57 protein-coding genes and 2 tRNA genes are annotated in these 56221 nt (G+C 56.1%); 36 read left to right on the top strand and 23 right to left on the bottom strand.

Translation table 11 applies throughout. From position 1 onward, the window contains the following. The first annotated feature begins 107 nt into the window (after positions 1–107). Genes MDG893_RS02505 through MDG893_RS02495 form a run of 3 tightly spaced genes read left to right on the top strand, consistent with a single transcriptional unit; the run spans position 108 to position 2290 of the window. Complete coding sequence (locus tag MDG893_RS02505; RefSeq protein WP_007152139.1) at positions 108–1028, top strand: ABC transporter ATP-binding protein; 921 nt, start codon at positions 108–110, stop codon at positions 1026–1028. A 27-nt stretch (positions 1029–1055) separates the two neighbouring features. Beyond that, positions 1056–1817 (top strand): ABC transporter permease, encoded by a 762-nt coding sequence (locus tag MDG893_RS02500; RefSeq protein ID WP_007152138.1) that lies wholly within the window; start codon positions 1056–1058, stop codon positions 1815–1817. Further along, the gene (locus MDG893_RS02495; RefSeq protein WP_007152137.1) at positions 1814–2290 is read left to right on the top strand and encodes a DUF192 domain-containing protein; all 477 of its coding nucleotides are present in this window, start codon (positions 1814–1816) and stop codon (positions 2288–2290) included. Before MDG893_RS02500 ends, MDG893_RS02495 begins: the two co-directional genes overlap by 4 nt. Before the next feature lie 5 nt (positions 2291–2295). Here MDG893_RS02495 and MDG893_RS02490 read toward each other — a convergent pair whose 3' ends face one another. After that, a complete protein-coding gene (locus MDG893_RS02490) occupies positions 2296–3087 on the bottom strand; it encodes an enoyl-CoA hydratase (protein WP_040474246.1) in 792 nt (263 codons plus the stop codon). A gap of 41 nt (positions 3088–3128) precedes the next feature. Here MDG893_RS02490 and MDG893_RS02485 point away from each other — a divergent pair, with 41 nt between their 5' ends. The 3 genes from MDG893_RS02485 (at position 3129) to MDG893_RS02475 (ending at position 7785) form a co-directional block, all read left to right on the top strand. Further along, the gene (locus tag MDG893_RS02485; protein ID WP_007152135.1) at positions 3129–4595 is read left to right on the top strand and encodes a patatin-like phospholipase family protein; all 1467 of its coding nucleotides are present in this window, start codon (positions 3129–3131) and stop codon (positions 4593–4595) included. Positions 4596–4599: 4 nt separating this feature from the next. Beyond that, complete coding sequence (locus MDG893_RS02480) at positions 4600–5472, top strand: DMT family transporter (RefSeq protein ID WP_007152134.1); 873 nt, start codon at positions 4600–4602, stop codon at positions 5470–5472. Between the two features lie 129 nt (positions 5473–5601). Next, the gene (locus tag MDG893_RS02475) at positions 5602–7785 is read left to right on the top strand and encodes an OsmC domain/YcaO domain-containing protein (RefSeq protein ID WP_007152133.1); all 2184 of its coding nucleotides are present in this window, start codon (positions 5602–5604) and stop codon (positions 7783–7785) included. A 257-nt stretch (positions 7786–8042) separates the two neighbouring features. Here MDG893_RS02475 and MDG893_RS20590 read toward each other — a convergent pair whose 3' ends face one another. From MDG893_RS20590 to MDG893_RS02450, 5 genes are all read right to left on the bottom strand, one after another. After that, entirely contained in the window at positions 8043–9746 is a 1704-nt protein-coding gene (locus MDG893_RS20590) for an ADP-ribosylglycohydrolase family protein (protein WP_007152132.1), read from the bottom strand. A gap of 3 nt (positions 9747–9749) precedes the next feature. Further along, the gene (locus tag MDG893_RS20585; RefSeq protein WP_083797649.1) at positions 9750–10394 is read right to left on the bottom strand and encodes a DarT ssDNA thymidine ADP-ribosyltransferase family protein; all 645 of its coding nucleotides are present in this window, start codon (positions 10392–10394) and stop codon (positions 9750–9752) included. Next, a complete protein-coding gene (locus tag MDG893_RS02460; protein ID WP_040474217.1) occupies positions 10391–11794 on the bottom strand; it encodes a 3'-5' exonuclease in 1404 nt (467 codons plus the stop codon). The genes MDG893_RS20585 and MDG893_RS02460 overlap by 4 nt, the downstream gene beginning before the upstream one ends. Positions 11795–11950: 156 nt before the next feature. Beyond that, positions 11951–12037, bottom strand: a tRNA-Leu gene (locus tag MDG893_RS02455). A gap of 98 nt (positions 12038–12135) precedes the next feature. After that, on the bottom strand, positions 12136–12759 hold the full coding sequence (locus tag MDG893_RS02450; RefSeq protein WP_007152129.1) for a class I SAM-dependent methyltransferase: 624 nt from the start codon (positions 12757–12759) through the stop codon (positions 12136–12138). A 181-nt stretch (positions 12760–12940) separates the two neighbouring features. Between MDG893_RS02450 and MDG893_RS02445 the strand changes: the two genes are divergently transcribed. Genes MDG893_RS02445 through cydC form a run of 4 tightly spaced genes read left to right on the top strand, consistent with a single transcriptional unit; the run spans position 12941 to position 18652 of the window. Next, positions 12941–14371: a cytochrome ubiquinol oxidase subunit I gene (locus tag MDG893_RS02445; protein ID WP_007152128.1), complete on the top strand. Its 1431-nt coding sequence runs from the start codon at positions 12941–12943 to the stop codon at positions 14369–14371. 2 nt (positions 14372–14373) lie between these two features. Continuing rightward, complete coding sequence (cydB, locus tag MDG893_RS02440; RefSeq protein WP_007152127.1) at positions 14374–15375, top strand: cytochrome d ubiquinol oxidase subunit II; 1002 nt, start codon at positions 14374–14376, stop codon at positions 15373–15375. Then, positions 15376–17046 carry a thiol reductant ABC exporter subunit CydD gene (cydD, locus tag MDG893_RS02435; protein ID WP_007152126.1) on the top strand — a complete coding sequence of 557 codons (1671 nt, stop codon included), beginning with the start codon at positions 15376–15378 and terminating at the stop codon, positions 17044–17046. Further along, positions 17039–18652, top strand: a complete 1614-nt coding sequence (gene cydC / locus MDG893_RS02430) for a thiol reductant ABC exporter subunit CydC (protein WP_007152125.1) — start codon at positions 17039–17041, stop codon at positions 18650–18652. Before cydD ends, cydC begins: the two co-directional genes overlap by 8 nt. A gap of 5 nt (positions 18653–18657) precedes the next feature. Here the strand turns inward: cydC and MDG893_RS02425 are convergent, their stop codons facing one another. Both MDG893_RS02425 and MDG893_RS02420 read right to left on the bottom strand, forming a co-directional pair. After that, the gene (locus MDG893_RS02425; protein ID WP_007152124.1) at positions 18658–19899 is read right to left on the bottom strand and encodes a saccharopine dehydrogenase family protein; all 1242 of its coding nucleotides are present in this window, start codon (positions 19897–19899) and stop codon (positions 18658–18660) included. Between the two features lie 27 nt (positions 19900–19926). Next, complete coding sequence (locus tag MDG893_RS02420; protein WP_007152123.1) at positions 19927–20352, bottom strand: hypothetical protein; 426 nt, start codon at positions 20350–20352, stop codon at positions 19927–19929. A 124-nt stretch (positions 20353–20476) separates the two neighbouring features. On the opposite strand from MDG893_RS02420, the gene MDG893_RS02415 reads away from it, so the two are divergent. Both MDG893_RS02415 and MDG893_RS02410 read left to right on the top strand, forming a co-directional pair. After that, on the top strand, positions 20477–20806 hold the full coding sequence (locus MDG893_RS02415) for a hypothetical protein (RefSeq protein ID WP_007152122.1): 330 nt from the start codon (positions 20477–20479) through the stop codon (positions 20804–20806). Between the two features lie 8 nt (positions 20807–20814). Next, positions 20815–21279 carry a hypothetical protein gene (locus tag MDG893_RS02410; RefSeq protein ID WP_007152121.1) on the top strand — a complete coding sequence of 155 codons (465 nt, stop codon included), beginning with the start codon at positions 20815–20817 and terminating at the stop codon, positions 21277–21279. A gap of 41 nt (positions 21280–21320) precedes the next feature. On the opposite strand, the gene MDG893_RS02405 is transcribed toward MDG893_RS02410, so the two are convergent. Both MDG893_RS02405 and MDG893_RS02400 read right to left on the bottom strand, forming a co-directional pair. Beyond that, complete coding sequence (locus tag MDG893_RS02405) at positions 21321–22262, bottom strand: electron transfer flavoprotein subunit alpha/FixB family protein (protein WP_007152120.1); 942 nt, start codon at positions 22260–22262, stop codon at positions 21321–21323. Continuing rightward, positions 22263–23012 carry an electron transfer flavoprotein subunit beta/FixA family protein gene (locus tag MDG893_RS02400; protein WP_007152119.1) on the bottom strand — a complete coding sequence of 250 codons (750 nt, stop codon included), beginning with the start codon at positions 23010–23012 and terminating at the stop codon, positions 22263–22265. Between the two features lie 418 nt (positions 23013–23430). Here MDG893_RS02400 and MDG893_RS02395 point away from each other — a divergent pair, with 418 nt between their 5' ends. Continuing rightward, positions 23431–25083, top strand: coding sequence for an electron transfer flavoprotein-ubiquinone oxidoreductase (locus MDG893_RS02395; RefSeq protein ID WP_007152118.1), 1653 nt, complete (start codon positions 23431–23433; stop codon positions 25081–25083). 68 nt (positions 25084–25151) lie between these two features. Here the strand turns inward: MDG893_RS02395 and MDG893_RS02390 are convergent, their stop codons facing one another. The 6 genes from MDG893_RS02390 to MDG893_RS02365 form a co-directional block, all read right to left on the bottom strand. Further along, positions 25152–25613, bottom strand: a complete 462-nt coding sequence (locus tag MDG893_RS02390) for an FKBP-type peptidyl-prolyl cis-trans isomerase (protein ID WP_007152117.1) — start codon at positions 25611–25613, stop codon at positions 25152–25154. 203 nt (positions 25614–25816) lie between these two features. Beyond that, entirely contained in the window at positions 25817–26386 is a 570-nt protein-coding gene (locus MDG893_RS02385) for a DUF1285 domain-containing protein (RefSeq protein ID WP_007152116.1), read from the bottom strand. A 74-nt stretch (positions 26387–26460) separates the two neighbouring features. Next, on the bottom strand, positions 26461–26910 hold the full coding sequence (locus tag MDG893_RS02380) for a SixA phosphatase family protein (RefSeq protein ID WP_007152115.1): 450 nt from the start codon (positions 26908–26910) through the stop codon (positions 26461–26463). A 27-nt stretch (positions 26911–26937) separates the two neighbouring features. After that, a complete protein-coding gene (locus tag MDG893_RS02375) occupies positions 26938–28005 on the bottom strand; it encodes an NAD(P)H-dependent glycerol-3-phosphate dehydrogenase (protein WP_007152114.1) in 1068 nt (355 codons plus the stop codon). Positions 28006–28082: 77 nt separating this feature from the next. Then, positions 28083–28574, bottom strand: coding sequence for an STAS domain-containing protein (locus tag MDG893_RS02370; protein ID WP_036207409.1), 492 nt, complete (start codon positions 28572–28574; stop codon positions 28083–28085). A 14-nt stretch (positions 28575–28588) separates the two neighbouring features. Next, complete coding sequence (locus tag MDG893_RS02365; RefSeq protein WP_007152112.1) at positions 28589–29797, bottom strand: PP2C family protein-serine/threonine phosphatase; 1209 nt, start codon at positions 29795–29797, stop codon at positions 28589–28591. A 114-nt stretch (positions 29798–29911) separates the two neighbouring features. Between MDG893_RS02365 and MDG893_RS02360 the strand changes: the two genes are divergently transcribed. Beyond that, a complete protein-coding gene (locus tag MDG893_RS02360) occupies positions 29912–31378 on the top strand; it encodes an HD domain-containing protein (protein WP_007152111.1) in 1467 nt (488 codons plus the stop codon). 6 nt (positions 31379–31384) lie between these two features. Here MDG893_RS02360 and MDG893_RS02355 read toward each other — a convergent pair whose 3' ends face one another. Beyond that, positions 31385–32398, bottom strand: coding sequence for an NAD(P)/FAD-dependent oxidoreductase (locus MDG893_RS02355; protein ID WP_007152110.1), 1014 nt, complete (start codon positions 32396–32398; stop codon positions 31385–31387). Positions 32399–32514: 116 nt separating this feature from the next. Between MDG893_RS02355 and MDG893_RS02350 the strand changes: the two genes are divergently transcribed. The 10 genes from MDG893_RS02350 (at position 32515) to MDG893_RS02305 (ending at position 40994) form a co-directional block, all read left to right on the top strand. Then, positions 32515–33471 (top strand): acyl-CoA desaturase, encoded by a 957-nt coding sequence (locus MDG893_RS02350; RefSeq protein ID WP_007152109.1) that lies wholly within the window; start codon positions 32515–32517, stop codon positions 33469–33471. Then, positions 33468–33935 (top strand): nuclear transport factor 2 family protein, encoded by a 468-nt coding sequence (locus MDG893_RS02345; RefSeq protein WP_007152108.1) that lies wholly within the window; start codon positions 33468–33470, stop codon positions 33933–33935. Before MDG893_RS02350 ends, MDG893_RS02345 begins: the two co-directional genes overlap by 4 nt. Further along, positions 33932–34732 (top strand): SDR family NAD(P)-dependent oxidoreductase, encoded by an 801-nt coding sequence (locus MDG893_RS02340; protein WP_007152107.1) that lies wholly within the window; start codon positions 33932–33934, stop codon positions 34730–34732. Before MDG893_RS02345 ends, MDG893_RS02340 begins: the two co-directional genes overlap by 4 nt. Beyond that, entirely contained in the window at positions 34729–35994 is a 1266-nt protein-coding gene (locus MDG893_RS02335; RefSeq protein ID WP_007152106.1) for an NAD(P)/FAD-dependent oxidoreductase, read from the top strand. Before MDG893_RS02340 ends, MDG893_RS02335 begins: the two co-directional genes overlap by 4 nt. Positions 35995–35996: 2 nt before the next feature. After that, a complete protein-coding gene (locus tag MDG893_RS02330) occupies positions 35997–36920 on the top strand; it encodes a DUF1365 domain-containing protein (RefSeq protein ID WP_007152105.1) in 924 nt (307 codons plus the stop codon). Next, a complete protein-coding gene (locus MDG893_RS02325) occupies positions 36908–38176 on the top strand; it encodes an SAM-dependent methyltransferase (RefSeq protein WP_007152104.1) in 1269 nt (422 codons plus the stop codon). The genes MDG893_RS02330 and MDG893_RS02325 overlap by 13 nt, the downstream gene beginning before the upstream one ends. After that, positions 38173–38694: a DUF2878 domain-containing protein gene (locus MDG893_RS02320; RefSeq protein ID WP_007152103.1), complete on the top strand. Its 522-nt coding sequence runs from the start codon at positions 38173–38175 to the stop codon at positions 38692–38694. Before MDG893_RS02325 ends, MDG893_RS02320 begins: the two co-directional genes overlap by 4 nt. After that, positions 38691–39422 (top strand): hypothetical protein, encoded by a 732-nt coding sequence (locus MDG893_RS02315; protein ID WP_007152102.1) that lies wholly within the window; start codon positions 38691–38693, stop codon positions 39420–39422. Before MDG893_RS02320 ends, MDG893_RS02315 begins: the two co-directional genes overlap by 4 nt. Before the next feature lie 107 nt (positions 39423–39529). Further along, positions 39530–40342 (top strand): exodeoxyribonuclease III, encoded by an 813-nt coding sequence (gene xthA / locus MDG893_RS02310; RefSeq protein WP_007152101.1) that lies wholly within the window; start codon positions 39530–39532, stop codon positions 40340–40342. A 22-nt stretch (positions 40343–40364) separates the two neighbouring features. Further along, positions 40365–40994, top strand: a complete 630-nt coding sequence (locus tag MDG893_RS02305; RefSeq protein ID WP_007152100.1) for a TetR/AcrR family transcriptional regulator — start codon at positions 40365–40367, stop codon at positions 40992–40994. A 22-nt stretch (positions 40995–41016) separates the two neighbouring features. On the opposite strand, the gene MDG893_RS02300 is transcribed toward MDG893_RS02305, so the two are convergent. Beyond that, positions 41017–41436 (bottom strand): phasin family protein, encoded by a 420-nt coding sequence (locus MDG893_RS02300; protein ID WP_007152099.1) that lies wholly within the window; start codon positions 41434–41436, stop codon positions 41017–41019. A gap of 417 nt (positions 41437–41853) precedes the next feature. Between MDG893_RS02300 and MDG893_RS02295 the strand changes: the two genes are divergently transcribed. From MDG893_RS02295 to MDG893_RS02285, 3 genes are read left to right on the top strand one after another with little or no spacing between them, the layout of a single operon-like run. Beyond that, positions 41854–42285, top strand: coding sequence for a protein tyrosine phosphatase family protein (locus MDG893_RS02295; protein WP_007152098.1), 432 nt, complete (start codon positions 41854–41856; stop codon positions 42283–42285). 44 nt (positions 42286–42329) lie between these two features. Beyond that, positions 42330–43439 carry a ferrochelatase gene (gene hemH, locus MDG893_RS02290; protein WP_007152097.1) on the top strand — a complete coding sequence of 370 codons (1110 nt, stop codon included), beginning with the start codon at positions 42330–42332 and terminating at the stop codon, positions 43437–43439. A gap of 1 nt (position 43440) precedes the next feature. Then, positions 43441–44175 (top strand): 5-oxoprolinase subunit PxpA, encoded by a 735-nt coding sequence (locus tag MDG893_RS02285; RefSeq protein WP_007152096.1) that lies wholly within the window; start codon positions 43441–43443, stop codon positions 44173–44175. A gap of 72 nt (positions 44176–44247) precedes the next feature. Here MDG893_RS02285 and MDG893_RS02280 read toward each other — a convergent pair. Next, positions 44248–44338: transfer RNA gene (locus tag MDG893_RS02280), tRNA-Ser, on the bottom strand. A 219-nt stretch (positions 44339–44557) separates the two neighbouring features. Between MDG893_RS02280 and MDG893_RS02275 the strand changes: the two genes are divergently transcribed. The 5 genes from MDG893_RS02275 to MDG893_RS02255 all read left to right on the top strand — a co-directional run bounded on the left by MDG893_RS02275 (position 44558) and on the right by MDG893_RS02255 (position 46762). Further along, a complete protein-coding gene (locus tag MDG893_RS02275) occupies positions 44558–45253 on the top strand; it encodes a Bax inhibitor-1/YccA family protein (RefSeq protein ID WP_007152095.1) in 696 nt (231 codons plus the stop codon). Positions 45254–45357: 104 nt separating this feature from the next. Further along, positions 45358–45774: a sulfurtransferase complex subunit TusD gene (tusD, locus tag MDG893_RS02270; protein ID WP_007152094.1), complete on the top strand. Its 417-nt coding sequence runs from the start codon at positions 45358–45360 to the stop codon at positions 45772–45774. A 7-nt stretch (positions 45775–45781) separates the two neighbouring features. Next, positions 45782–46132, top strand: coding sequence for a DsrE family protein (locus MDG893_RS02265; protein WP_007152093.1), 351 nt, complete (start codon positions 45782–45784; stop codon positions 46130–46132). 31 nt (positions 46133–46163) lie between these two features. Then, positions 46164–46445: a sulfurtransferase complex subunit TusB gene (gene tusB, locus MDG893_RS02260; RefSeq protein WP_007152092.1), complete on the top strand. Its 282-nt coding sequence runs from the start codon at positions 46164–46166 to the stop codon at positions 46443–46445. After that, the gene (locus MDG893_RS02255) at positions 46445–46762 is read left to right on the top strand and encodes a TusE/DsrC/DsvC family sulfur relay protein (protein ID WP_007152091.1); all 318 of its coding nucleotides are present in this window, start codon (positions 46445–46447) and stop codon (positions 46760–46762) included. The genes tusB and MDG893_RS02255 overlap by 1 nt, the downstream gene beginning before the upstream one ends. Here MDG893_RS02255 and MDG893_RS02250 read toward each other — a convergent pair. The 3 genes from MDG893_RS02250 to nfuA all read right to left on the bottom strand — a co-directional run bounded on the left by MDG893_RS02250 (position 46757) and on the right by nfuA (position 49175). Continuing rightward, on the bottom strand, positions 46757–47086 hold the full coding sequence (locus MDG893_RS02250) for a hypothetical protein (protein WP_007152090.1): 330 nt from the start codon (positions 47084–47086) through the stop codon (positions 46757–46759). The two genes, MDG893_RS02255 and MDG893_RS02250, sit on opposite strands and share 6 nt — an antisense overlap. 48 nt (positions 47087–47134) lie before the next feature. Further along, complete coding sequence (locus MDG893_RS02245; protein ID WP_040474243.1) at positions 47135–48301, bottom strand: DUF445 domain-containing protein; 1167 nt, start codon at positions 48299–48301, stop codon at positions 47135–47137. A gap of 286 nt (positions 48302–48587) precedes the next feature. After that, entirely contained in the window at positions 48588–49175 is a 588-nt protein-coding gene (gene nfuA / locus MDG893_RS02240; protein ID WP_007152088.1) for a Fe-S biogenesis protein NfuA, read from the bottom strand. A gap of 185 nt (positions 49176–49360) precedes the next feature. Here nfuA and metH point away from each other — a divergent pair, with 185 nt between their 5' ends. The 4 genes from metH (at position 49361) to MDG893_RS02220 (ending at position 55829) form a co-directional block, all read left to right on the top strand. Then, positions 49361–53068 (top strand): methionine synthase, encoded by a 3708-nt coding sequence (gene metH / locus MDG893_RS02235; RefSeq protein ID WP_007152087.1) that lies wholly within the window; start codon positions 49361–49363, stop codon positions 53066–53068. 40 nt (positions 53069–53108) lie between these two features. Beyond that, positions 53109–53348 carry a DUF2970 domain-containing protein gene (locus MDG893_RS02230; RefSeq protein WP_007152086.1) on the top strand — a complete coding sequence of 80 codons (240 nt, stop codon included), beginning with the start codon at positions 53109–53111 and terminating at the stop codon, positions 53346–53348. A gap of 332 nt (positions 53349–53680) precedes the next feature. After that, complete coding sequence (locus MDG893_RS02225) at positions 53681–55333, top strand: nitrite/sulfite reductase (protein ID WP_007152084.1); 1653 nt, start codon at positions 53681–53683, stop codon at positions 55331–55333. Beyond that, positions 55326–55829, top strand: coding sequence for a DUF934 domain-containing protein (locus tag MDG893_RS02220; protein WP_007152083.1), 504 nt, complete (start codon positions 55326–55328; stop codon positions 55827–55829). The genes MDG893_RS02225 and MDG893_RS02220 overlap by 8 nt, the downstream gene beginning before the upstream one ends. Before the next feature lie 75 nt (positions 55830–55904). Here the strand turns inward: MDG893_RS02220 and MDG893_RS02215 are convergent. Further along, positions 55905–56221, bottom strand: a 317-nt coding sequence (locus MDG893_RS02215; RefSeq protein ID WP_040474216.1) for a transporter substrate-binding domain-containing protein, incomplete at its 5' end; no start/stop codon positions are given.

Below are 56221 nucleotides of genomic sequence, written 5' to 3'. Positions count from 1 at the left end.
ATTAAGCGGGCATTATGGGGATAATCGCTAATAAGGCAAAGCTTTCTAAATCATCACCGGTCATGAGAAAATACCGCGCTTTGATTCACCACCAACAGGACAAGCCAGTGCAACCGGACATCTCCGTCAAGCACCTAAACAAAGTCTATGCGGATGGTTTCAGGGCCCTCAACGACATCAACCTCGACATCAAGCGGGGAGAGATCTTCGCCCTGCTCGGGCCGAACGGCGCCGGCAAGACCACGCTGATCAGCATTATCTGTGGCATTGTGAACCTCTCCGACGGTGAAGTGAACGCCGCCGGCTATGACATCGTGAAGGATTATCGCAAAGCCCGGGAGAGCATTGGCCTGGTGCCCCAGGAGCTCAACACCGACGCCTTCGAAACCGTCTGGGACGCCGTTTCCTTCAGCCGGGGCCTGTTCGGCAAGGCGCCTGCACCGGACCACATCGAGAAAGTCCTGAAAGACCTTTCGCTGTGGGACAAACGCAACAACCGCATCATGTCCCTGTCTGGTGGTATGAAACGTCGCGTGATGATTGCCAAGGCGTTGTCCCACGAACCCCGCATTCTCTTCCTCGACGAGCCCACCGCCGGTGTCGATGTGGAACTGCGCCGGGACATGTGGGAAATGGTGCGCAAGCTGCGGGAAAACGGCGTCACCATCATCCTCACCACCCATTACATCGAAGAAGCCGAAGAAATGGCCGACCGCATCGGCGTTATCCGCCAAGGCGAGATCATTCTGGTTGAAGATAAATCCCGGCTGATGAGCAAACTGGGCAAGAAAGAGCTTCGCCTGCACCTTCAGAACCCGCTGGAGAATATCCCTGGTGAACTCACGCTGGAGCCGGTGGACCTTTCCGATGATGGCTACGAGCTGATCTACACCTTCGACTCCCAACAGGAGCAGGCAGGTGTAGCGCGGCTGCTGCGAACCCTGGGCGACCTGGGCATCGAATACCGGGATCTTCAGACCAGGGAAAGCTCCCTGGAAGAGATTTTTGTTGGCCTGGTGCATGAATAAAACCAACCGGTATGCGGGAGTAACGCAATGAACCTTTACGGTGTCCGAGCAATCTACAACTTTGAAATGGCCCGCATGCGCCGCACCCTTATGCAGAGTGTCGCCTCGCCGGTGATTTCCACCTCACTGTACTTCGTGGTGTTTGGCTCCGCCATTGGCAGCCGCATGGGCGACATCGACAACATCAGCTACGGTGCCTACATCATTCCCGGCCTGGTGATGCTGTCGCTGCTGATGCAGAGCATTTCCAATGCCTCGTTTGGCATCTACATGCCGAAGTTCTCCGGCACGATCTACGAGCTCCTGTCGGCACCAGTCTCCTATCTGGAGGTCGTTCTCGGCTACGTCGGTGCCGCCGCCACCAAGTCGGTCATACTCGGCGTCATCATATTGATTACCGCCAAACTGTTTGTGGACTACGACGTGCTGCACCCTTTCTGGATGTTCGCCTTCCTGGTGCTTACTTCGATCACTTTCAGCCTGTTCGGTTTCATCATCGGCATCTGGGCGGACGGGTTTGAAAAACTGCAGATTGTTCCGCTGATGATCGTGACACCGCTGGTGTTTCTCGGGGGCACCTTCTACTCCATCGAAATGTTGCCGGAGATCTGGCAGACCATCAGCCTGTTCAATCCGGTGGTGTACCTGATCAGCGGCTTCCGCTGGGCATTCTACGGTGTGTCTGACGTGCATGTGGGTATCAGCGTGGGTATGACACTGCTGTTTCTGACGGCGTGCATGGTCGCGGTGTGGTGGATCTTCAAGACTGGCTACCGGCTGCGGTCGTGAAAGCCCTGCTGGTTTGCCTTGCGCTGTTATTCTCCGGTTGCCTGGCAGCAGTCCCGGATAACGACGCCTTGCCGGTGGAACAGGCTTGCCTGATGTCCGCCGGGCAGGCGGTGCCTATCACGGTGGAAGTGGCGCGCACGTCAGCCGAACGCAGCCGCGGGTTGATGGGCAGGGAGAGGCTGGCGCCAAACGCCGGCATGCTGTTCGTCTACAACTACCAGCGCCGTGCCGACCACGGCTTCTGGATGTACCGCACGCTAATTCCACTGGATATTGCCTACCTGGACCGCGACGGCGTCATCGGCGCCATTCGCCACATGGTGCCCTGCCCGTCGGGCCAGGGACGGGACTGCCCCACCTATGAAGCCGGCGTCCCGTTTTATCGTGCCCTGGAAATGAACCAGGGCTATTTCGAAAGCCAGGGCATTGGCGTGGGAGATCGGCTCTCCCTGAATGCATCAGACTGCCGTTAGCCGCCCTACTCGTCCTTCCATTCCGGTTTGCGCTTGTCCAGAAATGCGCAAATGCCTTCGTGGGCATCGGCCGCCTGCAGGTTCTTTGCCATCACTTCCGACGTAAAGTCGTAGGCCTCGGCCAGTCCCATCTCCAGTTGTTGATAGAACGCCTCCTTGCCAATTTTCAGGGTATGGCCGGATTTACCGGCGATGGTAGCGGCCAGGCGGTAAACGGTTTCATCGAGCACCTGTTCATCCACCACTCGGTTCACCAGCCCGATCTGCTCTGCCTTCAGAGCGCCGACCATCTCGCCGGTTAACAGCATTTCCATCGCCTGCTTGCGCGACACGTTGCGTGACAATGCCACCATGGGGGTGGAGCAAAACAGGCCGATGTTAACGCCAGGCGTGGCAAAGCGCGCGGTATCGGCTGCTACCGCCAGATCGCAACTGGCCACCAACTGGCAACCGGCAGCGGTCGCCACACCAGCCACACGTGCAATTACCGGTTTCGGCAGGTTCACAATCTGCTGCATCACCTTGCTGCACTGGTTGAACAGTTTCAGTTGGAATTCATGGCTATCGAGCTGGTCGCGGATTTCCCGCAGGTCATGCCCGGCGCAGAACACCTGCCCCGCGGCCGCGATCACCACCACCCGCGTGTCCGCATCATCTGAAACAGATTCCAGTTCGGCGGAAAGCGCTTCCAGCATGGCCATGGACAGGCTGTTGCGGCGCTCCGGCTGATTCAGTGTCAGTGTGGTAATTCCGTTTTCGGAGTATTTCTTTATCAACACCTCGGTTTGCTCGGTCATCATGCCCCCCCACTTCGTTTTCCTGATGTATCCTTTATCCCATGAGAGATACAAAGAAACAACGCCGGGAACTGGAAAAGCAACTCTCCGAAGCCTCTTCCTACAAGCACTGGCTCGCCACCGCCACAAACCTGGATGAACTGGAGGGAACGCTGGCGTGGCGGGAAGAGGACGGCTGCGAACTGCTCCACGAAGCTCTGATTCGCGACCACATCACGGCCATGAAACGCTGTCGCGACAAGGGCGATACCCGTGCGCTGACGCGGGTGCTACAGGAAAGCCTTTATCGCCACTTGGGTGAGATTGGCAACCCTGACCTATACGCCATCGCCTGGAGCGGCACCAAAGTCCTTGTCAGTGATTTCCTGGATGAAGTGGAACGTTCCATGAACTTCATCTGCGACAACCCCATGCCGGGCGTATCCGACCAGCAAAAACTGCGCCTGTTCCGGGATGCCGAGCGAGTGTACGGCCGCCCGGCCCTGATGCTGAGTGGTGGGGCCGCTTTTGGGATCTATCATATTGGTGTTACCCGCGCACTCTGGCAGGAAGGCCTGCTTCCGGACGTGATAGCCGGCTCCAGCATGGGGTCGATTGTGGCCGGCGCCATCTGTACCCGGAACAATCACGAGCTCGAACGCTTTTTCAACGAACCCGGTGAGATCCACCTCGACGCCTTCCGCTGGCTTGAACCCAAACGCATCTGGCAAAAGCGCCACGCCATGGACCAATTCCAGTTGCTCCACCACATTCGCACCAACATCGGCCGCACCAGTTTTCAGGAAGCAGCGGAACGAAGCGGCCGCACCCTGAACATCTCGGTGTCTCCGACCCGTACCCGCCAGAAACCCCGCCTGTTGAACAACCTGGCCTCACCGGAGGTACTGGTGGATTCCGCCATCCTGGCGTCCTGTGCGGTCCCTGGCATCTACCCACCGGTTACGCTCCAGGCCAGGGACAAGGATAGGGGCGAGAAAGGGGGTAAGCCTTATATGCCAACAGAACGATGGATCGACGGCAGCGTTCATGGCGACCTGCCACTGATGCGCATGGCCCGCCTGCACAACGTCAATCGCACCATTGTCAGCCAGGCGAATCCCCACGTGTTGCCCTTTATCAGCCATCATCACCAGCGCGGGCCCGGCGCGTCCGCCAAACAGGCGGCAGCATCGCTAATGCACGCACAGGTAGCGACAACACTGAAGCTCACCCGCAACAGTTGGTCGTCAACGGTATTACGGCCTTTGCTGGAACAGGCTCATGCCATGGCCACGCAGACCTACCTGGGGGACATCAACGTTCAGTTCCCGTTCAAGCCGCTGCTGTATCGCAAGATATTGTCCAATCCCAACAAGGAAGACCTGGAAATGTTCATCCGGCTTGGGGAGCAGGCCACCTGGCCACGAATGGCCATGATTCGCGACCAGACACGCATCAGCCGTACGTTCAGCGACTGTATTGCCCGGCTTGAGAAAGCCTGTGCCGCCAACGACAACGCGGCGGAGTAGCGGCTTGCAGTCTACACGCATCAAGGGCCTGACCATTGCCGCACTGGGGGTGCTGTTCATCGTGCCGGACGCGCTGCTGGTCAAGATTACGTCTGTGGAGCCGGTGGTGTTTCTGTTCTGGCGCGGCCTGTTGCTGGCATTCAGCTTTCTGGTGATCAGTTCGGTCCGTTACCGAGCCCGCCTGGGGGCTGAGATCCGTCGATGCGGCTGGAAAGGGGTATTCTGCGCCGTCGCCTTCGGGTTAAGCCAACTGGGTTTTGTGATGGGCATGAAAAACACCGCTGCTGGCAACGTGCTGGTCATCCTTAATACTTCGCCGGTCATTGCCGCACTCATCGCCTGGCTGGTCTGGAAAGAAGCCCTGCCGTGGCGAACCTGGATGGTCATCCTCGTGTGCGTGGCCGGCGCCACCCTGATGGCCCTGGGAGAATGGGGCCGTGGTGATCCGTTGGGGCTGATCATGGCGGGCGTAGCAGCAACCGCTCTGGCATTGAATCTCAACGTGGCGCGCTCAAAGCCGGGCAGCGATATGAGCGTTGTACTGATGTTCGGCGCGCTGCTCGTTGCCGGCACCGCAGCGCTTATGGGTGGCGCAGTGATGCTCTCTCTCCGGGACGCCCTGTTTATCGCCCTGCTCTGCCTGTTCTTCCTGCCGGTGGCCTGCGTGCTGATCCAGATCAGCCCACGCTACATACCGGCCGCAGAAGTCAGCCTGATGCTGTTACTGGAGACCATACTGGGCTCTTTTCTGGTGTGGCTGTTTCTTGGCGAGGTGCCCACCACCCTGAGCCTGATCGGCGGTGCCATTGTCTTCTCCGCATTGGTGGCCCATGGCTGGATAGAGGTAAAACGCTATCGACAAACCCGGACGGTCTGACACATCCGTTGATGTACGGACATTCCCCGCCGATTTGTAAGCCACCCAAGACGCAGGGCGGCAAAAACTGGATAATGGCCGTCCGGCTTTTGAAAGCCCGCTCAATTCTGCAAACCCGGTACGCTGTTCATGGAAATCAAAGTTAATTTTCTCGAAAACCTCAGGCTTGAAGCCAAGTTTGACGATTTCACCGTGGTCACGGACCAGCCCATACGCTACAAAGGCGACGGCTCGGCTCCCAGCCCTTTCGACTATTTCCTGGCGTCATCGGCGCTCTGCGCGGCGTACTTTGTGCGGGTGTACTGCAAGGCGCGGGACATTCCCACGGAAAACATCCGCCTGTCGCAGAACAACATCGTCGACCCGGAGAACCGCTACAACCAGATCTTCAGAATTGAGGTGGAGCTGCCGGAAAACATCTCCGACAAGGACCGCCAGGGCATCCTGCGCTCAATCGACCGCTGCACCGTGAAAAAAGTGGTACAGACCGGCCCCGAGTTCCAGATTGAAACCGTCGAAAACCTCGACGAAGACGCCCAGGCCCTGCTAATGGCCCCGGAAGGTGACACCAGCACCTATATTGAGGGCAAGGACCTGCCGCTGGAACAGACCATCGCCAACATGAGCGGCATACTGGCGGACCTTGGCATGAAAATCGAAATCGCCTCCTGGCGGAACATCGTGCCCCACGTATGGTCACTGCACATCCGCGATGCAGCCTCCCCCATGTGCTTCACCAACGGCAAGGGCGCCACCAAGGAGAGCGCACTGTGCTCGGCCCTGGGAGAGTTCATCGAACGCCTGAGCTGCAACTTCTTCTACAACGACCAGTTCTTCGGCGAAGACATCGCCAACAGCGAGTTCGTGCACTACCCCAACGAAAAATGGTTCAAGCCGGGACCGGACGACGAGCTGCCCGACGGCATCCTCGACGACCACTGCCTGGCGATCTATAACCCCGAAGGCGAGCTCTGCGGGTCCAATCTGATCGACACCAACTCCGGCAGGACCGACCGGGGCATCGTGTCGCTACCATTCGTGCGCCAGTCCGACGGCGAAACGGTGTATTTTCCCTCCAACCTGATCGAAAACCTGTTCCTCAGCAACGGCATGAGCGCAGGCAACACCCTGCCAGAAGCGCAGGTACAGTGCCTGTCTGAAATCTTCGAGCGCGCGGTCAAGAAGCAGATCATCGAAGAGGAAATGGCGCTGCCGGACGTGCCCCAGAGTGTGCTGGATAAATACCCGCACATTGTGGAAGGCATTAATACCCTGGAGGAACAGGGTTTCCCGATCCTGGTGAAAGACGCCTCCCTGGGTGGTCGATTCCCGGTGATGTGCGTCACGCTGATGAACCCGCGAAACGGCGGCGTGTTCGCCTCATTCGGCGCACATCCGAGTTTCGAGGTGGCGCTGGAACGCAGCCTGACCGAACTGCTGCAAGGCCGCAGCTTTGAAAATCTCAACGACGTACCGGCGCCCACCTTTAGCACCCAGGCGGTGACGGAGCCCAACAACTTTGTCGAGCACTTTATCGATTCCACGGGCGTGGTGTCCTGGCGGTTCTTCAGCGCCAAATCCGATCTGGAGTTCTGCGAGTGGAACTTCTCCGGCACCAACGAAGAAGAAGCCCGCACCCTGTTCGGCATTCTGGAAGACCTTGGAAAGGAAGTGTACGTAGCGACCCATGAAGACCTGGGCGCGCCGGTATGCCGCATCCTGGTGCCCGGCTATTCCGAGGTCTACCCGGTGGAAGATCTGGTATGGGACAACACCAACATGGCGCTGGACTACCGCGAGGACATCCTCAACCTCCACGCCCTCAGCGACGATCAACTGGCCGATCTGGCCGAGCGCCTGGAAGCCAGCCAGCTCGACAACTACATGACCATCATCAGCCTGATTGGCATCGAGTTCGACGAGAACACGGTCTGGGGCCAGCTCACCATTCTGGAACTGAAACTGCTGATCTGCCTGGCCCTGCAATGGCACGAAGAAGCCCAGGAATTCGTCGACATGTTCCTGCAGTTCAACGACAACACCGTGGAACGCAACCTGTTCTACCGCGCCGTTAACACCGTTCTGGAAATCACCCTGGACGACGAACTGGAACTGCCCGACTACCTGCCCAACCTGCAGCGCATGTTTGGCGAAGACACCATGGCGGCCGTCGTTGGCTCAGTGACCGGTGAAGTACGCTTCCACGGCCTGACACCCACCAGTATGAAACTGGAAGGCCTGGAGAAGCATCAGCGGTTGGTTGATAGTTATAAGAAGTTGCACGCGGCACGGGCGGCTAAAGGAGGTTTATAGTAAGAGGCGTGAATGCGCCTTCTTGGAGTTCTGTAAATAACTGTACTTCGACAGCAGCCAGATCTGAGTTTTCGAGGCCCACGGGCTGGAATCATATTATGACCGTACAGGGGCTTCACGTTCGGGAATTTTTGCTTACCGCCAAGTAGAAGCTTATTTTTCTTTCCGTTTGTAGGCTTCGCCAGCCTGAACCATTTTTGGACCTAATCCTAGCTCCAAAACACCCTCAGCTCTGGGCTTTATGCTAGCCTGGCTCCCTATCGCTTTTTTCTATTCCGAGTAACTCTGGCTTTGGATACGATAGCAGTATAAGCGATAGATCGCTCCACACCGGCATTGTTGTCGGCAAGCATCAACAAATGCCTTCCAATTGTTTCCGGATCAAAGCCTGAGCGTATGGCTTCATCAGTCAGCTGATCTATCGACAAAATTTCCCTCTTGCTGCGTAACCCCCTCGATTGCATAGCAGCGGAATCATCATTCTCAAAATCAAGACTATTTTGTTTAATCTCATAGGCGCTTTTAGACACTTGTTCCGAGTCCCTCGTAGCGGAACTAAAATTATTACCTTGAAGATTGCGAGATTTGTAGCCGATTTCGCTCGAAACTCGAACGGCTTTACCGAGCACCTGCCTTCTTTTAACAAGCAACGTCTGCCCAAAGCCCGTTTTTACCCACTGCCAAATTCCACTTTCGTTCCGTCCGACGTAGGTTGTATCTGATAAAAGACGTACTAATCCAAGCCCCTCCAGAAAAACATCAGACCCTGAATTGACTAGCGCACTGTTCTGATATTTTGGCGCATTCCATGAAAGCAAATCGGGGTACTTAAATTCCGAGTCACATTGATTTTGAGAAATCAAAAACATTCTTCTTGCTTCGCTCTCGATATACTCGTTATCCAAAACCGGTTCGCTTGGCCTATCCGATAAAACAGCGCCTACCAGCGCTCCAAACTTAGTAGCAATCGTATCTGTATCGACGCCGAGACAATTGACAATGAAGCGCAGTCTTTCTTCTGCATCGATCGATGAATTTGTGTAATGTGCAATCCCTACAGCAAGTACTGACGTCAATGTGCTCGACCCTCTTACCTTAGGATCAAAAGCGTTGAACTCGAAAAATAGATTTTCAACCGTCGAATTCTCGAAGTTCTCAAAAAACCCAAATACGTTTTCTACTAACTCCTTAGTACTATTCAGAGTTTCAAATAACTCTTCTTTAAACGTTTTATTTGAGTTTTGCTCCCAGCTCGGAAGCCAAATAGAGTCAACCTCCGAATCAAGACGGATAATATTATCAAGTGACTTTATCTCTTCAATAATCCGAAAACACATTTCCTTATTTGGAACGGCACCCAAATCTAAGGAATAGCGTGTACATAGCGCATGAAAAGCAGCCCCCACAATTGCAACCATGTTGCCATGGGTGGAAATGGTATTTAGAAAAACGTCAAATAGTAGGCGATGAACGTCAGAGTTATTAGAACGACTCCAAACGTGTGGGTGAATTCGCATCGAGGCGCCATTTCCACCGGAAGTGAAATAGGAACCTCCTCGATCCGAATAGAAATTAGAAAAATAAGTTACATTATTCTTCGCCAAATTTGCTGCCGCTAATTTAGTGCCTCGCCCCGCGCCCAACGAATAACTCTGAAAAACTGGAAGCTCTACTTTTGCAAAAATCTCTACGTCGAACGTTCCGTCTGAAGCGATTGATCTGCTTGTAGACAGACGCAATTGGGTATCATCCGAGTAGACTCCCTTGGGGAGCTCTATCAAAGCTCCGTGGGTGCCGCCAATCAATCTTCTCCAAGGACGCAAAGACTCAACTCTTTTATCTTCACCGAGTCTAGATTTTAGGATTTTTTTGTCAGCTAGTTCTGAAATAAAGCCCAGAGCATCGCCGTATGCCGCCCAAAGCGATGAGTTAACCACTTGATTCAGTCTTTTACTTTGCATAACTTACGCTCTAGCGATTCTTGGTAGTACATCAGGATCAACTACGACAGGAATTCTTGGTTCTAAATCCAAGGCTTCTTGCTGTCCCATAAGCACATCTTGATGCTCGTCCTCTAAAACTAGAATTCTCTTAAGGCGCTCCAACGGAACTTTTTTTGGGTAGAGAACTTCGGCCTGTACATCGGTCGTATAATTCTGTGGAAAGCCGTCCGTGCGGTAGTGCTTAGCGCTATAACGCCCCAAAACAAGCTCTGAAAACAGTGCTTCCAAGCCCGCTGGGCCTTTAGCTCGTCTTGTTGCAGGATAAATATTATTGGTTGTAGAAAAGTAAACATTATCATGTGCCATAATTTCCGGCTCAATTTCTAACACACACCACCAAACGTCGGGATGCCAACCGTTGCACTGCGAGAAAAACTCACTATTGACACGGCTTATTGAAAGATTTACGTAATCAAGCCATGCAGAGTCATATTTTCGCTCTGTAGCATTATACTTTACGATGTACTCTAAATATTTTTCTTTCGGCAGGCTTTTACGAGAATAAATACCGTGGGATGCCAAAATACCGAGAATACCGTTATTAGTGGTGAAGTGATAAAGCCCAGTGATTTTTCTATTACTTATTATTTCGTTTATCTGGCTCATACTTCTCTCACAGATACAGTATTCGGCTTTATATATTCGATAATCTGAGAAGCGTCATCTTTTTTATAGCCGAGTGTCACAGATATTTTTGCTCTGCCTACCGCCATTGCCAGCAACTTGCGAGACAATATCATTCGATCATCATTCTCATCTTCCCAGGATGGCATAACCTCGTCGTTGATGCCTAGTACGAAAACGTGATCAAACTCGAGACCTTTCGCAGAGTGGAGAGTACAAAGAGCAATGTTTTCATTGCCAGAGGGCCACTCTGACATCCTGGTAATTTCTGTATACTCGAAATCTTGAGCGTTAAGCCTCCCTCTTAAGTACTGAAACCATCCACCGCCTTTGGGATGAAGGAATGCTACCGATTGAGATCGGAGGTCTACTCTATTCCTTATAAACTCTAGGGCGTTTTCTAGTTGGGAACTATATTTACCAACCAGCAAAACTGGCATGTCCCCCTCTTTCTCAGAAGCGTCAAAATCGGGCATTGCGCTGTCATCATCGGTTGGAACATTGTCAAGCAGACCCGCAGCGAGCGCTGCGATCTGGCGGGTATTGCGATAATTATTTTCCAACGTAATGCTATTTTCCGGTCGGACCGTAACCCCTACCTCTCGCCAAGAATAACCACGCGAGTATATCCGCTGGACAGTGTCCAACACGAACGTGGTCGAGCTTCTGTCATGCGCGTACGACAAGAGAGCACGGATTTGATTGGCCGAGAAATCCTGGGCCTCATCCACGATTAGAACGTCGTAAAAAAGATTCTGATCTGTATTCGCAACACTAACAGCGAGATCGTTCCAGTCGATTTTATCGTGATCCGACAGCCACCTTCTATATTCAGGAATAACAGTCGTCAAGATTTGCTCGCGCGTCTGTCTTTCTACACGAGGGGCAATACCTCGACCTTCCCTGCGTGCAGTCAGATACTCATCCAAATTTTCAGGCTTAAACCGCCCCAATAGGTACTCAATTTCACTCACGAGGTAATCATTGGGTAAGTCCACTCCATTTGAGGATCGGGCAATTGCTGTGAAGATTTCGTCCGAGCTAGCAATGTCAACCGGCCCACAAATGGCTCTCGCCCATTTCCCGAAAGTGCTGATTTCAACAGTTACGTCAGCCGCATCTTTCGTTTGTTCTCCAACCAGCTGAGAGATATAGCCCCTTAAAGTTCTGTTGTAAGTCAGAACCAGAACACGAACAGGCTCATCAGAGCCAGCCCTTCTCCTAAGGTTCTTATACATACCAATGAGGCTTTTCAGTCTGAGAATCGCTGTCGTTGTCTTTCCGCTTCCTGCAGCTCCGCGGACTACTTCGACACCCGGTTTGATTCGAGAGACAATTTTTAGTTGTTCTGCAGTTGGTTGAACTCTAGTAAGACAGCGCATCCATTCTCCCTATGATTAATACTACAAACCGTAGTAATCTGATTTTAAAGGACTCAGATGTCAAATATATCAAACGGCTTTTGTCTACATAGCGTCTACACGAGCAAAAATGATAGCATCGGCAATTTCAGAAAATTGGTAACACTTTGATTTTAATGGTGCCCGGAGCCGGAATCGAACCGGCACAGCCTTACGGCCGAGAGATTTTAAGTCTCTTGTGTCTACCTATTCCACCATCCGGGCATTCGAAGGGGGTTGTGAGGAGCTTTTGAGGGGCAGGATTGTATAAGGCCGCGCCCGGTAACGCAATTGGGATTGCGCTTGCGGTGTTCTAAGGCGTGTTACGCGGGCTTCCGCGCCCTGCCCTTGTAGATATAGCCGGCAAATTTCGGGGCCTTTGGCATGTAGAGGTTTTCCAGTTCGGTGATCTCGAATCCCGCCTCCCGGATCAGTTCCGCGATGGGTCGGTTGAGGTGGCAGCCGCCGGCGATTTTCTTCCAGCCTGGGGTGATGCGGTGTTGCCATTTGCACACGCCCTGGTCCGGCGATTCTCCGTGTTCCAGAAACAGCAGTTCGCCATCAGGTTTGAGTACCCGCTTCATTTGGTCCAGCGCGGCTCGCCAGTCGGGGATGGTGCATAGGGTGAAAGTAAGCAGCACCGTATCGACGCTGTTGTCCGGGAGTGGGATCTGTTCGCCGGGCAGGTCCAGCCATTCGACGGTTACGGGGGATTTGGCCAGGTTGCCTCTTGCCTTGCGGCGCATGCCTTCGGACGGTTCCAGGCCGTAGACGAGGCTAACGGTATCCGGGTTGTAGAACTCCAGGTTAATACCGGAGCCCATGCCGACTTCCAGCACGATGCCTTGGGCCTGCGGCACCACCTGGCTGCGCAGTTTCATCACCTGGCCGACGGAGCAGGAGTAGTCAATCAGGTGCGGCAGTATTCGCTCGTCGTAGAAACCCATGGAGCCTTCCTATACTTGTTTTAAATCAAGGGGTGCGACATTCTGTCCCTTGGTTTTCCCTGTGCTACGGGTAGCATGGCTACTATCTGCCGGTAAAACAACACTACAACCCAGCCAAGGCAGCGGCCAAGCGGGCGCCAAGCTCGTTTATTCTGTTCACTGTAGTGTCCGGAGGTTCCGCATGGAACTTGATCCCGTCCTTCTGTCGCGAATCCAGTTTGCGTTCGTGGTGTCCTTCCACGCCATTTTTCCGGTGTTTACCATCGGGCTTGCGTCCTACATTGCGGTGCTTGAGGGCCTGGCGTTCAAAACCAAGAACCCTTCCTGGGTAAAACTTTCTGCCTTCTGGACCAAGGTGTTCGCGGTGGTGTTTGGCATGGGCGTGGTGTCGGGCATTGTAATGTCCTTCCAGTTCGGCACCAACTGGAGCAACTTTGCCCAGGCGTCCGCCAACTTCCTGGGGCCGATGCTGAGTTATGAAGTGGTCACCGCTTTTTTCCTCGAAGCGGCGTTCCTGGGTGTGCTGCTGTTCGGGCGCGACAAGGTGCCTGCCGGGGTTCACCTGTTTGCGGCCGTGATGGTGGCCACCGGCACCTTTATTTCTTCCTTCTGGATACTCTCCGCCAATAGCTGGATGCACACCCCCGCCGGGACGGAATTCCGGGACGGTGTGTTTTTTGTGACTTCCTGGAGCGAGGCGATTTTCAACCCGTCCTTCCCTTATCGCTTTTCCCACATGGTGGTGGCGTCGTTCCTGACCGGTTCGTTCGTGGTGGCGGGTGTCAGTGCCTGGTATCTGCTCCGCAAACGTGAGGTGGAGGCCAACCGGCGCGCGCTGTCCATGAGCCTGTGGCTGATTCTGGTTCTCGCGCCCACCCAGGCGGTTATCGGTGATTTCCATGGCCTGAACACGCTGGAACACCAACCCATGAAAGTGGCGGCCATGGAAGGCAACTGGGAGACCTCGCGCAATGTGCCGCTGCTGTTGTTCGCGATTCCGGACCAGGAAAACCAGACCAATCACTTCGAGGTAGCCATTCCCAGTCTGGCCAGCCTGATCCTGACCCACGAATGGGATGGCGAAGTGCCCGGGCTGAACGAAGTGGCGGTGGACGAGCAGCCGCCGGTGGCAATTGTGTTCTGGTCGTTCCGGGTGATGGTTGGCCTGGGCATGCTGATGATCCTCTTTGGCCTGGCCGGCCTGGTATTGCGGGCCGGTGGCCGCTATTGGCGCACCCCCTGGTTCCTGCATGGGCTGCGTTTTATGAGCCTGACGCCCTTTGTGGCGGTACTGGCCGGCTGGTTTGTGACGGAGATTGGCCGCGCGCCCTGGCTGGTGTATGGGCTGATGAACCAGAGCGAAGCGGTTACGCCGTCGTTGACCGGCGGTATGGCTCTGTTTTCCCTGATTGGTTACATCGTGGTCTATGCTTTGGTGTTCAGTGCTGGTGTCTATTACCTGATGCGGGTGCTGTACGTGGGTATGGAAGACGACGATGTGGAGGAAGGCTACGAAGCCGAACGACCGAAACGCCCCTTCTCAGCCACCCATGTGCCGTTCGAGATTGATGATCAGGATCGTCACAAGCCACTGAACCAGGGAGGCAACTGATTATGGAACTGTTCGATCTGGCCCTGATCTGGGCGTTTATTATCGGTTTCGGCATCATTATGTACGTGTTGATGGACGGGTTCGACCTCGGCATCGGCATTCTCTTCCCCTTCGCGCCGAAAGAAGAAGACCGGGACACCATGATGAACACAGTGGCACCGGTCTGGGACGGCAACGAAACCTGGCTGGTGCTTGGCGGGGCTGGCCTGTTGGCGGCGTTTCCTCTGGTCTACTCCACCATTTTGCCGGCTCTGTACATTGGTGTGTTCCTGCTGCTTGCCGGCCTGATCTTTCGCGGGGTGGCGTTCGAGTTCCGCTTCAAGGCCAGAACCTCCCGCTATCTCTGGAACTGGGCCTTCGCTGGTGGCTCCACGGTGGCTTCGTTTGCCCAAGGCGCCGTGGTGGGTGCCTATATCCAGGGCTTTGAGATTACCAACCGGGTCTATACCGGCGGTGCGCTGGATTGGCTGACCCCTTTCACAGTGTTGACTGGTTTTGGGCTGATGGCCGGCTATGCGTTGCTGGGCTCCACTTGGCTGATTATGAAAACCGAGGGCCGCCTGCAGGACTGGGCGTATCGGATCACCATTCCGCTGCTGCTGGGTGTGCTGGTGGTATTCGCGATGATCAGCGTCTGGACGCCGTTTGTGGATGAGATGGTGAAAGACCGCTGGTTCTCGAATCTGAGCATTATCTGGATCTTGCCCGTACTCGCCCTGCTCTGTGCCTTCCAGATCTTCCGGTCGGTTCGGAACCGGTTCGAAGGCATGCCATTTGTCGCCACGGTGGGGCTGTTTATCTTCACCTATCTGGGCTTGATCGTCAGCCGATGGCCCTATGTGGTGCCACCGGAGATCACCTTGTGGGACGCTTCTTCAGCGTATGGCTCCCAGTTGTTCCTGCTGTTGGGGCTGCTGTTCGTGATCCCCATTGTGCTGGTCTACACCGCGTGGACCTACTGGGTGTTCCGGGGCAAGGTACGGGCTGGCGAGGGATACCACTAGGTGGCTGAACAAGCCGAGTCGAAACGTTGGCTGGGGGCACTTGCCGCCCACAGCCGGCGGCTGATCCTGGCGACGGTATCGGCCGGCGTTGTGGTGGCCCTTGCCACCATCGCGCAAATGGCGTTTCTGGCGGGTATTGTTCACCAGGGTATTGTGGATGAGGTACCAGTGGCCGAACTGTCAATGCTGTTCACCGGTGCCATTGTCGCCATATTGATCCGCGGTGTGGCTCAGGGGCTACAGGCTCGCTATGCAGCGCGCTGCAGCCGCGAGGTGCGTAGCGAGGTTCGCCATCGTATCAACCGGTGCTGGCAGGCCAGCGGGCCGGTTTCGATGAGCCAGACCTCCGCCGGCACCCTGGCGCGGGAATGGCTTGACCACACCGACGCCCTGCATGGGTATTTCGCCCGCTTTCTGCCCCAGATGATGCTTGCAGTGGTGGTGCCGCTGATGATCCTGGTGGTGGTGTTTTCACTGGACTGGCTCGCGGGGATCTTCCTTCTGCTGTCCGCCCCACTCATACCGGTGTTCATGGCGTTGGTCGGAATGGGCGCGGAAAAGCTGAACCAGCAGCACTTTGAGACCATCGGCCGTTTGTCAGGCCAGTTTCTGGATAAGGTTCGGGGATTGACCACTCTGCAGTTGTTCGGCCAGACGGCACCCGCCGCGGAGACCTTGCGCCAGCGCTCGGATGAATACCGCCGAATCACCATGAAAACGCTAAAAATTGCATTTTTGTCCTCGGCCGTATTGGAGTTTTTTTCGTCCGTTGCCATTGCAGTCGTGGCCATCTACATCGGCTTTGGGTTGCTTGGATACATCACCTTTGGACCGTCCAGCGACCTGACACTGTTTTCCGGGTTGTTGATCCTGTTGCTGGCCCCGGAATTCTTCCAGCCTCTGCGGTTGTTGTCCCAGCATTATCATGATCGCGCTGCGGCGATGGGGGCCAGTTCAGAGATAGTGGATCGGCTTCAAGGTGTAGATCGGCCACAACCTCCGGCAGAGCCACCTCACCATCCGGAATCCCCCGATATTGTGGCCGTTCGCGATGTTGCTCTAGCCTACGATGCCGCCAGGCCAGTTCTGGACGGTGTGTCTCTGGTGATTAACAAAGGCGATGTCATCGCCCTCACCGGGCCTTCCGGTGGCGGCAAAACCTCCCTGTTGCACCTGTTGGCCGGTTTCATGCAGCCGGGCCGGGGCCACATTTCAGTGTTTGGAGAACGTGCCGGCGACGAAGCGTTTGGTTGGCTGGGGCAATCCCCTTTCCTGGTGCATGGTACCTGGGCCGACAACCTGCGCCTTACTACACCCGGAGCGACAGACATCGCCATAGAAACCGCCCTTCATCACGTTGGTCTGGAAAGCCTGATTAAAGGCCGGGAACGGGGAATCTACAGCGCCATTACCGAAGACGGCCAAGGGCTCTCTGGCGGGCAAGCACGCCGCTTGAGCCTGGCGCGGGTGTTTGTGGCCAGTTACGACCTGATATTGCTGGACGAGCCAACAGCGGGCTTGGACAGTGATAGCGAAATATATGTGTTGGAAGCGCTCCATAAATTGGCGCAAGCCGGCAAGACGCTGGTTTTCGCCACCCACCACCAGGCGCTGCTGACCCTGGCCAACCGTACCCTGCTGGTAACTGAAGGAGGCGTTGCGGATGCGTGAGCTTGCCCCCTGGTTGGCATTGATTTTCCACCGCCCCGGTCGTCTGGTGACCGGCGGCCTTCTTATACTGGCCACCCTGCTTGCAGGTATGGGGCTACTGGCACTATCGGGCTGGTTTATTACCGCCACGGCGCTCACCGGCATCCTGCTGGCAGCTGGTGTGCAGGCATCCATAAACCTGTACGTACCTGGTGGTGGCATTCGCTTCTTCGCCGTGGCCCGAACGGTGGCACGGTATGCCGAGAGGGTGTACAACCACGACACCGTGCTGCGCCTGCTAACAGATATCCGTGTGGCGTTGTTCCAGCGTTTATCCACCGCTGATCGGGACAGGAGGACCCGTTTACGTGGCCCGCAATGGCTATCCCGCCTGACCAATGACGTGGATGCCCTGGACACGCTGTATCTGCGCCTGATCGCACCTACGGCACTCGCAGCTTTGGTAACGGCGGTACTGCTGATCGCCGCGTGGTTGATGTATCGCGGGGAACTGGCCGTCGGCCTTGCTCTGGTGCTGGTACCTGCATTTTTGGTGGCAACGCTGTTGGTTTACCTACGTACCCGGCATCTGGTTTACCAGCAGACGGCGGCCCGCGAACGGGTAAGAACAGATGTCATCGAGCACATCGAGGGCTTTGGGGAGCTCACCGCCGCAGGACGCATTGGCAAACATGCCGCCCTGTGCCTGCGCCAGGCGGGACAGATCACCCGCAACGAAGCCCGCACTGACACACGCACCGGCTGGAACCTGGGGCTGTCCCAGGTCATGGTGAACCTGTCGGTGGTGCTCGCGCTGTGGATGGGTCTGGAGCTGTTTCAGGCAGGGACGGTTACCGGCCCGATGGTTGTGCTGCTGCCAATCGCCCTCCTCGGTTTACAGGAAATCTACTCGATGCTTCCGGATGCATTCGCGCGCCTGGGGGGCACGCTCGCATCTGCTGCGGCGCTCAACCGGGACTGCGCTCCAGAACCCTCCCAAGGTGCGCGCGAACAACAGCCACATGGCAATGACTGTGCCCTGGAACTCGAACGTGTGACGATTCGTTTTGGCGACCACGCTTCGGTGCTCAGTCATTACGATATGGCAGTCGCGAAGGGAGAATGGGTGGGTATCGTTGGCCACTCCGGCGCGGGAAAATCCTCGCTGGCGGATGTCATCGCAGGTCTGGAGAAGCCGGCCGTTGGGCGTGTTTACGCGTTACCGTTGGCGTATCTGACACAGAAAACCGTACTGTTCGATGACACCCTGAAAGCCAACCTGCTGATCGGCCGGCCGGACGCTACGGATGCCGACCTCTGGCGAGTTTTGGAGCTGGTCGCCATGGCAGGCCGATTTGTCCACGAACCGGCACAACTGAACACCTGGCTGGGCTCCATGGGTAGCCAGTTGTCTGGCGGTGAAGCCCGGCGTATTGCGCTGGCACGGGTGCTGTTGAACAAGGCACCGTTATTGATTCTGGACGAGCCATTCACGGGAGTGGACGCCGAAACCCGGAACACCATTGCGACGGGTATGATGCAGTGGTTGGCAGGAAAAACGGTAGTGTCACTGGGGCACGCGCCGGAGGCCCTACCCGCCTCCGACCGTACCATCCGGCTGGCCTAGCGGACTCAGCTGGTTTCCAGTACCTCGAAGGTCAAGCCAGCCTTGCTGGTCAGGCGCTCATAGAGCTTGCCATCAAGAAGCGACGATGGTGTCCAGAAACCGCCCTGTTTTTCAGCCGGAACATCAAACGCCAGGCTCATGCCTGCCTCGCCCAGCATCTTGCCGGTTGATCCGTAACCGGGATCGCGGTCACCCGTGACTTTGGTCTTGATGATCTTGCCGTCCGTTGTCTTGCCCACAAAGCGCAGATCATAAAAGCCATTCTTCTGGGCTTCCGGGCTCGGGCCCTCGCCCGGCTTGGGTACGAACTTTTCCACCACCCAGCGAGTTGGCTTGAACGCAGACGCGGTGAAGAAGCCCCCAAGCGCGCCGGTAATTCCGTAAGCCGCCAGACGACCTTTCATACCACGACCGGTCATCATCGCCTCATCGTAGGTGAATTCCTTGCCGTAACGGGCGTTCTGCAACGCATTGGAGCGATGGACTATTCGGGTGTTGATGGCCCCCATGACGAACGGCGCCAGCCAGACACCAAAATCGTTATCGAACTCGGCGCCTTTCAGGCTCGGTTGACGGGTTTCGGAACGATGTTCCGGCGGGCAAATCGAGAACGGGTTGGCCAGTTCCTTGCGCAGTTTCGGATCGGCGGCCGCTTCCTTGGCGATGTTCATCATGCTGGCCACGGTGCCGCCGGAGAACTCGCCCTTGGCGACTTTGACCCGCATACGCACGTCCTGGCACGGAGCGCCGAAGGTTTCCGCAGCTTTTTCCTGCAGGAACCAGACACCCATGTCCGACGGGATGGAATCAAAGCCACAACAATGGACGATGCGGGCGCCGGAAGCCTTGGCTTTTTCCTCGTAGGTGTCCACCATCTTGCGAATCCACTGTACTTCACCGGTTAGGTCGCAATAGTCCGTACCGGTTTCCGCGCAGATTTTCACCAGCGGCTCGCCATACAATGCATAGGGGCCAACTGTTGAGATCACCACCCGTGTCTGGTCACACATGGTTTTCAGGGCGCTTTCGTCGGCAGCGTCTGCCACGATGACGGGCAGCTCAGACGCCAACGGGCCCAGGCCTTGTTTGAGTGTGCCCAGCTTGCTTTCTGAGCGCCCGGCGATGGCCCAGCGAACGTCTTTGCCGATGCCATAGGATTTCAGCAGGTAACCGGTAAGGATCTGCCCCACGAAGCTGGTGGCGCCGAATACCACGATGTCGTAGGTGGTGTCAGTCTTTGTGCTCATTCGTTGTCCTTAATCCGTCCGGATCAATTATGAAATGGAGGCGGTCGACCGCGACGCTTTTGCCCCCATCAATACCAGAAAAAGCGCCACGCCCAGGCCCCAGAAGCCGTTCAGTATCAACCCGCCAACCCAGGTCTGGGCGGTAACAGCGATGCCCTTGAGCGGGAAGACCACCAGCATGGCAACGGCTGTCGGCCCAATGGCGCCTACTATTACATTACCCAACCAGAACTTAAAGCCGCCAAAGCGGCCAAGGACTGCCCATAGCGCGATTCCCCAAAGCCCGCCAAAGAAAGCCAGCGAGAAAACAGCGGGAATACCCAACGGAGGAACCGCAGCCATGTTAAAGGGTGCGGATGGCACCATCCCCACGAAGTAAAACACGGCAAACAGCCCCTGGTGAAAAATCAGGGTGGCAAGAAGACCACTGACAAATGCTTTTAACCAGATCATGTCACTATCCTTTCGATTATTTCCCTGGAGGTTGCAACAAAACGTCGCATCGGCCAATCGAATCATGGTACCGATACTGCACACTCTGTCAGACTCATGAACCCGAATCCCGGAGGTTAACCCATTGAACACCCTGCTTCTGGTACTGAGCCTCATACTCGCCATTCTCAGCGCCTGGCTGTTCTGGCAGGTACGTCTCCAGCAAAGGTCCATTGGCAAGGCGATGGCTGAGAGCTATGGCCCTGATAATACACGGGAACCGGAGCTGATACTTACGTTGCGAGTCAAAGATCCGATTGCCCTGGCGAAACGCGAGTCGAAGTCAGCCCGCATGTTGGCGGACCGCCTTCCGGTGATGGTGAAACGGCTGGTGTACCAGGAGGTGATGAAAGAGCTCGAACTGGAGCTGGCCGAACGTGAAATCGATGTGGAAATGAAGCTCGAGTACCGGTAGGAGGCACCATGGACATCGTATCACTGCTCAGCGCAACCGCTACCGTCGCATCCACGGGGTTTATAACGGTTTCGCTGCGGCAACACAGCCGCAATACCCGTACCCTTCGCCTCCTGCACTCGCAACGGATTTCAGCAAACAGCCACATCCAGAAAACCCGTATGGACCTGATGGAAACCCGCAATCGGGCCCGCCTGCTGGAGGAAACCGTCAAGAACGGCACCAGCGCGGTAGAGAAGGTTCACAAAGCCATTACCACTACAACGTTCAGCCTGATCGACCGCTTTTCAACCAATGAGGAATTCCGCGAAAACGCCCGTCGGGCGCGGGAGACCCACGACCAGACCAGCGACCAGATTTATCGCTCGGTGCACACCACCAACAAGGCGTTGCATATACTGGCGGACACGCTGTTTTTCGGTAAGAAAGAAAAACAGCTGGCGGCACGGAAAAAGCCGAAAGACGAGCAATAAAAAAGGCACCCTAAGGTGCCTTTTTCTTTCGAGTCAGAAAGTTACAGGACTTTCTTCAACTCTTCTTCAAGCTGCGGAACCGCTTCGAACAGATCCGCGACCAGGCCGTAATCCGCCACCTGGAAGATCGGCGCTTCTTCGTCCTTGTTGATCGCAACGATCACCTTGGAGTCAGACATGCCGGCCAGGTGCTGGATGGCACCGGAGATACCAACCGCGATGTACAGCTGCGGCGCAACGATCTTACCGGTCTGGCCGACCTGCATGTCGTTGGGCACGAAGCCTGCGTCAACGGCCGCACGGGAAGCACCAACAGCGGCGCCCATCAGATCGGCAACCTGCTCCAGCATCTTGAAGTTGTCGCCGTTCTGCATGCCACGGCCACCGGAAACCACGATACCCGCGCTCCCCAGGTCCGGACGGTCAGACTTGGCCAGCTCTTCGCCCACAAAAGTGGACAAGCCAGCGTCTTTGACCACGTCGAGCTGCTCAACCGAAGCAGAACCGCCTTCACCAGCCACCGGATCAAAGGCAGTCGGGCGTACGGTGATGACCTTGATACTGTCAGCGGATTTCACCGTGGCAATGGCGTTACCAGCGTAGATCGGGCGAACGAAGGTGTCCTCGGACTCCACACGCATGATGTCGGATACCTGGGCAACGTCCAGCAGCGCCGCAACGCGCGGCATGAAGTCTTTACCCGTGGTGCCAGCAGCGGCCAGGATATGGCTGTAGCCCTTGCCTACTTCGGCAACCAGCTCACCCAGGTTTTCACCCAGGAAATGACCGTACGCAGCGTTGTCGGCAACCAGTACCTTGTTAACGCCTTCGGCCTTCGCAGCCGCTTCGCCTACAGCGCCGCAGTTCTCACCGGCAACCAGTACGTCAATATCGCCACCGATGGCCTTGGCAGCAGCCACAACGTTCAGGGTGGCCTGCTTCAGCTCGCTGTTGTCATGTTCAGCAATTACAAGGATGCTCATTTAGATCACCTTCGCTTCGTTCTTCAGTTTGTCGACCAGCTCAGCTACATCAGCGACCTTCACACCTGCCTGACGGGAAGCCGGAGCCTCAACCTTCAGGGTGGACAGACGCGGAGCAAGCTCAACACCCAGATCAGCCGGGGTCATGGCATCCAGCGGCTTCTTCTTGGCCTTCATGATGTTCGGAAGGGATGCGTAGCGCGGCTCGTTCAGGCGAAGGTCGGTGGTCACAACCGCTGGCAGGTTCAGAGCCACGGTCATCAGGCCGCCGTCGACTTCGCGGGTCACGTTAACCTTTTCGCCTTCGACAACCACTTCAGACGCGAACGTGCCCTGGCCCATACCGGTCAGCGCGGCCAGCATCTGGCCTGTCTGGTTGTTGTCGGAATCGATGGACTGTTTGCCGAGAATGACGAGCTTGGGCTCTTCTTTCTCTACCACGCTCTTGAGCAGCTTGGCCGCTTCGAGAGACTGAACCTCTTCGTCAGTTTCGATGTGGATACCACGGTCAGCACCCAGTGCCAGAGCGGTACGGATTTGCTCCTGGCAGGCCTTCGGGCCGATGGATACCACCACGATTTCACTGGCAACGCCCTTCTCCTTCAAACGAACCGCTTCTTCAACAGCGATTTCGCAGAATGGGTTCATTGCCATCTTGACGTTGGCGAGATCAACGCCGGTGTTGTCCGGCTTGACGCGCACCTTCACGTTGTAGTCGATTACTCGTTTTACAGCGACCAGAACCTTCATAGATTCCTCGTTCTTCTACGATGAGTTTACAATTGAGAACAGCACATACTTGCAGGACCTGCTGTCTGTCAGGGCGTCATAATACTGCAGGCAAAGGCTACCGGGGTCAATAGTCCCTAAAGACGTTGCATGGCCGCGTCAATGGCCAATGAACACCGGTTGACTCCACCTGAGCGTGAGACGATACTAAAAAACGATTCAAAAAACACGTTTTGGCCCAGTGCCAATGAACAATGCCAAAGGTAGACCCAAATTTCAAACAAACGTTTGTTTGATTATTCAATTGCGGTATCCTTTCACTTTATAAGGCAGGTGCTTTCGCTTTTGAGGGAGTCGTCTATACGAGCTTTTACCGGTATGATGTCGCCCCTAAGAATGTGCCTGTTGGCATCACTATAAAACAGATGAGGAGACCAACGTGGAACGCGAATCGATGGAATTTGATGTTCTGATCGTCGGCGGTGGGCCGGCTGGCCTCTCGGCAGCCTGTCGTGTCATGCAGATGGCCCAGGAAGCCGAACAGGAACTGACCGTCTGCGTCGTTGAGAAAGGGTCCGAAATCGGCGCCCACATCATGGCCGGCACAGTATTTGAGCCCACGGCCCTCAACGAGCTGTTCCCGGACTGGAAAGAGAAAGGCGCACCGCTGAACACGCCGGTCACCCGTGATGATATTTTCCTGCTGAAGAACCAGGAAGGAGCCACCAAGATCCCCAATGCCTTTGTGCCCAAGAACATGCACAACCATGGCAACTACATCATCAGCCTGGGCAACCTGTGCCGCTGGCTGGCCGAACAGGCCGAAGGTCTCGGTGTTGAGGTGTACCCCGGTTTCGCCGCTGCCGAAACCATCGTTGAAGATGGTCAGGTAAAAGGCATTATCACCGGCGATATGGGTGTGGCCCGTGACGGTTCCGAAAAAGATGGCTACATGCCGGGCATGGAGCTACGCGCCAAGTACACCCTGTTCACTGAAGGCTGCCGTGGTCACCTCGGCAAGCGCCTGATCAACGATTTCAAATTGGACGAAGGCAAAGACCCCCAGCACTACGGCATTGGCATCAAGGAACTGTGGGACATCGATCCGGCCAAGCATGAGCCGGGCCTGGTCATCCACACGACGGGCTGGCCGCTGAACGAATCCGGCTCAACGGGTGGCTCCTTCCTTTACCACCTGGAGAATGGCCAGGTCTACGTTGGCCTGATCAGCGATCTGTCCTACAGCAATCCGCACATGAGCCCGTTCGACGAGTTCCAGCGTCTGAAGCTGCATCCTGAGATCAAGAAACACCTGGAAGGCGGCAAGCGAGTGGCCTATGGCGCCCGCGCCATTACCAAGGGTGGTTTCAACTCACTGCCGAAGATGAGTTTCCCGGGTGGCCTGCTGCTGGGTTGTGACGCCGGCACCCTGAACAGTTCCAAGATCAAGGGCTCCCACACCGCCATGAAGTCCGGCCTGCTGGGCGCAGAAGCGGTGTTTGAGGCGTTGAAAGACGGTAAGAGCGGTGAGGAAATCACCAGTTTTGAAGAGCGTTTCAAGGACAGCTGGCTCTATAAAGAGCTGTATGCCGAGCGTAACTTCAGCCCGGGCATGCACAAGTTCGGTAACTTCGTCGGCGGCGCGATTGCCTACTTCGAGCAGAACATTCTTCGGAGCAGTCTGCCGTTTACGTTCCACGACACCACGCCGGACTATGCCACGCTAAAGCCTGCGGATCAGGCTAAGAAGATCGCCTATCCCAAGCCGGATAACAAGCTGACCTTCGACAAGCTGTCCTCGGTGTTCATTTCCAACACCAACCACGAGGAAGATCAGCCGGTTCACCTGAAGCTGTCCAATCCGGACATCCCCATCCAGGAGAATCTGCCCAAGTACAACGAGCCAGCGCAACGCTACTGCCCGGCCGGTGTGTACGAAGTGGTTGAAGCAGATGATGGCAGTGGCAAGAAGTTCCAGATCAACGCTCAGAACTGCGTTCACTGTAAAACCTGTGACATCAAGGACCCATCCCAGAACATTACCTGGGTGACGCCGGAAGGTGGCGGTGGTCCAAACTATCCGAACATGTAAAAGGTTTTGGATAGCCAAAAAAAACGGCCCCAACAGGGGCCGTTTTTTTATGAACAACTATAACGAAATCAGTGAGCGTGACCGTGCTCTTGCTCTTCGTCAGTTGCTTCGCGCGCTTCAACCACTTCAACGTCGAAGTGCAGGGTCTGACCTGCCAGCGGGTGGTTGGCATCGATGGTGACGGTTTCGTCGCCTACTTCCACGACACGAACGACTTGGGGGCCACCCGGAGTCTGTGCCTGGAACTGCATGCCCGGCTCGATGGTGTCGACACCTTCAAACGCAGAACGCGGGACCGGCTGGACCAGCTCTTCGTTGACTTCGCCGTAACCTTCACCCGGCTCAACAGATACTTTCACCTGATCGCCAGCGTTCTTTTCGTTCAGCGCATTTTCCAGTCCGCCGATAATGTTCTGAGCACCTTCCAGATAGGACAGAGGCTCACGACCTTCTACACGGGAGGAGTCCAGCTCTTCTCCCTGGTCGTTGGTGAGCGTGTAGTGGATGGTGACAACACGAGGTTGGGCCATGTGATCTCCTTGCGTGTCGCAATGACTGTTTAATGTAAATTTGGGCAATCGAAAGTGATCTTGAACAGCCAGACTGCACAGAGGGACTTACGACCACCGGGCCTCGTTAGAGAGCCAGGCTCGGTAACAAGTTCGAAAATACAGTTTAACAAGTGTCAGACTGCGTTTTCTACCGTGAGATAGTTGGGACGGTGGCTGGTAATTCAACCGTTATCGGCAATTTTATAGAAATTTCCGCTACTCCAGACACCTATCACCGTATTCTCGCCGGAACTTTCTTCCGTCACCCGGTCGGCCAGGTCGTAATAGGCGGCGGTTACCAGCCTCGCCTCGACACCATGACGCAAACCGATGACGGGGCGCGGCTCGTTGGACCCTTCATAAGCCCCAATGTGCAAAGGGTGCTCCTCCCCGATTAGCAGTGTCTCGCCTGTATTGGTTGTCACTGACAGGACCTGTTCCTTTCCACTGCCAGAGACTTCCAGAGAATGAGCGAGAATGGCAGTGTCTTCGACGGTTATCCGCCACTTTTCAACCGGTGTGACCAGATAATGGTGCCCGTCACTTTCCCGCCGCAGAATCGTCGAGAACAGCTTAACAATGGCGTCCCGGCCAATGGGCTTGCCCTGGTACAGCCACTGCCCGTCACGGGCAATCACGATATCAATGTCGCCGGACAGGTCCGGATTCCATGTCTCAAGCGGTGGCAGGCCTTTTCCGGGAGCCTGTGCACTTTCCACTTGTTGCGCAATTGTCTCGGGCTTCTGGCTCATAAAGGTTATTCCAGTGTGGATTCACAGAAACTATGGGCGCTGGCACACCGATTTTAAAGGCCTTATGAGAGATTTCAGGGTAGGAACTGTGCCCGCAGATCGGCGCAGCCGGGACCTGCCACGGGCATTTCGAGAACCACAGCCTGTGCGGTCATAAAGGGAATGCCCTTACGATGGCCATCCACCAGAAGTGTCGAAAGGCTGCCAACAAAGGGCATATGGGAAATCAGCAATAACGGAGAGGGGGCGGATTCGATCAACTCATCCAGGCAGCGGCCGGGATCATCATCCGGCGTAATATAATCCTTCTCCGTCACCGGGCAATTGAGAATCTCAGAGGCGATTGCAGCAGTTTGCCGGGCCCTGACCAATGGGCTACACCAAATAAACTCAGGGCGCCAGGGCGACTCCGCGATCTGGGCCGCTACATCCGCCACCCCATGGCGGCCATACTCCGTCAGCTCGCGCTCCCGATCCAGGGTGTGCCAACCGGCCTCGCCGTGGCGCATCACGATCAAATGCACTGGTCTTCCCTCCAGCTAACCCAAACCTTATTGGCTGATGGTTCGTGGCAGAATGAATTCCACATCTGAATTCTGGACCGACATCATCAGGCTGTTGATCACTGCACTGATGGAGGCGCCATCGTAAAGAATCTCATAGAGACCTCGAACCAACGGCATATAGATACCAATCGCCTCGGATTTCTCCTTGACCAGTTTCAGGGTGTAGATGCCCTCGGCCACCTGGCCCAACTCCGCGACCGCGTCATCCAGCGCCTGGCCGTTACCCACAGCGTAACCAACGCGGTAGTTCCTGCTCTTCGGAGACGTACAGGTAACAATCAGATCCCCTACTCCCGCCAGGCCCATAAACGTCATGGGATTGGCGCCCAGGCTAACCGCAAACCGGCTCATTTCCGCCAGCCCTCGGGTAATCAGCATCGCCTTGGCGTTCTCTCCAAGGTTTCGCGCTGATGCCAGCCCGGCAACGATGGCGTAGATATTCTTCAGTGCGCCGGCGAGTTCTACGCCATACACATCTACATTGGCGTAGACCCGCAGATACTCGCAACCCAGCAACTCCTGCACCGTGCGGCGCACGTCAGGATCCTTGGCCGCGATAACGGTTGCCGTGAGATCCTGGCTGACGATTTCCCCAGCCAGATTGGGGCCACTGAGCACCCCAATGCGGGAACGCGGGATTTCCTCCTGAAGGATTTCGCTCATCAGCTTGAAGCCATGCTCTTCGATGCCCTTGGTCAGGCTGACAACGATTTGCCCTTCACGGAACTCAGAGCTGTTTTCACGAATGACGGAGCGAAAGGCCTTGCTGGGAATAGCCACAAAGACAATTTCCGCCTTACCGACGGCTTCCGGCAGGCTGGTGGTAGGCTGTATGTCACCCGTGAGGGTGATATCCGGCATATAGCGGCTATTGATACCGGTGTTACGGATTTCATCCGCCTGGGCCTCGTCCCTCATCCAGAAGTGGACGGTATGGCCATTTTCTCCCAGCACTTTGGCCATGGCAGAACCGAAGCTGCCACCGCCGAGAACCGCGACATCATGGCCGGTCTGGGAAACGTCGGTTGGCCCACGGTCATTTTTCTCAGGCATAGTCGTTCCGTTATGTTTTATGGTTCAGGCCCGGTAGACGGCCGGCAGGAATGGAGAACGCAGTGATGGCTCCGGGTTCAGCCGGACTCTTCGCATTCCAGGGCACGCACCAGGTTCTTGAATTCTTCCCGGTTACGGCTGTTCAGGCCCATCAGCACGCGATGGGCTTCCAACACCTTATCCCTGACCTGCTGCTCGCTCGCTCGCAACACGGGGATTTCTTCCAATTCTTCGATGCGGGACGCTGGCTCGCGAACAATGATAAAAATCTTGTCGAAACCCATGGAGGTGATGATTCGGGTTATATCGGGGTTGGTGGATATCATCGTGGGCAGGAAATTGCTGCGTTTCTGGGCGGCCATGGCAATCTTGGCAAGCAGCCCCAGTGTGGTGCTGTCGATGATCTCGGTTTCGGTAAGATCAATAACCACTGTCTTGAAGTCGGGATCCTGGGTGATGGACTCAACCAGATTATCCAGCGTCGAACACAGGTTCAGCCGGATTTCTCCAATAAACTTCAGGACATAGATGCCCTGTTTTTCAGCTTGCAGGATCTTGTAACCAGCCATTGAATCCACTGCCACTATGTCGACGTCGGGCCATTGGTATCAGGATCGGTATCCGTTACTGATACGATAGCAATATCGTCAGGTAACTCTGTGATCTCGTCGAGATTCAGAGCGTCGCCCAGGGAAGCAATAGTGTGACTACCTCCCGAGACGAGTTCAAGTAGTGTCTTTTCCTTTTCATCCAGGCTTTTGGCCTTGATGACTTCCAGTATACCGTCTGAGAAAAGAATCAGGTGGAACGGCTTGTCCAGTGGAACTTCGTAAACCTCCCACTCCGGCGTCTCGAACAGCCCCACCGGCAAACCACTGCCCTCAAGGAACTCTGTCCTGCCACCCTCCAGGGAAAGGATCGGCATCGGGAAATGGGCGCCCACCGAATAACGCAGGCTTCTGTCAGACGTCGATATGATGCCCACGAAAACCGTTACATGCTTGCCCAACCCGGTATCGAGCAATTCGGAATTAATGCGTTCAAGGAAACGATCGGGATACAGGATGTCATCACTGGAGCCACGCCTGAGGTTGCGCTGGAGGCGGTTGGTCAGGTTTTTCAGCAGCACCGTTACGAAGGCTGAGCTGGCACCATGGCCAGAGACATCGGCTATGTAAACCAAAATCTTGTCTTCGGATATTCGAAAATAATCCAGAAAATCACCGCTGAGAAACAGCGAGGGCTTGATGAGGTGATTGATGGAAAACCCGGAAAGTGCCTGTTCCCGGTCTGGCAACATCCTGAGCTGGACCTTACGGCCGGCGCGCTGGTCCGCGCGTAATTCCGCAATACCATCGCGCAAGTCCCGGTTCGCTTCTTCCAATTCCTGGCGATAAAGTTGGTTAAGCCGGTTCACGCGCACCCGATCAAACAGCTTGCCAATAACGTCGTCGAGGGCGCCGCGATCATCGGAACAGGGCTTAAGGACGATATCAGCCGCACCAGCTCTCAGTGCGTTGACGATTTCGCAGGCATCGGCGGTGGAATAGCAGGCAACGATGGGGGTGAAGGTTTCCGCGTCTTCCAGTCTACCGGCGAGTTCACCAATGGCCTCCGGTGACAGGTCAGCAAAAATGATGTCCGGGATATTATCGTCGAACAGAGAACGGGCGGAAGCCAGGTCCGGATAACCGGTTACATAGAATCCCCTGGCCTCAAGGTACCGACCCAGTTCCGAGCGGGCACGTTCATTCGAATCGATAATAAGAATGCGCTCGGTGCGCGATGTCATGGTGATTGCCCTAAACTACCATCGGTAAACAGGAAATTGGGTTTCTGATACCTATTCTGGCACGCCCCTGTGATATAACAAGACATGTTTGATGTTTTTGGGAGGTTGTAATCTATGAGAAGTGCCGTCAATGACCTGCTCGGGGCTTATGACAAACTGATCATGGACCCGGTCCATGGCGGAATCCCGCTTTACCGGCATGAAATCAAGGTTATCGACCATCCCCTGTTCCAACGCCTGCGCAACATCTGCCAGAACGACATCCTCAGCCTGGTTTTCCCGGGGGCAACCCACTCACGCTTCCTCCATAGTATTGGCGTGATGCACGTGGGCACACGGATGTTTCGCTCGATGATCGACGCCTACCTGCGGGAACGCCAGCTCAGCGACCAGACAGACCTGAGCCTGAGCCAGCTTGATGCCATTGACTACCTGGCCAAGACCATTCGCCTGGGCTGCCTGCTGCATGACAGTGGGCATTCGAGTTTCTCCCACCAGTTCACCCAGGCGCGGCGTATTCATGACCTGATGTCGCGGCCTGACCGCTTTGATGACCTTTGGAGTGGTGTCGACTATTCCGTGTATCACAGTGAACGCCCGGAAGAACTGGAGCACGAGCACTATTCCGTGAGGGTTGCCCACGAAGTGCTGTCGTCCATTGACCTTGAAACCGCCGGCCTCGATCCGAGAGACGTGATCGGCATTATGGAAACCACGACTGTGCGGCCCAGCGAGGCCTTCTGCCGCCATGCGCGCACTTTCTGGAATTTCATCGCCGGTAACGACGCGGATTCTGGTGTTCTGAGCGAGGCCGACGTGCCCCGGTTGGTGATGGACCTGATGTCGTCCATAGTCTCCGGTGAAATCGACGCCGACCGGGCCGACTACATGCTTCGGGACGGTTTTCACTCCTCAGTCACCATCGGTGGGTTCAACCTCGACCACCTGCTGAGCAACCTGCGTTTCGGCTGGGACGTGCGTGAGCCCTGGCTGGGCCTGGCCATCACCCAGAAAGGCCTTGGCGCCTTGGAGGACTTCGTCTACAGCCGTCACCAGATGTACCGTAAGGTCTACGCCCACAAGACGGCCCTGGGTTTCGACTGGCTGTTGCGGGAAGCGATCAACGAAGTGCTCGAGGACCCGGAAATTTTCGAGTGGGTGGATACCTGCCTGAGTGATATGCGGTACTTCGCGGAACTCACGGACAGCTTTTTCTGGGAGGCTTTCCGCAAAGTAGCGAGGAAAAAGCCCGGCAGTTATTCGCGCTGCATCGTGGATCGGGCGAAACTGAACCACCTCGACACCCGTGAGGATCTGACCATCGCCGGCATCGAGGATCACTGCCGCTGGCTGGCTCAGGAGCTTGATCTGGATCCGGGCGAGGTGGTGACCTGTTCCATGCGGGCGCGGTTCTCCAACATCCAGGACAATTTCAACGGTATCAAGGTACTGGTGCGGGACCCGATCAACCGTGCCCGTTCCCTGCGCAAGATTACCGATATCAGCGCCTTCTTCAGCAAGTTCAGCGACGGCACTATTACGCACTTCTATGTTCGGCCAACGGTACTGACTGGCACGTAAGTGGATTTAATCCGCCAGCATATGCGCTACCAGACCACTGGCACTGTCGAACGCGCCCTCCACACGGCCGCCGCTCAGCCAGTCCCCGGCCAGGCCGATGCAATGCTCGTCATACCAGCGAAAACCGGGTTGCTCCGCGGACGAGGATTTCGCATAAAGCCACCGGTGCGAAATCCATTCGTCGGGACAGGCAGACACACCGGTGACCTTCTGAAACGCCTCAACCATCGCAGCCGACACCTTGTCCGCCGAAGTGTTCTCGTGTTCACGGGACCATTGCGGCGTTGCATGGAGAACCCACCACTGACCGGAATCGTCCCTGCCCGGCTTGCTGGTGTTATTGGCAATCCACTCCAGTACCGGGTTCTGGCACCGCATGGCGTCATAGGGTTGCTCCAACGCCTGCTGAAAATAGACAGCGGTTGCCCAGCACGGTTGGATATGGCTGACGTGGTCCTGTATATCGTCCGACAGCGCTGTGAGTGTGCTATTGCTGAACAGGTCCCGGGCCTGCGCCGGGGGTGCCGTGACGATAACCGCGTCAAAAGGACCATAAGACTCGCCTTCTGTATCTTTCATCAGCCACTGCCGATCATGGCGAACCAGGCTATCAATGCGCGTTTGCGCCTGGACGTCTGCAGCGGTGGAAAGCCCACGGGTGATGGCTGTCATCCGGGGAACGCCGACGTAGCGAGCCTCCTGCGGGAACGGCTCCCATTGCCCGGAGGAGATCTGGTAACCAAAGCGCCCGGACCACGGCCCGAAACTGTCTCCGGCATGACGGGACAGGAAGGCGGAGAACGCCGGATTCCTGATCGTAAAGTACTGCGCCCCGATGTCGACAGAGCCACCCTTAACGCGTTTTGCGGCCATGCGCCCACCCGGGCCGCGACTTTTCTCGAAGATCGTCACTTCATGGTGCTGTTCCCGGAGCAGAAGTGCGGCGGTCAGGCCGGCCATTCCTGAACCAACAATGGCAATCCGGCGTATAACAGGCATCTGATCGGTTTGGTTAAACATCGTATAACATGCATCCAAATTCGGTTATTGGAACGTAGAACCCGTCAAGCGTCTGGTGGAGTTTACTAAACTCCAGGCTTAACAGGTTAAACCACGAACGAAAGGGCAATCAGGGTATGACCCGAGTGCAACACTGGCTGACAAACATTCTGAGATGGTTCGACTCCGCTGCGGGTTCGGATCACCTCGACACAAGCTCGCGGGCTTTCAACTTTCTTCGGGTGATTCCCTTTATCGCACTTCATTTGGCCTGTCTGCTGGTCGTCGTCACTGGTGCCAGTACCTTTGCGGTTGTCTTTGCAATCGGCTTTTTCGCCGTACGCATGTTCGCCATCACCGGCTTTTACCACCGCTACTTTGCCCATAAAACCTTCAAGACCAGCCGCGTTGCACAGTTTCTCTTCGGCGTTCTGGGCGCCAGCGCAGCCCAACGTGGGCCGTTGTGGTGGGCCGCCCATCATCGGCACCACCATCAGCATTCGGACGATGAGAAGGATTTGCACTCGCCACACCAAGGCGGATTCTGGTGGTCGCACGTCGGCTGGTTTACCTGTGACGCAGGCTTCGCCATGGATGAGCGCCGGGTGAAGGACTGGATGAAATTTCCCGAACTCCGCTTTCTTAACCGCTTTGACTCACTGGTACCCGCGGCCGCCGCGATTGGCATTTATGCGTTAGGTGAAGCTCTGGCGGCCTGGGCTCCCGGCCTGGGCACCAACGGTTTGCAATTGCTGACCTGGGGCTTCTTCCTATCGACGGTTGTTCTGTTCCACGCCACAGTATCGATCAACTCGCTGTCGCACGTTTGGGGTAAACGCCGCTTCGAAACCAATGACGACAGCAGAAACAACGCCTGGCTTGCGCTCATCACCATGGGTGAAGGCTGGCACAACAACCACCATCGCTGGCCGCAATCCGTGCGTCAGGGATTTCGGTGGTATGAGGTGGATATGACCTGGTACGGACTTTGGCTACTTGCGCGCCTTGGAATCATCTGGGACATGAACCCGATTCCAGAGCATATTCAAGAGGAAACCCGCCAACTGGATGCCATGAGGAGGAAACAATCATGAGCACCGCCTCTATCATTGAAATGGGCAACAAGAATACGTCCGTCCATGAGACTCTTGGGCACTTCACTCAGCTGTTCAATAACCTCTGTGCTGGAAACATGGCGGAACTAACAACGGTATACAGTGAAAACGTAACGTTCACCGATCCGTTCACAAGTGTGCGGGGCATTGATGATCTGACCGAGTATTTTTCCGGAGCCTACGCCAATGTCATCTCCTGCGGCTTCGACTTCGGCGAGCCGGTGGTTAATGGCGAAGACGTATGCATCCCCTGGGTAATGCACCTTAAGCACAAGCGTATTCGCAAGGGCAGCTCGGTTGAGGTGGAAGGCATCAGCCAGTTGGTGATCCGCAAAGGCCGCGTTCTCTCCCACCGCGACTACTTTGACATCGGCCAGTTGCTCTATGAGAACCTGCCCGTGATGGGGCGACTGATTCGCTGGATAAGGAATCAGGCAGGATGAGTGAACGGCTTGGAACAGCATCAAACATCTGGATTACCGGGGCCAGCTCAGGGATTGGAGAAGCCGTCACCCGCGCTCTGGTGGACCAAGGGCATCGTTTGGTGATTACCGGTCGACGACAGGACGCGTTGGACGGATTGAGCGCACTAGCCCCAGAGCGGGTCGTAGCGGCGCAAGCCGACACTACGAGCCGGGACGACCTGCTGGGCATTTCCTCCGCCCTGGAAGCCCATGGCGATCTCAACATGGCCATCCTCAACGCCGGCACCTGTGAGTACCTGGAAATCGCCGACTACGACAGCACCGTGATCGAAAACAACATCAACACCAACGTGGTGGGCACCGCCCGCTGCCTGGACATTGCCTTGCCGGCTCTGCGGCGCACGGTGGCGAAGGGCCAACCGGCAACGCTGGTGATTGTCAGCTCATCGGCGTGGTGGTTTCCTTTCGGCCGTGCCGAGGGGTATGGAGCCTCCAAGGCCGCACTCACCTACTTTGCCCACGCACTGAGAGCCGACCTGGCGCCCGAAGGCATCGATGTAGTGGTGGTTTCGCCGGGGTTCGTTAAGACGCCGCTGACCGATAGAAACGATTTTCCGATGCCGTTCCTGGTCTCAGCGGAAGACGCCGCGAGCCGTATCGTCACAGGGCTGCTCAAAGGCCGGAACGAAATCGCTTTTCCGAAGCGATTTACCTGGACACTGAAGGCCTTGTCCGCCCTGCCCCAGGGATTGATTGATCGCATGGCCGCCAGCATGAGCCGGAAAAGCAGGAATGAACAGGAAACCAATGGATGAGTAACGAACGTCAACGTATTGCAGTCATTGGCGCAGGCGTCTCGGGCCTGACCACGGCCTGGCTTTTATCAGAGAAGTACGATGTGGAGCTGTTCGAAGCCGGCGACTATGCCGGGGGCCATACCAACACCGAGATGGTCACCGCCGGTGGCCGCGAGTGGCCGGTCAACACCGGTTTTATTGTCTTCAATGACTGGACATACCCCAATTTCATGAAGCTGATGGACCGCTTGGGTGTTGCATCGGAGGTCAGCGACATGAGTTTCAGCGTTGACTGTCATTCCTCCGGGCTGCAGTACAACGGTACCAGCCTGAACACCCTGTTCGCCCAACGCAGCAACCTGTTGAATCTGCCGTTTCTGCGCATGATCCAGGAGATCCTGCGTTTCAATAAAGAATCCCGGGCAGACTTGGCTGCCGGCAATATCGCAGACACAGAAACCCTGGGCGAATACCTGAACCGCAACGGCTACTCGCGTTACTTTCGCCAATACTACATCGTACCCATGGGGGCAGCGATCTGGTCAGCGCCCGAAATTGTCCTTGAACAGTTCCCGATTCGCTTCTTTCTCCAGTTTTTCAACAATCACGGCATGTTATCGGTGGATGACCGTCCGACCTGGCGGGTCATTTCCGGCGGTTCCGCGCGCTATGTCGATGCAATGATGGAGCGTCTGGGCGATCGCACGCATTTGAACAGCCCCGTCAGCTCCGTTGTCCGGGAGCCGGATCATGTGGTGGTCACCGTCAACCACGAGCACCACCACTTCGACCAGGTCGTGTTTGCCTGCCACAGCGACCAGGCCCTCGGCATGATCGCCGATCCTTCGGCCAAGGAACTGGAAATTCTTGGCGCCATTACCTATCAACGCAATGACGTGGTGCTGCACACCGACCATTCGGTGCTGCCGTCGAATCGGAGGGCGTGGGCCGCGTGGAACTATTTCATACCGCAACACAGCACCGAACCTGTGTCTGTTACCTACAACATGAACATCTTGCAGAATTTCGACGAGGCACCGGAAACCTTCTGTGTCACTCTCAACCGCAGCCGGGACATCGACCCGGAGCGTATTATCAAACGTTTCGACTACGCGCACCCTGTGTTCACCCTGGAGGCCGTAGCCGCCCAGAAACGCTATGACGAAATCGGCGGCCAGAACCGCAGTCACTTCTGTGGCGCCTACTGGTTCAATGGTTTCCATGAGGATGGTGTGAGCAGTGCGCTCCGCGTCACCGAGGCTCTGGGAGTGGAGCTGTAACCATGACCGCTGCCTTACCGGAAAACATCGTCTCCAATCAACTCCACAGCCAGTGGTTGGAGGGCACGATTCGGCATCGTCGAAAGACACCGGTACGCCACGAGTTCAGCTACAGTACCGGCATGTTGGCCCTGGACCTGCGGGAATGGCCGTCCATTACCCATATCAGCCGCCTGTTCTCCCTGGAACGCTTCAACTGGCTGTCTCTGTATCGCCGCGACTACTTCCGGCCCGAGACCGACAACCTCCTGCAGGCCGTGAGCGACCAGGTCCAACAGGCGACGAGGTGGCGCCCGGACGGCCCGGTGCAACTTATTACTCACCCCCGTTATTTTGGCTATGTGTTCAATCCGGTCAGCTTCTACTTCTGCTACAACGCCGGCGACCGGCCGGATCATGGAGCCGTGCCCCGGGTTATCCTGGCTCAGATCACCAATACCCCCTGGAAAGATCGCCATGTGTATTGCCTCGAAACCACGGGCGCGGAACCAACCAACGCCGGGTGGCGCACTGAGCGTTTCGAGTTCAGCAAACGCTTTCACGTATCGCCGTTTAATCCAATGGACCAGCATTACCAGTGGGCATTCAGTTTTCGCGGCCCTGAGCTTCGAATCCATATGGGTGTGAGGCAGGACGATCGCAAGCATTTTGATGCCACATTGGTGGTCCGACGCACCCCCCTGGATCGTAAAGAACTACATAGGAGCCTCAGGCAGTTTCCACTGGAAGCGCTGAAGGTGGTGGGCGGTATTTACTGGCATGCCCTGAAGCTCAAGTTAAAAGGTGTGCCGTTCTTTACCCATCCAAACAAGCTGCCTGAAAACGACCCGGCGCACCGGCGCGGCGCTGAAGACTCAGGCCAGGATGTCACCGAACCCACAACCCAGAACAAGACAACCGGAAAGGTAAGCTCATGGAGAACCTGAACACCTCGCTTGAATCCACTGGCGCTGGCCAGGCGCCGTTCACCAGCCGGTGGGCGAAAGCCCTTGTCTGCCAGCAGCTTTCGCTTCTTGAAGCGGGCACACTGACGATCCGTGAAGCCGGGTCGGCAACCCTGACCTTCGGGGACAGCGACAGCCGTTTCGTGCCGGCGGAGCTGGTCATCCATGATCACAGCACCTGGAAGGATCTGTTAACCGGAGGCAGCGTAGGAGCGGCCGAAGCCTATGTTGCTGGTGACTGGTCAACGCCAGACCTGGTGGCCCTGTTGCGGTTCTTTACCCGAAACGTTGACCGCATGAACGCATTCGAGGACCGATTCAGCTGGGTCACCAAACCGGCTTTGAAGGGCCTGCACTGGCTGAATCGCAATACCAAGGAAGGTTCCCGCAAGAACATCAGCGCCCACTACGACCTGGGTAACGACCTTTTCGAAACCTTCCTTGACCCTACGATGATGTACTCCTCCGCTATCTACCCAAGCCCCGAGGCCACACTGGAGCAGGCGGCGGTTCATAAACTTGATACCATCTGCCGCAAACTGGACCTGCAACCAGGCGACCGGGTGGTGGAAATCGGGACCGGCTGGGGCGGATTCGCGGTGCATGCGGCCAAGCACTATGGCTGTCATGTGACGACCACCACCATTTCCGCCGAGCAACTGGAACTGGCAAGAGAAAAGGTCCGTGAGGAACACCTTGAGGATCGCATTACCCTGCTGTTTGACGATTATCGTGATCTGGAAGGGCAATTCGACAAGCTGGTCTCTATCGAAATGATTGAAGCCGTTGGCCCGCAATTCCTGGACAGCTACTTCTCACAGATCAGTCAACTGCTGAAGCCGAACGGCCTGGCTCTGGTGCAGGCCATCAATATGCCCGAGCAGCGCTATAAACGCGCCCTGAAGAACGTCGATTTCATCCAGCGGTTTATCTTCCCGGGTAGCTTCATTCCGTCTTTGGGCGCGATTCTGGACTCTGTTCGCATCGGCTCTGATCTGGTAATGACCCACTCTGAAGATATCGGCTTCCACTATGCCCGAACCCTACGGGACTGGTGCGATCGCTTCATGGCAAACCGGGATACGCTGGACAACCTGGGCTATGACAAGGCCTTCCGCCGTCTCTGGCATTTTTATTTCGCTTATTGCGAAGCGGGATTCAGTGAACGCGCCATTGGGGTTTCCCAGATCCTGTTCGCCAAGCCTGGCAACAAACGTGAGAACATCCTGAGCGTATGATCCGCAACGACACCCTGCGCAATGTCCTGAACTTTGCCCTGTTCCAGGCTGGCTGGTTCGTATGCGTGCTCTATCCGGGCCTGCCGGCTGCCGGTTTCGTGGTCTTGCTGTTGGTTTTCCATATGCTGTTTGTCAGCCAGCACCGTTTCACCGAACTGCAGTTTATCGGCGCAGGCACGGTTCTGGGTGGCGTGCTGGATGGCATCTGGTTCCAGACCGGTATCCTTGACGATGGCACCGGTAACGTCCAGATCACACCAGTCTGGCTGGTCGGCATCTGGGCCATATTCATGACCACCCTTAGCCATTCCCTGTCATGGATTGTCAGCAAACCCTGGCTGCCCTTTGTGTGTGCCCCCATCGCCGGGCCTTTTGCCTACTGGTCCGCCAGCGCGCTGGGCGCCGTGCAACTTCCGAATCTCACGCTCTCCCTGGCTGCGCTGGCACTAGGCTGGCTGATTGTGTTCCCGGGCCTTCTCTACCTTCGCAAGGCCCTTTATCCGGAGCTGATACGATGAAGACCGGCACCTTTTTGCTCGCCTGTACCCTGCCCCTGTCGGCCGGGGCCGCCGAGATGCGTTTCACCGGCCAGGCGACGCCGTTGAACGGCAACAACGTGCTCTATGAAGAGCGGCACGTGGTAACGGGCAAATGCACCGAGGGTCTTTTCCGACCCGCCTCCCACAACGTGACGTACGTTCGCAGTAACGGTGAGACATTTGGCGAAAAGACACTGTCTTACGAACAATCGCCGTTGCGTCCAACGATGACGTTCCGACAGCCGGGTTTCAATGAAGTCATGGAAATCCGCAATCGGGATGACGCGAAGCTGGAAATCGAGTGGCAGACTCCGGAAGGCGACACGGAAAACTCGACGGTGGAGGTTACCCAAGAACTGGTGGCGGATGCGGGCTTTGACAATCTGGTGCGCAACCACTGGCCCGAGGTCACCTCCGGCGACCGTATTGAATTCGACTTTCTGGCGCCTACCCGGGGCAAAGCCTATGGCTTTGTACTGGAACCAACGGAGGACGATCGTATCGACGCCGCACACACGGTGCTGATTGAGCCCTCCAGCACCCTCCTGAGTTTTCTGGTCGACCCAATCCTCCTGGGCTACAACGAAAACGGGGCGCTGACGAACTACCTCGGGTTGACCAATATCCGCAAGGACAAGGACTCGAACTACACCGCCCATATCCGCTATGCCGTGGAAACCGCTCCGGATTGTGAACTGACCCGCTGAATCCGTCCTTGCAGCCAAGGCGGACACACCGACCTGTTGTGGTAGACTTGCGGTTTCCTGACACACCCTGACAACCGCCAAAACTGCAAAACAGAAGGTTTCCGCCGATGATGTTTGTCTCATTCAACGTCAACAGTATCCGCACACGGCTGCACCAGCTTGAGGCCGTGATTGATAGCCTGAACCCGGACTTTATCGGCCTGCAGGAAACCAAGGTGACCGACGAGGAGTTCCCGGAAGACGCCATTCGCGAACTCGGCTACCACGTTCACTTCCATGGCCAGAAGACTCATTACGGGGTTGCACTTCTTTCCCGCCAGGCGCCGGACAGCGTTCAGAAAGGCTACCCGTGGGACGGAGAGGGCTCCCAGCGCCGCCTGATTACCGGTCATTTTACGGTCAACGGCCGCAAGCTCACGGTGATCAACGGTTATTTCCCCCAGGGCGAAAGCCGGGACCACCCGGTGAAGTTTCCCGCCAAGGAAAAATTCTACGCGGACCTGATGCGCTATCTGGATGAGTTGAAAGCCGCCAACGGTGAGATTGTGGTGATGGGCGATATGAATATCTCCCCCACCGACCAGGACATCGGCATCGGAGCCGACAACGCCAAGCGCTGGCTGAGAACCGGTAAGTGCAGCTTTTTGCCGGAAGAGCGTGAATGGTTGGGACAGGTCGAAAGCCGTGGTTTCACCGACGTGTTTCGACACCTTCACCCCGAGGAGTCGGACACCTTCAGCTGGTTTGATTACCGCAGCAAGGGCTTTGACAGGGACCCGCGCCGCGGACTGAGGATCGACCTGATCATGGCCAGTGACCCGCTTCTGCCCAAGGCGGAAGAAGCCGGCGTCAGCTACGATATTCGCGCCATGGAACGGCCTTCGGACCATTGTCCGGTGTGGGCCCGTTTCGCGCTTTGAACCCATCTCGCCGGGCCGCGACATGAAAAAAATGAAAACCCGCGACCGTATACTTGAGGCCAGCCTGATGCTGTTCAACAGCATCGGCGAGCCCAATGTAACCACCCTGCTGATTTCGGACGAACTGGAGATCAGCCCCGGCAACCTCTATTACCACTTCAAAAGCAAGGGCGATATCGTCGGGGAACTGTTTGCCAGCTATGAGCACGAAATGCACGACCTGCTGGCGGTACCGGAGGACGCAGACATCAGCCTGGACCAGCAGAGTTTTTTCCTGCATTTGCTGTTCGAGACCGTCGCCCGCTACCGATTCCTGTATCAGGACCTGGTGAACGTCCTGTCCCGATACGACCAGCTTCAAACGCGTTTCCGGCGCATTCTGAAAAAGAAAACCAATGGCTTCAGGGTCATCTGCGAGAGCTTTCGACGCCAGGGCGTCATGGAGATTACCGATGGGGAACTGGATGCACTCTGCGACCAGCTGACACTCACCGCCTGCTACTGGAGCAGCTTCGACAGCCTGTCGCATCTGGATGACCGCGACTCCATGGATCCGGGTCGCGGCGTTTACCAGATGATGCACTTGCTATTGCCCTACCTGGGCCCGGATGAAAAGGAACAGATTTACCTGATGAGCCGGGACTACCTCTGACATCAACGGCCGGTAGCGAGCATTATTCTTCTTCGGAGCGGTCTTCGGTCTGCTCCCTGAGGCGTTGCAGTTCCGCTTCCAGGGCCTGAATCCGGCGTTCCATGGCTTCGATTTCGTCCCGACGATGAATACCTAATCGACGCAACGCGCCGGACACGCGCTCATCAAACATGTTCTCAAGGCGGTCCCAGGTGCCAGTCGCCTTTTCCCGTACATCGTCCACACGGTCTTCCACGGAACGTACGTGCTTTTCGACAACACCCCTGGTCTTGCTCTCCAACTGCTCGCCTTCCTGAACCAGACGCTCAAAGAAGCGACCAGCGTCCTCCTCGGCCTTGGTGTAGGCACCGAGCCCGGCCAGCCAGATCTGCCGTGCAGACCCTTTTATTTTACCCGCCAGCTGCTCGTCGTTTTCCGGCGTGTTTTCGTTTTCGTCAGACATGCAAAACCTCGGAGGCGTTGGACTCTCAATGGCCCATTATTGTATTACAGCGGGCACTGAATTTCAGTCAGCAAGCGAATATCTCTGCCTCATAACGTAATCTCGATCGCCTGAAAGGCCCACAGTGAGCGGGTTTAGTATAAGCACACTTTCAATATGAAAAAATGTGATCAAACGAATCGCTCGCTGGCTTGAAGTGTTCAAAATATGGTCAATACTTCACTGTACCGGTGTCCCTGCTGATGCCGGTTTGTCTGGAAGTCTTTCATGGATACTACTCGCACGCCTCTGCCCGGCCACCAGTGCCGGGCTTTTTTTATATCCTGAATTAAAACTTCCCATGGCCCGGTCTCTGACAGCGGCTATGTCCTGTGGCATTATGCTGAGGCATTTACGTGACCGGTAAAAGGATCGCTTATGGACATCAGACGCATCGACGAGACGATTTCAGTCTCGCCCCAACTTACAGTGGAAGACGTTAGCGAAGCCGCAAAACTCGGCTTCAAGACACTCGTCGCCAATCGCCCCGATGCCGAAGAGCCCGGACAACCGGGCATGGCCGACATTGAGGCTGCAGCCCACGCAAACGGGATGGAGTGGGTGTATCTACCCGTCGAGTCGGGGAATATCTTTGACAATGACATTGAGCGCTTTGATGCGATGATCCGTCAGGCGCAAAAGCCCGTACTTGCTTTTTGCCGCTCCGGAACCCGCTGCACCGTACTCTGGGCATTGAGCTCGGCTCGCACCGAACCGGCCCAGGACATCGTCAACAAGGCCCGTAAAGCAGGTTATGATGTTGGCGGGCTGGCGCCCCGGATGGCCCAGCAGGCAGGAAAACGTTCCTGAGCCACTCTCTGACCGGACACCCATCATTTCCAGGATCCAGAACCATGCCGTACAAGGGTACCGCCGATTTTCGCCATGACCATCCCGAAAAAACCGGTGTACTGATCACCAATCTGGGAACACCAGATGCCCCAACCACCTCTGCCCTGCGTCGCTATCTGGGGGAATTCCTCTGGGATCCCAGGGTGGTTGAAGTGCCGCGCCCGATCTGGTGGCTGATACTCCACGGCGTGATCCTGCGGCTGCGTCCCAGCCGGTCAGCCAAGGCCTATGCCGGCGTGTGGCAACCGGAAGGGTCGCCGTTGCTGATTCATACCGCCAGACAAGCCGAAGCGATTCGCAAGCAACTGCAAGCAAAACACGGCAACAACCTTCTGGTGGGATTTGCCATGAGATATGGCAACCCGGGAATTTCCAAGGTGCTTGATGAAATGCAGGCGCAGGGGGTCCGGCGGTTGTTGGTACTGCCCCTGTACCCGCAGTATTCCGCCTCAACCTCCGCCTCGACGTTCGACGCTATTGCCCATAATTTTACCCGTCGGCGCTGGCTTCCCGATCTGCGATTCGTGTCCCACTACCCGGACTATCCACCTTACATTGAGGCCATGGCAAACCATATCCAGGCGCACTGGGACAAGCATGGGCGCAACCAGAAACTGATCCTCTCCTACCACGGGGTTCCCCTGAAGTACCTTCAGCGAGGCGACCCGTACCACTGTGAGTGCCACAAGACTTCCCGCCTGCTGGCCGAGCGGCTTGGCCTCGGGAAGGATGAATACCTGACCACCTTTCAGTCACGTTTTGGCCGGGAAGAGTGGCTGCAGCCCTATACCGACGAAACCCTTAAAGCGCTGCCCCAAAAAGGCGTAACATCCATAGATGTGTTCTGCCCCGGTTTTTCGGCGGATTGCCTCGAAACCATCGAAGAGATTGACGAGGAAAACCGTGAGTACTTTCTGGCGGCCGGCGGCGAGAGCTTCTGCTACATTTCAGCGCTCAATGCCACGCCGGGACATATCGACGCTCTGACTCAGCTGATTGAGGAAAATCTGCATGGCTGGCAGGTGCCGCGCAACGAGCCCGAAGAACTGGCAGAAAGGGTCAGGCTCGCGGAGGAACAGAAACAGGCCCAGTACCCGGGCCGGGAGCTGTGAGATGAAACTGAACTGTGATTTGGGGGAAAGCTACGGTGCCTGGCGTATGGGCCAGGATGATCAGGTGATGCCCCTTATCGATATGGCCAACGTCGCCTGCGGCTTTCACGCCGGGGACCCGTCAGTTATGCAGAAAACCGTGGCTCTGGCAGCGAAGCACGGGGTGGAAATCGGCGCCCACCCCTCCTATCACGACCTCGCCGGGTTTGGCCGCCGCTCCATCAGCCACAGCCCTGAGGAAATTCAAGCCCTGATCCTCTATCAGCTTGGCGCACTGGAAGGACTATGCCGGGCCCAGGGCCTGACGCTGTCGTATGTAAAGCCCCATGGTGCGCTGAACAACGACATGATGCGGGACATGAGTACTCTGGAAGCCGTTATGGCCGCGGTTAGAAGCTACCGGCAGGATCTCCCGCTGATGCTCCCGGTGACGGTCAAACACAAACAACACCGGAAACTCGCAGACTATGTCGGCCTTCCCATCCTGCTGGAAGCCTTTGCCGACCGCGCCTATGACGACGAGGGCCAGTTGGTATCCCGCCGCCTTCCAGGGGCCGTACATCAGTCTGCAGACAAGATCGTTGATCAGGCGGTGTCCTTCGCTAAGAAAGGCGGAGTTTACAGTTCATCCGGTAACTGGCTGACACTGCCAGCCGACAGCCTGTGCGTCCACGGCGACAATGAGGCAGCACTGAGCGGTATTCGCGCGATTCGGAAAGCGTTGACCGCGGACTAGACGCACTCAAGAAACCATTTGAAAAATACGGGCGCTCTTCAGGGAGGTAAAAGACAGGGAAGGAAGAGAAAGTGGCGGTGGGCCAGGGATTCGAACCCCGGGAAGGCTACTAACCTTCGGCGGTTTTCAAGACCGCTGCATTCAGCCACTCTGCCAGCCCACCGTTTTCTCCACAGCCGTCATTGCGACAGCGGGGAGCATGATACCGGAATTCCTTTTCCTGTCAACGCCCTGGCCACATCGTCTTCCCTCCGCTTAAACATTAACGCTATTTAATGGAATCTGAGGAGCCGTTTTCTGTCGTAAATGATTGAAAGTTGTATATCTGGCATTATGATGAGTGTTAGATTCAAACGGTTGTGACACACAGACGGAGAAGATAATGGAAGACAGACGATTTGGCGTCCAGCAAAACCAGGGAGCCTATTCGACCACAGAAAAAGGTCGGGCGACGGGTATCAGTGCAGATGCCATGAATGTGCTGCGCAATACCTACATGCTGCTGGGAATGACTCTGGCATTCTCCGCACTGACTGCGTTCCTGAACATGAACGGCACACACCCCGGCTTCCTGATCACGATCGTAGGCTATATCGGCCTGCTGTTCGCGACCTATAAGCTCAAAAACAGCCCTTGGGGTATCGTAACGACCTTCGCCCTCACCGGCTTCATGGGCTTCACTCTTGGCCCGATCATTGGTCAGATGGTGGCCGCAGGCGCTTCCCAGATCGTCGCGAACGCCCTGGCCCTGACAGCAACCGCGTTTGTAGGTCTGTCTGCAACGGCCATTATCACCAAGAAAGACTTCAGCTTCCTGTCCAGCTTTCTGACAGCGGGCGCCTTCGTGCTGATTGGCGCGATGCTGCTGGCGTTCTTTATGCAGAGCTCCATCCTGCACCTGGCGGTGTCTGCTGGCTTCACCATCTTCGCTTCCATCATGATCCTGTTTGAAACCAGCCGGATCATCAACGGCGGGGAACGCAACTACATCATCGCCACTGTTGGCCTGTATGTGGCCATCTACAACCTGTTCGTCAGCCTGCTTCACCTGATGATGGCGTTCAGCGGCGACGACTGATCACTCTGGTGACAGGCAACTGCCAGAAAACCCCGGCCCCGGTCGGGGTTTTTTCATTCATGAGGTAAACTGTTCTCGGAACTCCAACAGGCAAACATGCGCATATGAGCCCGCAAACACTCTGCTCCTTCACCCTGGTCATTACCGGGGCGCCCTACTCATCCCAGGCACCACAAACAGCGCTCGCCTTCGCCAGGGCAGCACTGGCAAATGGCCATCGAATTGATCGGGTATTCCTCTACGGTGATGGCGTTCATCTGGCGTCGGCACTGACCAGCCCGCCTTCGGATGAGGTGAACTGGTCGCAAGCCTGGCAGGATTTCCTCGGAAGCCACGATATTGCCGGCTTTGCCTGTATTGCGTCGGCACTTCGGCGAGGTATTGTGGATCAGAGCGAACAACAACGCTATGAGCTGCCCGCCAACAACCTTGCCACGCCGTTCACCATCGCCGGCTTGGGCGAGTGGGTGGACAGCGTGGCGCATTCTGATCGCGTTATCTATTTTCACAACGGGGGTTGAGCCAAACATGGAGACGTTGGTTATCATTAGCCACGCGCCGTATTGCGACTGGACCGGCCGTGAGTCGCTGGACATGGCCTTTTCACTGGCCGCATTTGACCAGCCGGTGACGTTGCTGTTCACCGGCGAGGGCGTTAACTGGCTTCGCAAGGCCCAGCAGGCGGACGCCGTGCAGCAGAAATCGGTGGAGAAGAATCTGTCAGCCGCGCCAATTTTCGGCGTTTCCGCCCTGATGGCCGATCATAAGGCCTGTGAGCGGTATGGCCTCAACAAAGAGAATATGATGCCGGGCGTTACCGTGACCGCCCTGAGCGCCGATCTGATTGAGCGCTATGCCCACGTGGTCAACCTGAGTTGAACAGGCAAATATACATCCGGAGAGCGCATTGATGACAACCATCCATACCCTGCACATTGTCAACAAGCGGCCGGATCACCCGGCGTTTGGAGCGTGCCTGTCAAGCATCACAGACCAGGATGGCCTGTTGCTGACAGAATCAGGTGTGCTCGCCCTCGCGGACCGTGAAGCAGTACTGAAAGGTACCATTTATGCGTTGGCCCCCGACCTGCAGGCCAGAGCCATCACCGTCGATGGGCTTGACGTACAAACGATTGATTTTGACACCATGGTGGCCCTGACCACCGAGGCAACCAGAGTGATTTGCTGGTAATGACAATTCCGACGAGAAACAACGAAGGATTCCTGGAGGACGCCTGGGCCTGGTCACCTGACGTGGCCCGTGAAATTGCAGCGGACGACAACATTGAATTAACCGATAATCACTGGGAAATCATCGAATTCCTGAGGAAATTTTACAAACAACATGAAATATCACCACCTTCAAACAGGCTGTTTGTAAAAGCAGTCAGGGAGGCGTTTGATGAAGAGAAAGGCAACAGCATCTACCTGATGCAGCTCTTTCCCGGTACACCGGCCAAAACCGCCTGCCGCATAGCGGGTCTTCCAAGGCCTACGAACTGTCTATGAATCGTTGCGGGGTTTTCGACCGGGGTCAGACACCTCACCCAGAAAGCTGCTGAGGCCGTTCTCGAACAACCCCGAACCGAACCGGAGGAACTGGCGGGTAGACTCTTTCACCGTGCTTTCCGGCAGCTCCCGAAGGGTTTCTTCCACGCCCTCCCGTACACCCTGCCTGACCCTGGGCTCTATTTCCCGTGACGCATCGATAAGCTCCGCCACCTTGCGATCAAGATGTGGCCGTACAATGCCGAGCCAGAAGCCTGCCAGCACAAAAAGAACGACGCATCCTGTTGCCAGGGTCTGTATCGCGACTGCCCATACAAAATCCATACTGCCCTCCCGGTCAGCTCATTGCGCGAGTAACTTTGCTCCAAGCGCCTAGTTCAATACGTTGCTCACGATCAAAAACTGAATCGCGCCCGCCAGGGAACCCAATACTCCCCCAACCAGCATGAGTTGAATCTCTTCCTCTCGAAAAGCCGGCCGCAGGATATCCTGAAACTCCGCCGGCGCCAGCGACTTCATCTGCCCGGCCAGCACTCCGGCCACCACCGGTGCCCGTTCGCGGTTGAACGCAGGGTCCCCGAAGACATCACGAGTGGCCAGCACCGCTTTATGGTTCATGGCTTTTTTAAGCTCGGTGTACCCCGTCATCCCAACCGTAACCTGGGCGCCGAGCTTCATCACCATCGAGTTATCCAGCAGGGGCCTCAGATGCTTCTGTATAATCGCCCGCGTACGGTCACCACGGTTGCCGTTGATCATGGCATCAGCGACTTTCTCAACGGTAATCAGCTCCTCCGCCACCAACCTTGCCCATACGTCGCTGATCTCAGGCTGGCGTTGCAGGAACAGACCCTGCAAACGCCAGAACAGGAAACGCCGGGGTTTGAGCGGGCGGAAAATCAGGTTGATGGCAATCCAGTTGGTGAGAAATCCCACCACAAAGCCACCGACCGGCAATAGCCATGGTTCGGGGTAGCGTACCCAGGCGGGGGCTAACAAAGCCCCCAGCAGGCCGCCAATGATCGCCCCTCGGTTGATAACCGACCGCAACTCCACCGAGCCAGCTTCCCTGAAAATCCGGTTCATCAGGTCCGGATGGGTTTTCAGTTCCCGGCTCAACAATGCCTTCAAGTCAACGAGGTCATTGAGGTCATCCCCGAAATCTTCCACCAGGGACTCTATCCTCGACGGCAGCTGTTCCCGACCCCACCGATAGATGCGGTTCTTCATGAACAACGGGAGGTTGTCCCAGAGCACCGGCTGGATGTCATACATCACTTCGTCAATGTATTCGTCCATGCGCGGATTCACCTGGGAAATCACCTGCTCAACGATTCGTTGTGGCTCCAACTGCTGATAGACCGCGTTCAGATCACCAAACTGCTGCAGGGTGCGGTCAATACAGATATGGGCCATTTTCTCAGCCTTGCGGGGGATCACTCCCTGCCAGCCGATAACGCCAACACCCACGAACTGAATGGGATTGAAGGACATCTGGATCGCCAGCCAATTGGTAAACCAGCCGACAATAGCTGCCATGAGTGGCACAGAGAAAAGTGCTACATCAACCAAGACAAACCCCAGTGAATGATTGGCGGGCACGGTGGTGAGGACGCGCCGTAGTTTTGTATGACGGGCATTTTACCCATCGTTCGATTCAGATTATGTGACTGATAATGAAGTAAATCGAATTATCCGACATTGGCCGTTCCGCCACAGCAACGACGATAGCGCGGCACCCATAGCACTGACAAATACCCGCACCGAAAACAAAAAAAGCCGGCATTAGCCGGCTTCATGTCATACTTTCAGAATCTGCCTTATCTTACTGATAATAAGCGTTTTCTGTATAGGTATGATCGGTAACGTCGCGAACGGCCGTTATCTCAGGAACACGCTCCTTCAACGTCGATTCAACACCCTGCTTCAACGTAAGGCTCACTGCGCTGCAACCCTGGCAACCCCCACCAAATCGCAGAACGGCAATGGATTCCTCGGCCACTTCCACCAGAGAGACTTCACCACCGTGAGCCGCGAGGTTGGGATTGATTTCCGACGCCAGGATATACTGGATACGATCCGGTAAGGGCGCGTTCTCATCAACGTTAGGCACCTTGGCGTTAGGTGCTTTGATGGTCAGCTGCCCGCCCATCTGATCCTTGGAGTAGTCCACAAAGGCTTCTTCCAGGAACGGCACCGAATTATGATCGAGAAACAGCGTGAACTTGCCCAGATCAACCTGCTCGTCCGTCGGCACGATTTCGTTCGGCGGGCAGTAGGCAAGACAGGTCTCGGCGTTCTTTGTGCCGGGCTGGGTTACAAAAATACGGACACCCATGCCCTCCACATCCTGTTTTTCAATAAGTTGTGCAAGGTAATCCCGAGCGGGATCTGTCACCGTAACCAATGCCATAGTTGCAACCCGTTTGAAAGTGTTCCCTTATTTTAAGTGAGATCGCTGCAACATGAAAGACCAAGTAAAATAGTCAGACTTTAAGTGCTCCATTGATCAACATCATCAGGCCGTGGGACGACAACCGCCATTTTTGCTATGATCGCGCGCCATTGAGACAAAAACGACTTCCGGAAGTAATTTATATGACCGACCGCAACGCTCGTCTGGACCGCCTGGAACAGCTTGGCAACGCCCTGAAAGAACGCATCATCGTCCTCGATGGTGGCATGGGCACCATGATCCAGAACCTGAAACTGGACGAGGCAGCGTTCCGTGGCGACCGGTTTGCCGATTATGACCGAGAGGTTCAGGGCAACAATGACCTGCTGAACCTGACCCAGCCCGCCCTGCTCCGCAATATTCACGCGGACTATCTTGAAGCGGGCGCTGACATTATTGAAACCAACACCTTCAACTCCACCCAGTTGTCGCAGGCCGACTATGGTCTCGAGTCAATTGCGAAGGAATTGAATGTTGAAGCGGCAAAACTGGCGCGCCAGATTGCGGACGAATTTACCGCCCGCAACCCCGAAAAACCGCGTTTCGTGGCTGGTGCGGTTGGCCCAACCTCTCGCACTGCCTCCATTTCACCGGATGTGAACAACCCGGGCTATCGCAACGTCGATTTCCAGACCCTGGTGGACAACTATTACGAAGCGGTGGAAGGCCTTGTTCAAGGTGGCTCTGACCTGATCCTGATCGAGACCATTTTCGATACATTGAATGCCAAGGCAGCAATCTACGCTACCCAGCAATACTTCATCGACAGCGGCATCGAACTGCCGATCATGATTTCCGGCACGATTACCGATGCTTCAGGCCGCACCCTGTCAGGCCAAACCACCGAGGCGTTCTGGAATTCCGTGTCTCACGCCAGGCCCGTTTCAGTCGGTCTTAACTGTGCCCTCGGTGCAGACGCCCTTCGCCCCTACGTGGAAGAGCTCTCGAACAAGTCGACGACCTACGTCAGCGCCCACCCCAATGCCGGGCTGCCGAATGAATTTGGCGAATACGACCAGACGCCGGAAGAGATGGCGGAGATTATTGAAGGCTTTGCCCGTGATGGATTTCTGAACATCATCGGTGGTTGTTGTGGCTCACGCCCGGATCATATCGAGGCCATCGCGGATGCAGTTGCCAAGTATCCGCCCAGGAAGATACCGAACCAGAAACCCGCCCTGAGACTATCCGGCCTTGAACCGTTTACCGGCGACGAGAACACCCTGTTCATCAACGTGGGCGAACGTACCAACGTGACGGGCTCCAAGCGCTTCCTTCGGCTGATCAAAGAAGAGCAGTACGAGGAGGCCCTTAGCGTCGCTCGCGATCAGGTAGAAAACGGCGCCCAGATCATTGATATCAACATGGATGAGGGCATGCTGGATTCGAAGGACGTTATGGTGACGTTCCTCAATCTTGTTGCCTCGGAGCCCGACATCTCCCGCGTTCCCATCATGATTGATTCCTCCAAGTGGGAAGTGATCGAGGCTGGCCTGCGCTGCATTCAGGGCAAGGCGGTGGTGAACTCCATCAGCCTGAAGGAAGGCGAGGAGGAATTCCTCAAGCGCGCCCGGGACTGCATGCGTTACGGTGCGGCTGTTGTGGTCATGGCGTTCGATGAGGACGGCCAGGCGGATACCTTTGAGCGCAAGACGGAGATCTGCAAGCGCTCCTACGATCTCCTCGTTGGTATCGGCTTCACTGCCGGCGACATCATTTTCGATCCCAATATCTTCGCCATCGCCACCGGCATTGAGGAACATAACAATTACGCGGTGGATTTCATCAACGCCAGCCGCTGGATTCGCGACAACCTGCCCCACGCATCCATTTCCGGCGGCGTCAGCAACGTATCCTTCTCCTTCCGCGGTAACGATGCCGTGCGTGAGGCCATCCACTCGGTGTTCCTGTACCACGCCATCAAGGCCGGCATGAACATGGGCATCGTCAATCCCGGCCAGCTCGTGATCTACGACGAGATCGACCCTGAACTGAAGGGGCTGGTCGAAGACGTGGTGCTCAACCGCCGCGACGACGCCACCGACCGACTGCTTGAGATTGCCGAGCGCTATCGCAGCAAGGGCGGCAAGACCCAGGAAGAGGATCTTGCCTGGCGCGAGTGGCCAGTTGAAAAACGGGTGGAGCATGCCCTGGTCAAGGGTATTACCAACTACATCATTGAAGACACCGAAGCCTGTCGACAGCGCGCCGCCCGCCCGATTGAGGTTATTGAAGGCCCGCTGATGGACGGCATGAACGTGGTTGGCGACCTGTTTGGTGACGGCAAGATGTTCCTGCCCCAGGTGGTCAAGAGCGCCCGCGTGATGAAGCAGGCAGTAGCCCACCTGATTCCCTATATCGAAGCCGAAAAATCAGGCGATCAGCAAGCCAAGGGCAAAATCCTGATGGCAACGGTCAAAGGCGACGTACACGATATCGGCAAGAACATCGTGGGTGTGGTGTTGCAGTGCAATAACTATGAGGTCATTGACCTCGGCGTGATGGTACCCTGCGACAAGATCCTGGATGTGGCAAAAAAGGAAAATGTCGACATTATCGGCCTCAGTGGCCTGATCACACCGTCGCTGGATGAAATGGTCCACGTTGCCAAGGAAATGCAACGGCTGGACTTCAACATCCCGCTGATGATTGGCGGCGCCACTACCTCGAAGGCACACACTGCGGTCAAGATCGAACCCCAGTATAAGAACGACATCGCCCTGTATGTCTCCGATGCATCGCGCTGCGTGAACGTTGCCTCCCAGTTACTGAGCAAGACCGCCAAACCTGCACTGGTGGAGGGCGCACGCACCGAATACGATGAGATTCGGGAGCGCCGCAAAAACCGGGGTGAACGCACCAAACTGGTCTCATTAAAGGAAGCCCGGGATCGCGCCCCGAACATCCGTTTCGACGGTTACCAGCCGCCCAAGCCAGCTTTTACCGGTGTGCGCTCCTTTGAAACGTATGACCTGGAAAAACTGGTGGACTACATCGACTGGACGCCCTTCTTTATTTCCTGGGATATGTCCGGCAAATACCCCGCCATTTTCGATGATCCAAAGCGGGGGGAAGCCGCCAGGACACTGTTCGACGATGGCCAGCAAATCCTTCAGCAGATGATCAATGAGAAACGCGTTTCGGCTAAAGCGGCGATCGGCTTCTGGCCCGCCAACCGCCGTGGCGATGACATTGTGCTCTACACCGACGAAACCCGGGAAAAGGAACTCACCACACTGCACCACCTGCGACAGCAGGATGACAAAGCGCCGGGCAAGCCGATGATGACGCTGTCGGATTTTGTTGCGCCGGAAGGTGACGGCCCCGTGGATTACATGGGTGGTTTTGCCGTAACCACCGGCATTGGCGCCGAAGAGTTTTCGCTGGAATTCAAGGATCGCAACGACGATTACAACGCCATCATGGTTAAGGCCCTGGCGGACCGCCTTGCGGAAGCCTTTGCCGAACACCTGCATGAACGGGTACGGAAGGAATTCTGGGGTTATGCCGAAGACGAGGCATTGAGAAATGACGACCTGATCCGTGAACGGTACCGGGGCATCCGGCCAGCGCCCGGCTATCCCGCCTGCCCGGATCACACGGAGAAAGCGACCTTGTTCGACCTCCTCGACGCACCGGCAAACGCTGGCCTGGAGCTGACCGAGCACTTCGCCATGTTCCCGACCGCGGCCGTTTCCGGATGGTACTTCTCCCATCCTGAATCAAAATATTTCGCGGTGGGTAAGATTGGCGTGGATCAGGTTGAAGACTACGCAACACGAAAGGGAATATCCAAGGCCGAAGCGGAGCGATGGCTGGCACCCAGCCTTGCATACGACCCAGCGGAATAACAACCTGGAGGCCGCCTTTACACATTAGCGGGAGCGCAGCATGACGGATCAGAAAGACAACGAGCAAGCACCCGCAAAGCCTGCCAGAAAAGGACCGGGAGTTTTCAAAGTGATGCAGAGCATCCTTGCCGGCGCGCTTGGCGTTCAGTCCGACAAGCGCCGTGAGGAGGATTTCTCAAGCCACAGTCCCTGGCCATACATCATCGCCGGCATTCTGTTCACGGTCGGCTTCGTGGTTACCCTGGTGGTGGTCGTCAAGCTGGTGCTTGCCGGCCAGTAGCAATTACTGCCCGGATACCCAGACAACGGCGAAGGCAACGACCAGCATCACCAGCAAAACGGCGGCAACGGCGTCGGCCTGACTGTCGGTTCTCGCGGTCTTCTTCATACTCTTTCCTCGCTATGTCGTTATTGTCGGTTTTTTTCGCGCACGCCCCTTTAAACTTAGGCGTGAAATCGTGATCAGTCCAGCAATATCTGGTTTTCTATATCACCTTAGTCGATAAACATATTTGGAAATAATCATTTTAAGAATAATGGCACGGTGATATTCTGCCTCGCAAGAAAAGGCACTAAAGCCCTATTTCCAGCGTTTCAGCAGGACGTTCCACTATGTATGTTTATGACGAACACGACCGGCAAATGGCTGCCGAGCGCGTTGCACAATTCCGTGACCAGACCGAGAGGGCTCTGGCTGGCGAGCTGAGCGAAGACGAGTTTCTTCCACTGCGACTTCAGAACGGATTGTATGTACAGCGTCTTGCCCCGATGTTGCGCATCGCGGTGCCGTACGGGATGCTCCGCTCTGCCCAGCTTCGCCGTCTGGCACGCATAACCCGTGACTATGACAAAGGTTATGCGCACTTTACAACCCGCCAGAACGTTCAGCTCAACTGGCCGGAAATCGAAGATGTCCCGGATATCCTGGCCGAGTTGGCGGAAGTGGAAATGCACGCCAACCAGACCAGCGGCAACTGCATCCGCAACACCACCACAGATCAGTTTTCCGGTGTGCAGGCGGACGAAATTACCGACCCGCGCCCTTATTGCGAAATCATCCGTCAGTGGTCCACCTTCCACCCGGAATTCGCCTTTCTGCCGCGCAAGTTCAAGGTAGCCGTCAATGCCTCAGAGCATACCGACCGCGCCGCTATTCAGGTGCACGATATCGGCCTGCAGATGATGCGCAATGACAAAGGCGAACTTGGTTTCCGCGTTCACGTGGGCGGTGGCCTTGGACGTACGCCGATGGTCGGCCCGGTTATCCGTGACTTCCTGCCGGAGCTGGACTTGCTCACGTATCTTGAAGCCGTGCTCCGTGTTTACAACCGTTACGGGCGCCGTGACAACAAGTTCAAGGCCCGCATCAAGATTCTGGTGAAGGCACTGACACCCGAAGGCTTTGCAGCGAAGGTGGAAGAGGAATGGTCCCACATCAAGGACTCCCCTACGCGCCTGACCCAGGAAGCCATTGAGCAGTTCAAAGGGTATTTCACCGAGCCGGACTACGAGCAGGTTCCGGACGTGAAGGACGTATTGGCAACCCAACGCTTCGAAAACCGTGAGTTTGATCAGTGGATTGGCCACAACGTGGATACCCACAAGAATCCGGGTTACGCCATTGTGACACTGACCATGAAGAAAACCGGCACGCCGCCGGGCGATGTCAGTGATCGTCAGCTCGAGCAGATTGCCGACCTGGCGGATCAGTACAGCTTTGGCGAGGTGCGGGTTACGCATCAGCAGAACGTGGTTCTGGCGGATGTCCGGAAAGATCAACTGTTCGAGCTTTGGCAAGCCATTACGCCGATGGACTTTGCCACCGCGAACCTGAATACCCTGACCGACGTTATCTGCTGCCCCGGTGGCGATTACTGCGCCCTGGCGAATGCGAAGTCTATTCCTGTGGCGGAGTCCATTCAGCGCCAGTTCGATGATATGGACTATCTGTACGACATCGGCAACATAGATCTGAACATTTCCGGCTGCATGAACGCCTGTGGGCACCACCACGTGGGCAACATCGGCGTTCTTGGTGTTGATAAGAAGGGTCAGGAGTTCTACCAGATCAGCCTGGGCGGCTCCTCTCACCACGATGCCGCGATTGGCAAGATTCTCGGGCCCTCTTTTGCCCGGGAAGACATGCCGGAAGTGATGCAGAAAATCATTAATGTGTACGTCGATAACCGGACTGAGGAAGAGCCTTTCCTGGATACGTATCGCCGTATTGGCATTGAGCCATTCAAGGAGCGGGTTTATGCCTGATGTAATCACCAGTGACGGAAGTATTCGTCAGGACGATTGGGTTGTTGTGCCAAGGCCAGCAGATGGGGAGTCTCTGGATATTCCCGAGCAACCTGCCCTGATTCCGGCCGACCTATGGTTGGCGGGCAAGGAGCACTTTGAGGACCGTGATGATATCGGTGTGTGGCTCGACAGCCATGATGAGCCGGAGACTCTGGCTGGCGTGGTGAATGAGCTGCCGGTGATTGCAGTGAACTTCCCGAAGTTCAGCGATGGCCGCGGTTACAGTATCGCGCGGCTGCTTCGCGAGCGCCTGAATTACCAAAATGAGCTTCGTGCGGTTGGGGATGTGCTTCTGGACCAGTTGCAGTTTATGAAGCGGTGCGGTTTTGATACGTACGTACTGCGCGCCGACAAGGATATCAACAAGGCAGCTCGTTGCCTGAACTTCTTTACCCAGGGGTATCAGGCGGCGACGGATACGGACGAGCCGCTGTTCCGCCGTCGGGCTTCCTGACTCTCAGTATTCTTTTTACTCCCCAGACGAACAAAGAGGGAGCTGATGACCAAAACACGCCTCAGGACTTCCTGTTCAGGTTGGGCTCCACCATCCCGGGGTTTGAAGGGCGTCGCGGAAATAGACATCACGGACAACGCCAATACGGTAGTCATTGAGGGATTCGAGGGAATCGATGTTTTTGAGCGGGTTGACCGGGTCATGCATCAAGTGCATCTGGCAAATGTGGTAAGGTTTGGTGAACTGAACGGCCCTGGCGCGGTCATCGTTGTAGGAAATACCTTCAATGATGTCCATTTCGCCTCGCTCGAATGCACCGAACACTTCTGGCCAGGTGCCTGCCCGAAACTCTATGTCCAACCCTGACTGACGGGCCACTTCACGGACAATAT

Origin of the sequence: Marinobacter algicola DG893, assembly GCF_000170835.1 — a bacterium.
In the GTDB taxonomy this organism is placed as follows: domain Bacteria; phylum Pseudomonadota; class Gammaproteobacteria; order Pseudomonadales; family Oleiphilaceae; genus Marinobacter; species Marinobacter algicola.
This window is presented reverse-complemented; position numbering and strand designations above follow the sequence as displayed.

Excerpts from the sequence above, each read along its gene's own strand:
- MDG893_RS02500 (WP_007152138.1), top strand. The coding sequence starts at position 1,056 with ATGAACCTTTACGGTGTCCGAGCAATCTACAACTTTGAAATGGCCCGC.
- MDG893_RS02490 (WP_040474246.1), bottom strand. The coding sequence starts at position 3,087 with ATGACCGAGCAAACCGAGGTGTTGATAAAGAAATACTCCGAAAACGGA.
- MDG893_RS02485 (WP_007152135.1), top strand. The coding sequence starts at position 3,129 with ATGAGAGATACAAAGAAACAACGCCGGGAACTGGAAAAGCAACTCTCC.
- MDG893_RS02475 (WP_007152133.1), top strand. The coding sequence starts at position 5,602 with ATGGAAATCAAAGTTAATTTTCTCGAAAACCTCAGGCTTGAAGCCAAG.
- MDG893_RS20590 (WP_007152132.1), bottom strand. The coding sequence starts at position 9,746 with ATGCAAAGTAAAAGACTGAATCAAGTGGTTAACTCATCGCTTTGGGCG.
- MDG893_RS20585 (WP_083797649.1), bottom strand. The coding sequence starts at position 10,394 with ATGAGCCAGATAAACGAAATAATAAGTAATAGAAAAATCACTGGGCTT.
- MDG893_RS02460 (WP_040474217.1), bottom strand. The coding sequence starts at position 11,794 with ATGCGCTGTCTTACTAGAGTTCAACCAACTGCAGAACAACTAAAAATT.
- MDG893_RS02450 (WP_007152129.1), bottom strand. The coding sequence starts at position 12,759 with ATGGGTTTCTACGACGAGCGAATACTGCCGCACCTGATTGACTACTCC.
- MDG893_RS02445 (WP_007152128.1), top strand. The coding sequence starts at position 12,941 with ATGGAACTTGATCCCGTCCTTCTGTCGCGAATCCAGTTTGCGTTCGTG.
- cydB (WP_007152127.1), top strand. The coding sequence starts at position 14,374 with ATGGAACTGTTCGATCTGGCCCTGATCTGGGCGTTTATTATCGGTTTC.
- cydC (WP_007152125.1), top strand. The coding sequence starts at position 17,039 with ATGCGTGAGCTTGCCCCCTGGTTGGCATTGATTTTCCACCGCCCCGGT.
- MDG893_RS02425 (WP_007152124.1), bottom strand. The coding sequence starts at position 19,899 with ATGAGCACAAAGACTGACACCACCTACGACATCGTGGTATTCGGCGCC.
- MDG893_RS02420 (WP_007152123.1), bottom strand. The coding sequence starts at position 20,352 with ATGATCTGGTTAAAAGCATTTGTCAGTGGTCTTCTTGCCACCCTGATT.
- MDG893_RS02410 (WP_007152121.1), top strand. The coding sequence starts at position 20,815 with ATGGACATCGTATCACTGCTCAGCGCAACCGCTACCGTCGCATCCACG.
- MDG893_RS02405 (WP_007152120.1), bottom strand. The coding sequence starts at position 22,262 with ATGAGCATCCTTGTAATTGCTGAACATGACAACAGCGAGCTGAAGCAG.
- MDG893_RS02400 (WP_007152119.1), bottom strand. The coding sequence starts at position 23,012 with ATGAAGGTTCTGGTCGCTGTAAAACGAGTAATCGACTACAACGTGAAG.
- MDG893_RS02390 (WP_007152117.1), bottom strand. The coding sequence starts at position 25,613 with ATGGCCCAACCTCGTGTTGTCACCATCCACTACACGCTCACCAACGAC.
- MDG893_RS02385 (WP_007152116.1), bottom strand. The coding sequence starts at position 26,386 with ATGAGCCAGAAGCCCGAGACAATTGCGCAACAAGTGGAAAGTGCACAG.
- MDG893_RS02375 (WP_007152114.1), bottom strand. The coding sequence starts at position 28,005 with ATGCCTGAGAAAAATGACCGTGGGCCAACCGACGTTTCCCAGACCGGC.
- MDG893_RS02370 (WP_036207409.1), bottom strand. The coding sequence starts at position 28,574 with ATGGCTGGTTACAAGATCCTGCAAGCTGAAAAACAGGGCATCTATGTC.
- MDG893_RS02365 (WP_007152112.1), bottom strand. The coding sequence starts at position 29,797 with ATGACATCGCGCACCGAGCGCATTCTTATTATCGATTCGAATGAACGT.
- MDG893_RS02360 (WP_007152111.1), top strand. The coding sequence starts at position 29,912 with ATGAGAAGTGCCGTCAATGACCTGCTCGGGGCTTATGACAAACTGATC.
- MDG893_RS02355 (WP_007152110.1), bottom strand. The coding sequence starts at position 32,398 with ATGTTTAACCAAACCGATCAGATGCCTGTTATACGCCGGATTGCCATT.
- MDG893_RS02350 (WP_007152109.1), top strand. The coding sequence starts at position 32,515 with ATGACCCGAGTGCAACACTGGCTGACAAACATTCTGAGATGGTTCGAC.
- MDG893_RS02345 (WP_007152108.1), top strand. The coding sequence starts at position 33,468 with ATGAGCACCGCCTCTATCATTGAAATGGGCAACAAGAATACGTCCGTC.
- MDG893_RS02340 (WP_007152107.1), top strand. The coding sequence starts at position 33,932 with ATGAGTGAACGGCTTGGAACAGCATCAAACATCTGGATTACCGGGGCC.
- MDG893_RS02335 (WP_007152106.1), top strand. The coding sequence starts at position 34,729 with ATGAGTAACGAACGTCAACGTATTGCAGTCATTGGCGCAGGCGTCTCG.
- MDG893_RS02330 (WP_007152105.1), top strand. The coding sequence starts at position 35,997 with ATGACCGCTGCCTTACCGGAAAACATCGTCTCCAATCAACTCCACAGC.
- MDG893_RS02325 (WP_007152104.1), top strand. The coding sequence starts at position 36,908 with ATGGAGAACCTGAACACCTCGCTTGAATCCACTGGCGCTGGCCAGGCG.
- MDG893_RS02320 (WP_007152103.1), top strand. The coding sequence starts at position 38,173 with ATGATCCGCAACGACACCCTGCGCAATGTCCTGAACTTTGCCCTGTTC.
- MDG893_RS02315 (WP_007152102.1), top strand. The coding sequence starts at position 38,691 with ATGAAGACCGGCACCTTTTTGCTCGCCTGTACCCTGCCCCTGTCGGCC.
- xthA (WP_007152101.1), top strand. The coding sequence starts at position 39,530 with ATGATGTTTGTCTCATTCAACGTCAACAGTATCCGCACACGGCTGCAC.
- MDG893_RS02305 (WP_007152100.1), top strand. The coding sequence starts at position 40,365 with ATGAAAAAAATGAAAACCCGCGACCGTATACTTGAGGCCAGCCTGATG.
- MDG893_RS02300 (WP_007152099.1), bottom strand. The coding sequence starts at position 41,436 with ATGTCTGACGAAAACGAAAACACGCCGGAAAACGACGAGCAGCTGGCG.
- MDG893_RS02295 (WP_007152098.1), top strand. The coding sequence starts at position 41,854 with ATGGACATCAGACGCATCGACGAGACGATTTCAGTCTCGCCCCAACTT.
- hemH (WP_007152097.1), top strand. The coding sequence starts at position 42,330 with ATGCCGTACAAGGGTACCGCCGATTTTCGCCATGACCATCCCGAAAAA.
- MDG893_RS02285 (WP_007152096.1), top strand. The coding sequence starts at position 43,441 with ATGAAACTGAACTGTGATTTGGGGGAAAGCTACGGTGCCTGGCGTATG.
- MDG893_RS02275 (WP_007152095.1), top strand. The coding sequence starts at position 44,558 with ATGGAAGACAGACGATTTGGCGTCCAGCAAAACCAGGGAGCCTATTCG.
- tusD (WP_007152094.1), top strand. The coding sequence starts at position 45,358 with ATGAGCCCGCAAACACTCTGCTCCTTCACCCTGGTCATTACCGGGGCG.
- MDG893_RS02265 (WP_007152093.1), top strand. The coding sequence starts at position 45,782 with ATGGAGACGTTGGTTATCATTAGCCACGCGCCGTATTGCGACTGGACC.
- tusB (WP_007152092.1), top strand. The coding sequence starts at position 46,164 with ATGACAACCATCCATACCCTGCACATTGTCAACAAGCGGCCGGATCAC.
- MDG893_RS02255 (WP_007152091.1), top strand. The coding sequence starts at position 46,445 with ATGACAATTCCGACGAGAAACAACGAAGGATTCCTGGAGGACGCCTGG.
- MDG893_RS02250 (WP_007152090.1), bottom strand. The coding sequence starts at position 47,086 with ATGGATTTTGTATGGGCAGTCGCGATACAGACCCTGGCAACAGGATGC.
- MDG893_RS02245 (WP_040474243.1), bottom strand. The coding sequence starts at position 48,301 with ATGGCAGCTATTGTCGGCTGGTTTACCAATTGGCTGGCGATCCAGATG.
- nfuA (WP_007152088.1), bottom strand. The coding sequence starts at position 49,175 with ATGGCATTGGTTACGGTGACAGATCCCGCTCGGGATTACCTTGCACAA.
- metH (WP_007152087.1), top strand. The coding sequence starts at position 49,361 with ATGACCGACCGCAACGCTCGTCTGGACCGCCTGGAACAGCTTGGCAAC.
- MDG893_RS02230 (WP_007152086.1), top strand. The coding sequence starts at position 53,109 with ATGACGGATCAGAAAGACAACGAGCAAGCACCCGCAAAGCCTGCCAGA.
- MDG893_RS02225 (WP_007152084.1), top strand. The coding sequence starts at position 53,681 with ATGTATGTTTATGACGAACACGACCGGCAAATGGCTGCCGAGCGCGTT.
- MDG893_RS02220 (WP_007152083.1), top strand. The coding sequence starts at position 55,326 with ATGCCTGATGTAATCACCAGTGACGGAAGTATTCGTCAGGACGATTGG.